The organism is Streptomyces sp. NPDC048291, assembly GCF_043201715.1.
Classification (GTDB): Bacteria; Actinomycetota; Actinomycetes; order Streptomycetales; family Streptomycetaceae; genus Streptomyces.
Genome location: NZ_JBICZC010000027.1, coordinates 1 through 57,671 on the forward strand (window position 1 = coordinate 1; position 57,671 = coordinate 57,671).

Consider the following 57,671-nt stretch of genomic DNA (forward strand, 5'->3'; position numbering starts at 1 on the left):
AGATCGCCGCCGTCACCGCCTTCCTCGTCTCCGACGACGCCTCCTACATCACCGGCCGCACCATCGAAGCCGACGGCGGCTACTTCTAACCCCCCGATCCCCTGGGACGCCGAAAGACGGCCTCTCCGACGGCGCCCCAGGCACTGCCCTCGTCCACCCCGCGGGATGGGGCATGCCCGCGAGGCGGACGAGGGCGAACAGGCCCGTCTCCCCGCACACGTGCCACTTTTCAAGGAGTTGAGAGCCATGGCGCCCAAGGCACACGTGGGTGTCACCGGCCTGGCAGTGATGGGCCGCAACCTGGCCCGCAATTTCGCCCGCCACGGATACACCGTCGCCGTCCACAACCGGTCCAGCGCGAAGACCAAGGCCCTCGTCGAGGAGTTCGGACACGAAGGTGACTTCGTCCCGGCAGAGTCCGCGGAAGAGTTCGTGGCCGCGCTGCACAGGCCCCGGCGCCTGATCATCATGGTGCAGGCCGGCGACCCCACCGATGCGGTGATCGAGCAACTCGCCCCTCTGCTGGAGCCCGGCGACGTGATCATCGACGGCGGCAACGCACACTTCACCGACACCCGGCGGCGCGAGGCGGCACTGCGCGGGCACGGTATTCACTTCGTGGGCGCAGGTGTGTCCGGCGGCGAGGAAGGGGCGCTCAACGGGCCCTCCATCATGCCTGGTGGTTCCCAGCAGGCGTACCGGGAGATCGGCCCGCTGCTGGAGACCATCAGCGCCAAGGTGGACGGCACACCCTGCTGCACGCACGTCGGCCCCGACGGTGCCGGGCACTTCGTCAAGATGGTGCACAACGGCATCGAGTACGCGGACATGCAGCTGATCGCCGAGGCCTACGACCTGCTGCGGCGCCTGGCGGACATGAGTCCAGCCGAGATTGCCGAAACCTTCCGGAGCTGGAACACCGGACGCCTCGACTCCTACCTGATCGAAATCACCGCCGACATCCTCGCCCACGTCGACGCCAGTACCGGGCGCCCCTTCGTCGACATCGTCGCCGACCAGGCAGGCCAGAAGGGAACCGGCCGCTGGACCGTGCAGACCTCCTTCGACCTGGGTGCACCCGTCTCCGGAATCGCCGAAGCGGTATTCGCCCGCTCCCTGTCCGGCTACGTCGGGCTGCGTGAGGCCGTCGAGGCCGTACACGCCGGGGAGAACTGGCTCCTGCCTCCTGCAGAGCGGGTGCGCTTCGTCGCCCAGGTCGAGCAAGCCCTGTACGCCTCGAAGGTCGTCGCGTACGCGCAGGGCTGGAGCATGATCGCCGCTGCCAGCGAAGAATACAACTGGGACATCGACCTCGGTGCGATGGCGACGATCTGGCGAGGCGGCTGCATCATCCGTGCTGCCTTCCTCGACCGCATCCGCACCGCCTACGCCGACAACCGTGCGCTGCCCACCCTGCTGGTCGACCAGCAGTTCGCCCAGGAAGTGAACGCTGCCGAGGACGCCTGGCGCGGGGTGGTGGCGGCCGCCGCGCGCAACGGCATTCCCGCACCGGGCTTTTCCTCCGCGCTGGTGTACTACGACACGCTGCGCACGCCGGCTCTGCCCACCGCCCTCACCCAGGCCCAGCGGGACTTCTTCGGCGCCCACACCTACCGTCGCACCGACCGCGACGGAGTCTTCCACGTCCGGTGGAGCGGTGACCGTGCCGAAGAAAGAGTGCACTGACATGAAGATCCACATCGGCTCCGACCACGCCGGTCACCGGCTGAAGGCCCGCCTCGTCGACCGGCTCACGGCACTCGGGTACGATCTGATCGACTGCGGACCGAACACGTACCGGGAAGACGGCAACCACCCCTCGTATGTGATCGAGGCCGCTCACCGCACGGTTGCCGATCCCAGAAACCGGGGCATTGTCATAGGCGGCTCGGGCAACGGTGAGGTGATCGCCGCGAACAAGGTCGTCGACGTGTACGCCGCGCTGGCTTGGAGCGAGGGGACAGCCCGGCCGGCCCGGGAGCACAACGACGCCGACGTCATCGCCCCGGGCGCTTGTACGCACTGCGCAGAGACGATCGAGAAGCCGGTCCGGACGTTCCTCACCGCGCAGTCCAGCCACGACCTACGGCACACGCGCCGTATCGACATGCTCCACGCCTACGAGCGGACCGGTGAGATACCCACCGCAGTTGACGGGGCCGCGCCGCAGGGAGCAGGCAGCCGTGGGTGACCTCCTGCTGATCCGGCACGGTGAGACGGCGTGGATCCTGTCACGCCAGCACACCAGTTACACGGACCTGCCGCTCACCACACATGGTGAGCGGCAGGCACGGGTTGTGGCGCCCCTGCTCGCCGAGCGTGACATCGTTCTCGCGCTGACCAGCCCGCTCGGGCGTGCCATGCGTACCGCCGAACTCGCCGGGCTGACCCGTGCCACCATCGACCCGGACCGGACCTGCACGAGTGGGAGTACGGCGCCTACGAGGGCATCACCACGGCCGAGATCCGGCGCACCCGGCCGGACTGGGACCTGTGGACCGACGGCGTCGCCCTCGGGCCGGCCGGGCACCCCGGAGAGAACCCGCGAGAGGTCGGTGACCGCGCCGACCGCGTGCTCGCGAGCATCACCCCCCTCCCGGACGATCCGGCGAGAGGCGATGTCGCCGTAGTGGCCCACGGCCACTTCCTGCGCGTGCTCACCGCCCGCCGACTGGGGCTCCCGCCGTCCGAGGGCCGCCTGTTCAGCCTCGACACTGGGACCGTCAGCCGTCTGGGAACCGAGCACGGACGCCCGGTGATCGCCGGTTGGAACGTCGCCCCGCCGACCGGCACCCGGACCACGCCCCGGCTGTCCGCGAAGGGAGAGGTTGCCTGACCGCAGGCGGCCACTCCCGTCATCCCCCTTTTTTTGTCGGATTCCGGAACGGAGCACCCATCCATGAGCGCCAGAACCCGCCTCACCCGGACACCCCGGCACACGGAGATGCCGGACGGCGGAGATCTACGCCGCGTCACCTTCGTCACCATCGCCGCGGCACTCGGAGGTTTCCTCTTCGGCTACGACAGCGCGGTCATCAACGGTGCGGTCACCGGCATCCAGCACCACTTCCACGTCACCTCCGCCGAGACGGGCACCGTCGTCGCCGCTGCGCTGATCGGCTCCGCCGTCGGTGCCGGGGTCGCCGGGCGTCTCGGCGACCGCATCGGCCGTCTGCGTGTGATGCGACTCGCCGCTTCCCTGTTCGCGATCAGTGCGCTCGGCTCCTCCATGCCGTTCTCCCTGTGGGATCTGGGCGCCTGGCGCGTGTTGGGCGGTGTTGCGATCGGACTTGCCTCGCTGGTCGGTCCAACCTACATCGCCGAAGTCGCCCCGGCCCGCTACCGCGGACGGCTGGCTTCGTCCCAGCAGGCGGCGATCGTGCTCGGCATCACGACCTCACAACTCGTCAACTGGGCGATCGCGCAAGGGGCGGGAGGCAAGAGCCAGAATCCGCTGGGCGCCCTGGAAGCGTGGCAGTGGATGCTGATGGCCGCCGTTGTCCCGGCCGCAGCGTACTTCGTCTTCAGCAGCCGCATTCCCGAGTCGCCGTACTTCCTGATTGCCACGGGCCGCAGGGACCAGGCGCGACTGGCGCTGCTCGACATCGAAGGGGCGAGCGTCGACACCGACACCCGCCTCGCCGAGATCGAATCAGCCCTCAGCGTGGGCGAGAAGCCGCGTATACGGGACCTGTTCGGCTCCCGTTTCGGCCTGCTCCCGATCGTCTGGGCCGGTATCGGCCTCGCCGTCTTCCAGCAACTCGTCGGCATCAACGTGATCTTCTATTACTCGTCGATCCTGTGGCAGTCCGTGGGTATCGACCAGTCCAGTTCACTGCTGATCAGCCTGTCCACCTCCGTCGTCAACATCATCGGCACCGTGGTGGCGATGATGTTGATCGACCGGATCGGCCGCAAGCCCCTGGCCCTGATGGGCTCGGCGGGAATGACTGTCTCCCTCGGCCTGGCGGCCTGGGCGTTCTCGTACAAGACCGGCAGCGGCGGCAGCCTGTCGATCCCGGACACCCAAGGGGCGGTGGCCCTCGTCGCCGCGCACGCGTTCGTGTTCTTCTTCGCCGTCTCCTGGGGCGTGATCCTCTGGGTCATGGTGGGCGAGATGTTCCCGCTGAAGATCCGTGCAGGTGCCATGTCGGTGGCGACCGCCTGTAACTGGATCGCCAACTGGGCCGTCACCGAGACCTTCCCGCGTATGGCGGACTGGAACCTGTCCGCCACTTACGCCATCTACGCCGCGTTCGCGTTGCTGTCCCTCGGCTTCGTCGCCGGAGTCGTGCGTGAGACCAAGGGACAGGAGCTGGAAGCGATGGGGACGTCGACGTGAGACCTCTCCCTCGTGAAGGAGAGGGATTCCTGGCTCAGCCTGACGGAACAGCGTCCCGGCAGGTCATGTGCGATCAGCGCCAGCCGGGTTGAGACCAGCCCGGACCAGCATCAGGCGGGCGGAGTCCTTGTCCCTGGGAGACACGGCTCCGCCCGCCGCGCCGTCCATCGTGGTGTGCGCGGGTGGACCAGGCGCACGATCCGGCCGTGCTTGCGGGCCATCTTCAGCAAGACCTGCTTGGTGGCACCGATCGCGGCGCCCGCTGCCTTCTTCGCCATGGTCGACCTGGTGAGGAAGACAGCGGGCGGAAGTCCTCGACGGCGATGGCGTCATGGTCGCTCACCACACGCCCCGCCCTCTTGTGGCCGATGTCCTGCCGCTGCCTGGCGACCTTCGCGTAGGTCTTCGCCCGCTAGGCGGTGGCCCGGGATGCCGCGGCCGCGGTGGGCGAAGGCGCCGTGGCCCGTCAGACGGCCGATGCCGGTGGAGTCGATGCCGGCCTCCGCGCCCGTCTCAGGGGCGGGCCACTCCTCAAGTGCCGGGCCGGGGGGACTGAGTGGTCCGGAAACGAGACAACTGATCGGAGTGCCGTGATCGTCGGCGCTGCCGCCGCCGAGGTACCGCGTGGAGCGCTCCCGGCCATGGCCGACCCGCAGCATCACCCGCGAGGCGCTGGCTTTTTCCGCGGTCTGCCGCTTCGCTGGCGGCCTCGTCAGACGCCGGTGATTCTTTTGATCCAGGTGCGGTGCGAAGCGACGCTGCTGTATTCGTTCGGGCCGAAGAGAACGCCGACCTCCTTGCCCTTGTAGAAGGCCGGGCCGCCGGAATCGCCGCCTTGGGTGGCGCCGCTGAGCTTCTTGGTCCAGATGGCTCGCCCGATGATGCCGTCGTGCTTGACGGCTGTCACGCGGTTGGTGGCGGTGCGCAAGTTCTTCGGGTGTCGCCCGTAGCTGCCGTATCCGTAGATGTTGACGACCGCCTGCCTGGGCGGGTCGGCGTCCGCGAGCTTGACGTGCGGTGCTTTGATCGGCTTGGCGAGGCGGAACAACGCGACATCGTCCAGGCCGTCGGTGTCGAGGTGCCGGATCTCCGTCACGTCGGCCTTGGTTCCGTGCCCGATTCGCACGGAACCGACCCGTACGCTCATCTTGGCAGGCTCGTCGTTGTAACAGTGGTAGGCGGTGAGCACCCACCGGTCTGTGAGCATGGTGCCTGTGCACGCGAAGTGCCCGTCTGCGTAGACCTGCACGGCCCAGGGCGCGGAGCGGACCGCTGCGCCATCGCTGATCGCGTGCGCGGCGCTGAGCGGAATGACGAGAGTGGCTGCGAGTGCGATTCCGGAGACGGCAGCGAGCCGTTGGCGGTGGTCCATGGTGTGCTTTCCTTGACGGTCGACTGATTGTGGTTCGGCACGTGCGGCCTGGACGGCCGGGAAGAGCACGGCGTATCCCTGCAGGCTGTACCACCCCGTTCCTGGCCAGCCCTACTCTCGCGGCACGGCAGAGGGGGCCGCCTCGGCCTTTCGGTCAGAAAGGAAGGGGGCCGGGCGGCGCACGCCATCGTTGCGGTAGTCCTTTCGGGCAGTGATCAGGGCACCTGTCCGGCATGTTGGAGAAGAGGGAAGGCGGTTGCGAAGAGGTCACGCAGACGGCTCCCATGAACGTGACGCGGGCATCGGAGCGCATCGCGGCCCGGCGGGGTGTGCACAGACCCACGTTGAGCAAGGCGAGAGCGGAGAAGCGGATGTCTGTGACTGCTCAGCCGACCGGGGTGAGCACGGTCACGACGGCGAACGGGAGCAGGAGGCCCTTCGGCGAGCCGGATGCCGAAGCCCAGCGGCACGGCAAGACCGTGATGGGGCTCGTTGAAAACGGTCACCCCCTGCTCGGGGGTGCTCCCACGCCTCTGAGTGGATCTCCCCACCCATTCGGCACCTGACCCGCGGACGGGCGCCACATGGGAGAGAACGCCCGATCGCCAGCCGGCTCCAGGGGCGGGTCGGGCTGTGAGGTGGCCGATGGCCATCGTAGAGCGACAACGAATTAGGCGCCCTTGACCGACGGGCACGGCCCGCACACTTCACGACTGCTTTCAGGTGTGCTGACGGTTCTGTGCCCGGCATCGGGCGTCCCTGTCGGCCGGTGACCGGGGACCAGGTCCAACGGGAGGGCGGCTGAGCCTGGTCGTGCAGCCCGCTCGCAGCTCGCGAGCGTCCTTGCCGCGCAGGTGGTCTGACTGGTGCTGATCGTTTCTGTGGTGAATTCGGTCGCCCACCTGGGGAGAGTCGCGTGGGGCAGAGGGCGTACCAGTATCTGCTGCAACGCGGAACTGTCCCGCCTGTCCCACATGGTCGGCCGGCTTGAGAAACGCGGGTTCGTGCGCCGCGAGCCCGACCCGCGCAACGGGCGCTACACGCAAGCGATCCTGACCAAAGCCGGCTACGCCTACCTGGCGGGCGCGGCACCCGGACACGTAGCCGGGGTGTTGGACGTGTTCATCGACGTGCTGACCCCGGACGAACTGCGAACGCTGCACCGGATCTCCGACAAGGTGCTCGCCCGCATCGAGCACGCACAGGGTGAGACGACGAGCGACCACCCGGGCGATCGGGCCGCGACAGGCGTGGCCCGGTAAGAACTCCTCCGGGCGGTATTCACCGGCTCCGGCCCCTTCCTGCACAACGACCCGGTGGACAGGCCCGACGAGGTCTACGCCGGCACCGTCACCCTGCACAGCGGACCGGGGGTACTCCTCCCACCTGATCCTCCCGGTCATCCCTGAATGATCAACGCAGATCGGCGTACTTGACTCAAGGAGCCAGCCACGTCGAATCTCGCGGAGTTCCTCGTCGACACGGCAGAGCGGCAGCCCCGGCGTCCCGCGCTGCGCCTGGGCTCGAAAGCGATCACTTACGCCGACGCACCGCTGCGATGCTCCTCGCCCCCCTGCCCAAGGATCGGGAGACACACTTCCAACTCCGTGACTCGGCAACGGCGGCACTCCACGGCGTGGTACCGGGCTCCCGGCGGGGGCGCACAGGGCGCGGCCGCCGCCGGAGTCCGGCACCACGCCCTGCAACCGACCGCGTTCACCGTCTTGTCGGCCGGACACGAGCCGCTGCCCCACGTTGCCGCTGCCGCGCCGGACGACAGCTCGTGCCGATTTCACTCGGCGAGGGCGGCTTCCCCGGGCGCCGGGCTACGTCCGTACGATGGCGGGCCGGGCGGTCGAGACGGGGCATGATCAGCACCACGCCGATCTCCACCGGCACCAGCACGGCGCTCCGGTGCAGCGTGGCGCGGTAGCCTCGGCCGGCGCTGAGCGTCGACCTTGTCGCTCTTGGCCCCCTGAGGTGCCGTACCACTGCGTGAACCGCGGCGCCTGGCGGTGGCTGACTGCGTAGATGCGGTAGCCGACCGGGATCAGTGCATGCACCCACGGGCCGCGGTCGGTCTGGATCCCGACCACCACCTGCCCGGGCTCCAGGTCCTCGCCGCCGTGCCGCGCGATGAGAGCGTGCAGCTTGGCGATACCCTCCACGCCCTCCGGCAGCCGCGCGGTGCCCAGCTGCGGCCCGCCTCGTCCTGCACCTCGACATCCCGCGTGCGCTCCTGAGCCCGCGCGTCGGTGTCAGGAACGAAGGGCGCGCAGGCCGGTGCGGATTTCGGTGACCAGGATCTCGGGCTGTTCCATGGCCGCGAAGTGCCCGCCCTTGTCGGCCTCGCCGTAGTGGACCAGATTGCTGTAGGTGTCTTCGATCCAGCTTCGCGGCAGGCGTGGGATGTCCCTCGGGAAGACGGTCACCGCGACCGGAAGCGTCAGCTTCGGGCCGGCGAAAGTGCCTGATTTGTTCTCCCAATAGATGCGGCCGGACGACGCTGCGCTGTTGGTGAACCAGTAGAGGGATATCGCGTCGAGCATGTCATCGATACTGAGGGCATCCTCGGCAAGCCCGTGGTTGTCGGTCTTGGACTGGAACTTCTCGTAGATCCAGGCTGCCTGACCAGCGGGAGAGTCCGCCAGAGCGAATCCGACAGTCTCCGGCTTCGTGCCCTGAAGGTGGTTCGACCCACCGAGATCGCCGGTGTAGACGGCGAGGGTCTCCACGGCGTAGCGCTGCTCGGGCGACAAGGTGTCGGGTATCTGTGGGGGAAAGGCGAACTGGGTGTTCAGATGAATTCCGAGAAGCCCCTCAGGTCGTATGACCCCGAGGGCGGTGGTGACGACGGCACCCCAATCGCCGCCTTGCGCCGCCCATTTCGTGTAGCCGAGACGCTTCATCAGCTCCACCCACGCGCTTGCGATGCGCGATACGGTCCACCCGGTTTCCGTTGGCTTCTGGGAGAACCCGAACCCGGGGAGCGACGGGACGACGACGTCGAACGAATCGGCGACGTCTCCTCCGAACGCAACCGGATCGGTCAGCGGGCCGATCAGCTTCAGGAACTCGACGATCGAGCCCGGCCATCCGTGCGTGAGTATCAGCGGCATCGCGTTGGGATTCTTGGACCTGACGTGGACGAAGTGGATGTCCAGCCCATCAATCTCCGTCAGGAACTGGGGGAAGCGATTGAGCTCGGACTCGAGGCGCCGCCAGTCGTAGCTGCGCTCCCAGTAGTCGACCAGAGACCTGGCGTTCTCCACGCGAACCCCTTGCGACCAGTCGCCCACCGTTTCCGGATCCGGCCACCGAGTTCTGGCCAGTCGCTGCTTCACGTCGTCGATCTCCGCATCCGAGAACGAAACGGTGAACGGACGGACGAGGGCCGAGGCCGGCGGCTTCGGTGCGGTCATTGCCTTCTTCCCTTCCCCTGAGCTTCGAAGCACAGCGCAACTCTCCATTGCACATTGATATGCAATCTTTTTCGCTGTACACCGGTGTGCAATCTACTTCACTGTACAGTGGTGTGCAATGATGCTGTCGTGCCCACCGAGTCCTCCCGTGTGCGCTCGATGAACGAGACACGCAATCGCATCCTCGATGTCGCCCTCGATGTGCTGGGAGAGAACCCAGACGCCGCAATGGGCGACATCGCCTCCGCTGCCGGCGTCGTCCGTCGCACGGTCTATGACCATTTCCCCTCGCGCCTCGACCTGGTTCGGACACTCACGGGACGGGCTGTCACCGAGATGACAGCCGTGCTCACCGAAGTCGACGCCTCTGAAGCGGAAGCGGCCGTGGCATGGGTTGAATTCATCGCCCGTGTCTGGCCGGTGGCACACCGGTATCGAGTGCTGTTGGCGCTGCGCCGTGGCGAGTACAGCGAGGCCATCCACGGCCTGCTCGGGCCGGTCGATGCGCTCCTCGCTGACCTCGTGAAACGGGGCCAGGACAGCGGTGTGTTCGCACAGCATCTGCCGGCAGGCATTCTGAGCCAGATTGCCTACGGCGTCGTGTTCTCCATCGCGGACAGCGACCTGACGGACGAGGCCCCCGGTGCCCGAGCAGCGACGATCACGAGCCTCCTGATGCTGGGAGTTCCCGAGACGCGCGCAATCGCTCTCGTAGGCGACCAGCCCTGACCTGCAGCACTCGAGCGGAGCTCGCAGATCGTCCTGCTCCGGACACGACATCGTCACCGCGCCCCGCCAAGAATCCGGAGAGAACAGAATGATCGCGACGATGCCGACTGGTCTCTGGTCGAGGGCGTCTGCCGCTCAGCCCGGATCACGCTCGCCGAGGTCAGAAAACCGCGCGGTCTTGCATGCGCCGTTCGCGGTATGTGCGCAGGCTGAGCGCATTGGCGCGGGCGGCGGTTCCAGCTTGCCGGACTGGTGCACCTCGATGCATGCGGCATCGCTCGGTCAAGCCGCCGTTACGCCGCTGTGCCCCCGTGCCCGGAGCGGACGTCATGTGTGAGCGGGCGGAACACGGCGGCTGAAGGCCCGCCGGTACGCGGTCGGTGTGGTGTTGAGCATGCGCCGGAAATACAGCCACAGGTTGGCGGCCGAGCCCAGGCCGGAGTCGCGGGCGACCACGTCGATGGAGTGGTCCGTCACCTCCAGCAGTTGATGGTCAGCCCGATCGTGGAGGCGATGGCGACCCAGGCGGCCAGGCACCCCGCGAACGGGCCGCGCTACTCCGTCGGCGGAGAACTGCTCCGCGAGCGGGGCAACCTGCCTCGACGGACCCGCATGGAGGAGGCCGCGCTCTCCTCCCGGTGGCGCAGCTGATACGGACCGGCACCAATCGCCGCGGGCAGAACCCCGCGCCGCACCATGAAAGGACCACGCACAGTGAGCACGTACGCCGTCACCATCCCGGAGGAATCCGAGGTCTTCGGAGCGACGACCGCAGGGTTCGCGCGTTTTGAGTACTCGGCCGCGGTCCGCGCCCACGGCCTGCTCTTCATCGCCGGCCAGGTCGGGTACCGCCCCGACGGGAGCCTGCCGGAGACCATCGAGGAGCAGACCGAGTGGGTGCTGCGCCGTACTGAGGAGGTCCTGCGTATCGAGGGGTTGGCCCTGTCCGACCTCATCGAGGTCGTCAGCTACCACCCGGACATGCAGGAGCACTTGGCGGGCTTCCTGGAGATGAAGAAGCGCTTGGTCAAGGAGCCGTTTCCCGCCTGGTCGATGATCGGGGTCAGCGGCCTGGCCCGGCCCGAGTTCCTCCTGGAAGTGCGGGCCGTCGCCGCCTACCCGGACAGCGACGCCCGGTAGCCGCCAGTATCGGGCGGCCCGCACGATTCACCCTTCCGAAGAATGCCTGCTGCCTCTGTTGGCAGCCGGTTCGGGGACCGGCTGCCGGCGGGCCATCAGGTACGCCGACGGCCTCGCGGGAAGACTGCCACCGTGAGCCGCCGGTGCGCCCGCGCCCACCCATCGAGGCAATGGTTACCGCTGCGCACTTCTCCACGGAAAGGCCGTCGCGACCTGGCTCAGTCGACGCCGTTGCGGCTCAGGGTCTTTCCGTGCCCGGGCCGGTCTGGGTAAGGCCGGCGAGCAGCAGGTCGATCATGAGGCGGGCTTGGTAGTCGGGGAAGGTTTCGACTCCGATGCACAGGTTGCCGATGCCGAGCATGAAGTCGTAGGCCCGTACGTCGGCGCGCGTGCAGCCGGCGGAAGCGGATGCTTTCAACAGCTGGTCGAGCACAGGCAGCAGGCGCTCGACAAACTCGTTGTGGAGGCTTTCGAATCCCGCTTGGTCCGAGTGCATCGCCTCGGCGAGGCCGTGCTTGGTAACCAGGAAGTCGGCGAACCGATGAACCCACTGCCTCAGAACCTCGTACGGCGCATCGGCGGTCGGAGCCGAGTGACCGGCAGCGGCGAGCGCGTCGACCTGGTGCCGGAAGACCGCGACCACCAGGTCCGCCCGGGTGGGGAAGTGACGGTAGATCGTGCCCATGCCGAGGCCCGATTCGGCGGCGATCTCCCGCACGGGAGCGTCGATCCCCATACGGACGAACACGGCTGCGGCCGCGTCTAGGAGCTTCTGCTCGTTTCGGCGGACGTCGGCTCGCTTGCGGCCTCCCGATGCTGGCGGAGTGTCGGCCGTGGACATCGTGATCATCTCCTGTTGCAAAGCGGAGCGGTGTTCCGTATTGTGATTCGGAGCGGCGCTCCGTATTTCGATGATGTCAGACGCCGCGCAGCACGGCCCATCGGGCTTGCTCGAGAAAGGCATTCACCTCATGAGTGACACCATGTCCGCCGACGGTGGCAACGACTTCACCACGCCGGTCATCTCTGTCAGCCCGGTCACGCTGGCCGCCCCGGACCGGGGCCAGGACCTGCACGTACGGGTCACCGCGCCGACGAGCGGGCACAACTTGCCTGTCGTCGTCTTCTCGCACGGCATGACCCTGGGCATGGACGACTACGCACCGCTGGTCGACTTCTGGGCCGCCCGCGGATTCGTCGTCATCCAGCCCACCCATCTCGACTCGCTGGGACTGTCTCCTGACGACCCCCGTACCCCGCTCATCTGGCGCATCCGCACCGACGATCTGACCCGGATCCTGGACCGGCTCGACGTTGTCGCAGCCGTACCCGGGCTGGCCGGTCGCATCGACCGCGACCGCATCGCGGTCGCCGGACATTCCTGGGGCGCGCAGACCGCCAGCACCCTCGCGGGCGCACGGGTCGTCGACGCCGACGGCGTTCCCAGTGAGAGCATGGGCGACTCGCGGGTGAAGGCGGCGGTACTGCTGTGCCTGCCCGGTACCGGCGGCGCCGACTTGAGCCCGCTCGCCGCCCAGTACTTCCCGTTCATGAACCCTGATTTCGCCGAGCTGAAGACGCCGAGCCTCGTGGTCGCCGGTGACCACGACCAGTCCCCGCTGACGGTGCGCGGTCCGGACTGGTTCACCGACGGCTACCGCCTCAGCCCGGGCGCCACCGATCTGCTGACCCTGTTCGGCGCGGAACACGGACTCGGTGGCATCCAGGGCTCCAACGACACGCGGACCACCGACGAAAGCCCCGAGCGCGTCGCGATCGTCCAGCAGGCGACCCTTGCGTACCTGTGGACCGCGCTGGACCTCGACAGCGATGCCTGGCCCACCGCCCGCCGGTCGCTGGCCGAGGCCGGCGAACCGTTGGGAAGGATCGACTCGAAGTGACCGCTCGCCTCGGAGGGGCCCACAGGCCGAACTTCGGTCTCATGACCCCTCCGGCGCAGGTCGCCTATGACGACGTCCTGCGAGTCTGGGACGAGGCGGACGGCATCCCGCAGATCGAGCACGCCTGGCTGTTCGACCACCTCATGCCGATCGGCGGCGACCCGCACGGCCCCGCCTTGGAGGGCTGGACACTGCTGTCCGCTCTCGCGGCCCGGACCGAGCGGCTGCGTGTCGGGGTGATGGTCACCAGCAACAGGTTCCGCCCACCGGCCATACTGGCCAAGATCGCCGCCACCGCCGACGTCATCTCCGGCGGCCGGCTGGAGTTCGGCATCGGCGCCGGCTCCCGGCCCGACGTGCCCATGGCACGACGTGAATATGCGGCTCACGGCCTTCCCTTCCACGATGCCGGCCACGCGGTCGGAAGCCTCGCCGAAGCGTGCACGATCATCCGGAGACTGTGGACCGACACCGCCCCCTTCGATTTCCACGGCCACTACCACCAGTTGACGGGCGCGTTCGGCAATCCCCAACCCCTCCAGCGCCCCCACCCGCCGATCCTGATCGGCGGCCAGGCCACCCCGACTCTGCGCGTGGTCGCCGAGCACGCGGACCGCTGGAACATGCCCGGCGGCAGCATCGGCAAGGCCATCGAGCGCAGCGCCACGCTGGACCGGCTGTGCGCCGAGATCGGTCGAGACCCTGCTGAGATCACCCGATCCATCGTCCTGCCCGTCTCCTACGACCGGCCCGACGACACCCGCCGCACCATCCGCGCGGCGCTCGACGGCGGGTTCAGCCACATCGTCCTCACTCTTCCCGCGCCCTACCCGACCGGGGTCGCACGGTGGGTCGCCGACACCATCATCAAGCCGGTCTCCGACGAGATCACCGTCCCCTGAACCGAGGAATCGCCGATGCCAAGGGCACACCCACCGCTCGACCCGGAACTCGCCGCAGTGCTGACGGTCGTCCACACACAGCTGTCACCGAGCGTCACCGCCGGGGACATCGAAAACTTGCGCCGCCACCCCGCCTTCGCGGTGGCGGACGAGGACCTGACGCGCAACGGGACCGTCCACCTGCAGAACCTGTCCGTGCCCGGTCCGTCGGGCGCTCCAAAGATCTCGCTGCTCGTCCTCATACCGGTGGGATTAACGGCAGGAGCACCCGTCTTCTACTACATGCACGGCGGCGGCATGATCATCGGCAACCACCGTACCGGAGTGGGCGGCGTACTCAACTGGGCTGTCGACAACGGGGCCGTGGTGGTGTCGGTGGACTACCGCCTGGCACCGGAACACCCCGACCCCGCCCCGATCGAGGACTGCTACGCGGGACTCCTGTGGACTCACGAGCACGCTGCCGAGATCGGTGGTGACCCGGAGCGCATCGTCGTCGCCGGGGTGAGTGCCGGCGGCGGGCTCGCCGCCGGCGTGGCACTTCTCGCACGCGACCGCGGCGGCCCCCGGCTGCTGGGGCAGGTGCTCATGTGCCCGATGCTCGACGACCGCTTCATCACCCCCAGCAGCCGGGAACTCGAGGGTGAGGGCATCTGGGACGCCACCAGCAACACGACCGGATGGAACGCACTGCTCGGTGAACGCAGGGGCGGCGACCACGTGAGCATCTACGCCGCGCCCGCCCGGGCGACCGACCTGACCGGCCTGCCCACCACCTTCATCGATGTCGGCTCCGTCGAGACCTTCCGCGATGAGGACATCGACTACGCCGCCCGGCTGCTCCAGGCCGGCGTCCAGTGCGAACTGCATGTCTGGCCGGGCGGTTTCCACGGATTCGACGGCATGGCGCCACAAGCCGCGCTGTCGCGGACCGCGTCGGCGACCCGGAATGCCTGGGTCCGGCGGCTCCTGATCGCGCGCTGAAACCTGGCAGCAGGGCGGACGTGCTTCGCACGAGGCGTGAGCCGGCAGGCCGAACCCGCGACCGGACTTCGCGCGATGAGCCCCGGACCGCCCGCCCAAAGCAGGTGTCCCCGGCGGCCGAGCTGATGCCCTCGACGGGCACGACGCCGGCCGAGCCGACTCTTGCCACAACAACCACGAACGAATCTGCGAAGAAAAATGGACACGGACGAAGCTTCCTGGCCGCAAGGAGAAGGGCCGCTGACCAACTGGGGCCGCTGGGGTGTTGACGACGACCGGGGCACCCTGAATTTCATCACGGCCGCAGCGCGCGCCCGCGGTGTGGCCGAAGCCATGACGGGCCGTTTCGTCTCCTTGGCTCACCCGATCACACCGGTACCCATGGCCGCGCCGGTCGCTTTCGCCGAGCACAGCATGCCTTCCGCAGTACTGCAAGCGATGACGTTCACCGGTTCACCCACCCCGGCGTTGACCGATGTTCTGCTGATCAACGTCCACCACGCGCGTTCGACGCACATCGACGCCCTGGCGCACATACCGGTCGACGACACCGTCTACCCCGGTGTCTCACTCGCCGAAGCGACCGCCGGGGCGACGGTCAGCCGGAGTTCGTCGTCGGCGTTCGCCGACGGGATCGTGACCCGGGGTGTGTTTCTCGACCTGGCGCCGGGCGAACGGCTCGCCGAGAACCAGGTCGTGACCGCGGACGACCTGGCAGCGGCCGAGGAGCGACAGGGAGTGCGGGTCGAGTCCGGTGATGCGCTGGTCGTGCGCGGGGGATGGGTCGCCGCCGACGATCCTTTCGGCCCCCTGCCGACCACCTCGCTGAGCGCCGTCGAGTGGATGGCGAAGCGTGAAGTGTGCCTGTACGCCGGCGACATCGGCGACAAGCTCCCTGGACCGGGAGCCGGAGCGCCTGTGCTGCACAGCGTTGCCCTCGCCCAGCTGGGGATGCCGTTGATCGACTGCGTCAACGTGGCCGAGTTGGCGCGGGTGTGTGCCGAGATCGAGCGAAACAGCTTCCTGTTCGCGCTGGGAACGATTCCCGTGCGTGGTGCCACCGGACTCCCGGTCAATCCACTGGCGGTTTTCTAGTGAGCCGAGGCGCTGGGCGAGGACCTTGGGAGTGATCGCGACGACTGCTTGCTGCAGTGCGCTGTAGCGAGCAGTCCCCTCGGACAGCGCGCCGAGGATTGAGGAGGTGGCTGAGGATGGCGGCGGCCAGGAGCTTGCCGGCGGACAGCTGTCCCCATTCTCCGAAGCCCTTGTCCGAGGTGAGGACGATGGAGCCCTTCTCGCCTGCCTGTCTGCCGCCTGCTTGCCTGGCGTGAACTCGGGTGGTTCAGACGGGGCAGCTCACACGGGTGAGCCGCTCGGAGACATCCCAGAGACGGGCCGCGAGGTCCAGGTCCTGCGCGGTGGCCGAGCGTGGGATGAGTTCGGGGGCGCCACGCATATGGGCGAGGTGCCTGGGGCCGGCGAAGCTGTTGCCGGGGATGTCGGCGACAGCTGCGTACAGCACGGGAAGGGCGCCCTGGGCGGGGCCTTGCGCCAGTAGTTTGAGAGTTATTGCCCACGGGATGGGCGGACGGCGCCCGTCACGCTGGTAGATGTCGGTCGCCACCAGGCCGGGATGTGCCGCCTGCGCCAGCGCGCTGGACCCGGCAGCGGTCAGCCGACGCTGGAGTTCCGCGGTGAACAGCAGGTTCGCCAGCTTGGAGTCGTTGTAGGCCCGGGAGCCGCGGAAGGGGCGCCGCTGCCAGTTGAGGTCATCGAAGTCGAGCTGGGCCATGCGCTCGGCCTGTGAGGCCACCGTCACGACCCGGCCGGCGAGGTGCTCGAACAGCAGGTTGGTCAGGGCGAAGTGGCCGAGGTGGTTGACGCCGAACGACGACTCGAACCCGTCGACGGTTCGGCCGAGCGAGGGTGCCGAGATCCCGGCGTTGTTGACCAGCAGGTCGATCGGGCTGTTCCAGCCCGCAGCGAATGCCCGCACCGATTCGAGGTCGGCGAGGTCGAGCTCGCGGACCTCGGTCGTCCCGGGCATGCCGGCAGCTGCCTTCCTGCCCTTTTCGGGGTTGCGCACGGCGAGGACCACCCGGGCCCCGGCGCCCGACAACGCCTGGGCGGTAGATCGCCCGACCCCGGCGTTCGCACCGGTGACGATCACCGTGGTACCGGTCAGATCAGGAATGTCACGCACGGTCCATGTAGTCATGGACAAGAATCTAGGCAGCGACAAGAAACCTGTCAATGGCAACATTGCGGCTAGGCTGCGTCCCATGACGACGCGTCCCTACCACCACGGCCACCTGCGGACCACGCTGCTTGCCGAAGCCGAAGGCATCCTGCGGGAGGACGGCGCCGAGAAGCTGTCGTTGCGTGAGCTCGCGCGGAGGGCCGGAGTGAGCCATGCCGCACCCCGTCACCACTTCCCCGACCGCCAATCGCTGCTGGACGCCCTCGCGGAGACAGGATTCCTCCGCCTCGGCGACGAGGTATGCGGGGCCATCGGCGATGCCGCACCGGACTTCGAGGCGCAGCTGCGGGCGGCGGCAACCGCGTACGTACGGTTCGCCGTGCGCGAGAGCGCCCTGCTCGACCTCATGTTCGCCAGAAAGAGCGGGGGGAAGCAGACCGGCCTCACTGAAAGCTTCATACGGCTGTCCACCACTGTGGGCGACCTGATTCGCAAGGGACAGCAGGCCGGCCGGCTCCCACCGGCCGACCCCGAGCGGCTGCGCCTACTCCTCGTTGCCACTCTTCAAGGCATCGCCGCGCTCATCATCTCCGGCAGAGCGCCCGCCAACCAGACGGACGCCCTCATCACCGACGCGATCACTCTCTTCACGGGGGACCACTGCCAGCAATAGATCTCCCGGGGCGGCCCAAGGAATTCCGCCGGCTCGTAGCGCCGTCCCCGCAAGACTGGACTGAAGCGGATACTGGAACCTCGGCAGCGCGACCACAGCCCCAAGTAATTGCTCAGCGCTAGACGCCACTTGGCCGTAGCTGTACGAGAACAGGGCCGGCACGGGTGCGCGCGCCACGATGGTTGGCTGCAAGCTTGCGGGCCGGGGTCTCCTCCCTGTTGACCGCGGCCCGACCATCATCACCGGGCACGCGGCGCAGATGCGCGTGACTTTCATCGAATGGAACACTCGGGGGAGTACGCCCACCCCGCGAGGTGGACACGTTCGAGCTCAATTCGGGGTCGGGTAGTTTCCGGCCGCGAGGTCCTCGAGCAGGCTCGGGTGAGTGGGCTGCCAGCCGAACTTCTTGCGGGTCAGCTCGCTGGAGGTCGGCTGGTCGAGGGCGAAGACGGCACCGGCCGGGCCGAAGTACCCGGCCGGCACGGACTCACCGCGCAGCACGCCGGCCCCGGCCGCGCTCACGATCCGCGCGGAGGCATCGGAGCGGGCCAGCTCCAGCACTTCGTGACTTGCGGCCACCAATTCGGGCACAAGCAGGGAGCCGATCCCGCCGCTGGCTCCGGTGACGAACACCTTCGACCAGACCACCGGGGCACAGATCGCGGCCCGGGCCGGTATGTACGAGCGGTCCTTCTTCCGGCTGTTTCCGGACAAGCGCGAGGCCTTTTTCCACTCCATGGAGACGATGCAGCGCGAGGCCGTCGCCGTCATCGCGGGCACCCTCGAGGGGACATCTCCCGTCGACGCCGTCGTCGCCGCCTTCGAACAGCGCTGCGAGGCCATCCAACGCAATCGGCACACCGCGATCGTCCGGCAGAATCTCCTCGCGGCCAATCCCGAACTGCGCGAGCGCGACCTGACCAAGCACGCCGAACTCGCCGCCTCGATGGCCGAGGCCCTGCGCGAACGCGGCGCCGGCGAGCAGGCGGCGACCCTGGCCGCCGAGACGGCGATGTGCGTGTTCCGCGGCGCACTCGCGCGCTGGTACGGCGATCCGGAGCACCAGGATCTGCCGACGCTCTTCCGCGACGGCCTCACCGAGCTGTCGTCCATGCTCGCCAACCGCACAAGCAGCCAGGCCCCGCCGACCCGCTCACAGCAGTAGCACGCCGCACCCCCGAGCCCGATGACCCGAGGCCAGCACAGAGTGTGCGCGTGCACATCAGATTCCAACGATGAAAGAGACGCCTACGGCGGCGCTCAGGCCCATCAGCCCATTGTTTCGGGAGGCGAATGCACCACCTGCTCGACGCATTTGATTACTTTTCAGCACAAATACGTCAATACGTCGAGCCTTTTCAACCTTCGGCCTGGCTGTTGCGGTGCAGGACCGGGCAGCGCGGGCGAGGCCCACGGCAGACGGCCGAGTCGACCGGCCCCACGATGGCCTCAGTGACTGCGGCGTTGGGTCGCGGCCATCATGGCGAGCAGGGCCAGGGACCGCTTGTCCGGTGAGCCGGGCCGGGCGTGGAGGACGGTGAGCACCTGGCCGTCCTCCAACGGCATCGCGTGTGGAAGCGGAGGCGGATCACACCCAGCTCCGGGTGCCGAAAGCTCTTCGCGCCCGCCGTGGTGGTGCGGATGCGTGGCGGGCCCACAGCCCCCGGAAATCCTGGCTGTACAGCGAGAGTTCGCCGATGAGCTCGGTCACCTCGGGGCCGTCCCGCCCGCTTCCGATCCGCGCCCGGAAGTTGGCGACGGATCCGCCGCCGCGTTCCACTCCACACGTGACGCGTGAGGTCAGTGGGGCGGGTGGATTGGTTCCGTAGGTGAGGTCTGCGGTGCTGCCCAACTGGCGAGGAGTTTGAGGCGGTCCTCCGAGGGGGTGCCCGGCTCGGCCGTGTAGATGATCAGGTCGTGGACGGCCCGTTGAGGCAGGGGCAGGTCCAGGGAGTGGAAGGTCATCTCCAGACGGCCGACTTCGGGATGGTCCAGTCGCTTGGTGCCTTCGTGACGGATTCGGACGTCGTGACTGGCCCACATGGTGCCGAAGTCACGGCTGAGGGTGGACAGTTCGCCGACAAGTTCACGCAGGGCCCGGTCGTGAGGTTCACGTCCGGCTTCGGCGCGGAGCACTGCGACCGTGGCCCTTGCGCCCTCCTCCCAGTCGACGAAGAAGTCGGGAGAGCCGGGGTCGAGGAAGAAGTAACGGGGGAAGTTGGCGCAGCCCCGGTTGCTGGTGGTGTCGCTGTCGAACATCGGTGAGTACAGGGCCCTGCACAGCGCGTTGCTCGCGACGATGTCCAAACGGCCGTTGCGTACGAAGGCGGGGGCCATGGTCATGGAGTCCACCATCCATTGGACGGAAGACGGGATGTTGACGTCCTTGCGGCGGTGCGACCTGCGGCGGGCGGGGCGAGCCACTCTGGCCAGTTCGAGCAGGTAGGTGCGCTCGTCCTCATTGAGGAGCAATGCCTGTGCGACCGCTTTCAGCACGTCCTCGGAGACGCCGCTGATGTGGCCCTTCTCCAGCCGTGTGTACCACTCGGTGCTCACGCCAGCGAGGGCTGCGACCTCCTCGCGCCGTAGGCCAGGAACCCGTCGGCGTCGGCTGGTGGGCAGTCCGACCCGCTCCGGGGCGAGCTTGGCGCGTCGGCTGATGAGGAAATCGCGGATGTCCGAGCGGTTGTCGGCGGGAGTACCGGTGTCTTCTTCGGACGGAGGTGCCATTCGTCCACGGTACCCACGGTCCCGCCGATAGGGAGGTTGTGTTTATACCCCCCATAAACGCGACCTTGCCTGCCTTCGACGGCGCCGGTTTCGTGGGGTCGGCGAACTTGAACGGCACTCCCTCATCGCGGGCCGCCGTCCGCCGTCACCCATCCACACCTCAGGAGCATGACCATGACCAGCAAGACCGTACTGATCACCGGCGCGACCAGCGGTATCGGTGCCCACACCGCGCGGTTGCTCCTCGACCGCGGCCACCGCGTGGCGGTCACCGGCCGCGACGAGAGCAAACTGAAGACTTTCCTCGACGAGGCCGGCCACCCCGACCGGCTGCTGGGTCTGGTCGCGGACGCGTCGGACTGGCAGGCCACCGAGTCGGTCGTGACCCGCACCGTGGAGCACTTCGGTGCCCTTGACGCGGCGGTGGCCAACGCCGGATTCATGTCCGGTGACTCCATCGGGGCCGGTAACCCGACGTCGTGGACGCCGATGGTCCTCACCAACGTCCTCGGCCCCGCCCTGCTGGCCCATGCCGCCCTGCCCCACCTTGAGGCAACCGGCGGACGGCTGGTGCTCATCGGCAGCGTCGCCGGGCTGAAGAACTCTCCCGCCAATCTCTACTCGGCCACCAAGTGGGCTACCACCGGACTCGCCGAGAACCTGCGCCTGCACGCCACGACCCGCGGCATCGGTGTCACTCTTGTCAACCCCGGCATGATCGACACCCCGTTCTGGCAAGGCGCCAGCGTTCCCGCCTTCGCCCTGCCTCCCCAGCCCATTGCCGAGGCCATCTGCTTCGCCCTCGGCCAACCGGCAGGCGTCGACCTCAACACCCTGACCGTCCGGCCCATCGGCCAGCCCGTCTGACCACACTCGGCTGTCACACTACGCCGCCCACTTTCTCGGAGCCCTCCTTGCGCACGATGTCCTCCCAGTGCGGCACGGGCGCCATGTTCTAAGGCAACCACGGCGGGCGCCCCAAGGTCATCGACGACGACATGCTCATGCGGGAACTCTGCGTCGACGACGTGGTGGTCTCAACCGGCTCCGAGGCCATGGCCGGGCAGCGCGGGCGGTTCGACTTCATTTTTGACACTGAGCCGTCCGAGTTTCGTAGGATCCGGCGATCCTCCAAGCCGTCGGCCAGCCGGTACGTGCCGGTCGCGTCCGGCTCCTTCTCCACCGGGAGCATGCCGTACAGGCCGCCCGGTGCCTGGACCCGCAGGATGCCGCGCGGGCCCTGGAACTGCAGTTCCAGATCGAAGCTGCAGTATCGGAACCGTCGGGTCTCGACCCGGTTGTCCATCTCGATGCCGTCGCGGCGTCCTTCGAACTCGGTTGCGCCGATGACGCTCCGTCACTGATGTTGCGACACTCGGCGAGTCAGACTGCTCAAGCGGCAGCCGTGTGCCGGGACGCTCTGACCAGCCTCCCGGCACACGGCTGCATGTGGAGAACAGGTCTAGGTGGTCTGGCTCAGGCGGTGGCTGGTGATGCCTTCGTAGGGTGGCGCCGTGGGGAGTGACCGCGCAGTGCCTGGGGCCAACCCGTCGATGAAGATGCGTGCGTGCCGGGTGACGAGCGCTGTGGCGTCCTCGGCGGACAGGTAAGGCATGGGCCGGCAGATCAGGGCCGAGGTGATGGTGAGGTCCACCGCTGTGACGTCGGTGCGGATTGTGTCCTTCGCACGGGCGGTGGCGATCAGCTCGTCGAGCGTTGCGGCGATCTGCCCCTGAAGGGTGTTGGCTTCGGGGTCGTCGGTGACGGGGCCGCCCGCCAGAGGCAGGACAATCAGGTCACGCTGGTCGACTACCCGCAGCAGGTAGTCTTCGATGGCGCCCAGCGGATCCTGCTCGGCCGACTGCAAGGCCGTCTGCGCAGCTTGAAGGACCAGTGTGAAGCCGTCGACGACCACTTGACGGATCAGGGCGTCCCGGTCGGGAAAGCGCCGGTAGAGCGTGGCGATGTTCACTCCGGCGCGGCGTGCGATCTCATCGAGGGGGGCCGCCGTCCCCAGCTCGCGGAAGGCGGTGCGCGCGGCGGCCAGGACCTGGACCCGGTTGCGGGCGGCATCCGCTCGTAGCTTGACTGTTCCGTTGCTTCCCCGAGCGGTGCTGGAGGCCACTGTGCGTTCCTTTCCCCTGTCTGCGCCGCACGGCGATGACGCGCGGCGGCCGGTGCCTGCCGTCGACGTCTCAACAGGTGCGCTCATGCGCCCGCGGTCTGGACGGACAGCATGCGCATGCGAGCGCCTACGGTCCCGCCTTCAGTCTAACCGAAGGGTTTCCAGCGGTAGCGTTTCCGTCCTCCGCCGTCGGCGCCTGCGGCTACAGCTCCATGCGGGGCAGCGGCAGTGCTTCCGGCCTCCGTTTCTCGATCGGGCCGGTCATGCCAGGCCCTGGGGCAATTGCCACCTCGTGACCCGTGGACCGGGCTGGCTCGGCTGCTGGCGGTGCGAGCGGCACGAGGTGGCAATTGCTGGCCCGGGTGGTGGTCGGGAGGTGTACACCTGCAGCCTGCCAGGGGCGATGCGGCCGGGGCCTGGCAATCGCCCGCGTGAGGGGCGTCCCGTGCAGGTGTCCGCGTCGGTCGAAGGGAATTGACGATTGTTCATATTCTCGCTCGGACCGAGAGGCGATGACCCGAACCGGAGGTGCGCAGAGCGGCCGGTGAGGTGGCGAAGGCGGCTTAGCTGTGACATGAAAGTGAAGGAATTTTTGCGATTCCCTGGAGTGTCCCTTACTGTCTGCCGTAATCTCTCCATTGCCGGCGCAATGACGGGCTGAGAAGGACACACGGTGACGAGAAGAACGTCAGGGGAGGGCGCCGCGGCTCCACATCTGCGCGCCGATGCTGCACGGAACCGCGCCCAGGTCCTGGCCGCCGCACGCCAGGCCTTCCGTGAACTCGGGACCGCGGCTCCCCTGGATGAGATCGCTCGCCGCGCCGGCGTGAACATAGCCACCTTGTACCGACGCTTTCCCGATCGCCAGGCGTTGATCCGGCAGGTCGTCATCGACGGTTACACGCTTGTCCTGGAGGCCGCCCAGACTTCGGCCGACGCTTCGACCACGGACTCCGTCGAGAACTTCCTGATGGCCATGGTCCGTCAACGGAACATGCTGGTACTGCCCTTCATCGGTGGTCCTGTTGTCGATGACGAAGAGGTGTCGGCCCTTCAGCGGGAGATCAACGCCACGTTGGAGAAGCTGCTGGACGCGGCGTGCGGCGACGGGACGATCCGCTGCGACGTCACGGGCCTGGACCTGATCACTTCCGCAGCCCTGGCCTGTCGGCCCCTGCCTCACATCCCCGAGGCGGGGGCAGCGGCGCTGGCCACCCGTCATGTCCGCGTCTTCCTCGACGGTCTTCAGTCATCCGTAACCCGTGAGTTGCCTCCCCCTCCCGCGCGTGAGGAGATTGCCGTTCATCTGCGTCAGGAGGCGGCCTGACCGCGCAGGCACCACGACACGCACTCCACACTCGCCCTTTTGCAAGTCATACGTACGGGCCACGTCCAGCTCATCGACGAGCTCGTGAACTACTCGCGGGCCGTCGCCTTCGTCTTCCGGTAGCCGGGGGCCGGTGTTGACACCGTTACCAGCGGGAGCCGGCCGAACAGACTATCTCTCCCGGAGACAGGAACTGCGTCCGTGTGATGCTCGTCCGGGCAGGTCTGAACCCGGCTGGGGTCGAGAGCGTGAGGCCTCCGGGCGTGCTGCTCGCGCACGCAGCCTGCGCCAGGAGTCCCCGCTCCCCTCTTTGAGGGAGGGCGTCCCCTCCCTCAAAGAGGGGAGCGGTCAAGCCGCGTGCTGACGGCTGTGGTGATGGCGGCCGTCGTCGTCGATGAGGCGGCCGTGGTCCATCACGAGGACGGTGTCGGTGTCCTCGGCCAGGTGGAGGTCATGGGTGATCACGATGACGGCTCGTTCGGCGGCGAGCCGACGGATCGTTTTGAAGAAGCTGCGAGCCGATGCGACGTCCAAGCCAGCGGTGGGCTCGTCGAGGACAACGACAGGGGTCTCCCGGGCGAGGGCACGGGCCAGTGCCAGACGCCGGCTCTGCCCGCCGGAGAATTGTCGCCCGCCCGGGCCGACCACGGTGCGATAGCCGTCAGGCAGGATGTCCTCCACCACCGCATCCAGACCTGCAGCCCGAGCCGCACTGCGGATCTGTTTCCCGCTGGCTTTCGGGTTGCCGTAGGCGATGTTCTCCGCAACGGTGCCGTGGAACACCGCGGTTTGCTGGGGGAGCAGAGTGATGAGGTCCCGCACCTGCGTGACCGACAGCTCCATGATGTCCCGTCCGTTGAGCAGGATGCGCCCGCAGGCGGGGTCATAAAAGCGCAGTAGCAGCTTGGTCAGGGTGGTCTTGCCCGCGCCGCTCGGGCCGGTGACCAGCGTGAGACCACCCGAGGTCACAGTGAAGGAGACATCGTCGACACCAGCCTGCCGGGCATGGTGGGGATAACTGAAGCCGACCCGGTCGAACTGCACCACTGTGCGCTTGCCGGGCGATGCGCCGCCCGGCTCGATGCCCGTGCCGCTTGCCGCGGCAGGCCCGCGGTCGACGATCGAGGCCGGGGCGTCGAGGACGTACAGAACACGTTCACAGGCGGCGGCCGCCGACGACGCGGTGACGGCCAGACCGCCCAGACTCTGGATCTGCGGGTACAGGTAGCCGACGAAGGCTGCGAAGCCCATGAGTCCGCCCACCGACATGCGGCCGCTGCTGATCTCCCAGGCGCCCGCGCCGATCACGGCCAGGACGCAGACGGTCTCCAGCATGGCGGCCAAGGGCGCGTAGGCCCCGGTCAGCCGCGCCTGTGCGACTGCGGTGCCCATCCAGCGGGCGCCTTCCCGGTGCACCCTTGTGCTCTGCGCATCCTGCTGGTTGTACGCCTGCACCAGCTCGACGTTTGCCAGACTCTCCTCCAGCACGGTCGTCAGCGCGCCATGGGCGGCCCTCTCCTTGCCGGAAACAGCCCGGATCCGGGTCGAGAACCGGCGCGACGCCCCCCAGAACAGCGGTCCCGCGGCAAACGTCACCAACGCCAGGGAGGGGCTCAGCCACACTGCTGCGCCGGCGAAGAACAGCGCCGAGAACAGAGCGGACACCACCTGGACCGGCCCCGAGGCGACCAGGGCCTCGACCGCCTCAATGTCTCCCGTGAAACGGGCCATCAAGTCACCCAGCCTGCCTTGGCCGAAGAAGTCGGGCGGCAGACGGAGTACATGCGCGAGCATTCGGTCCCGCAATTGCAGAAGGAACTTCTCGCCTGTCCAGACGGTGATGAGTCCCGCGCCGAATGACGTGGCCGCACTCACTGCGGCTACAGCGACCCATAGCGACGCGGTCCGCGTGAAGTCGTGAAAGCTTCCCGACACCAGGACATGGTCGGTCATGTGCGCAAACAGACCTATGAGAACAGTCTCACCGGCAGCCGAAACCAGGGCCAGGACGATGGCGGCAAGGAGTCGGAGCCGTTCCTTTTGCAGGTACGGCCAGAACCTTTTGAAAACCGCTACCCCGGACAGATTCCGGTATTCCGGTTCCCGACCCGCTGGAATCCTCCCCCTGCTTTCCGTCGATGTCACCGAACTTCACTCTCCAGTCAGTGAATCCGCGGCGGGCGGTGGTGCGCCGTCCTGACGGCGCACCACAAACCCGCTGCTGTGGGCTTACGCCCAGGTCACCGGCAGTAGCTGCCGTAGCCGCGGCGGCCGTAGCCGTAGTCTCCACGGCCATAGCCGCGACGGCCGTAGCCGTAGTCTCCGCGGCCGTAGCCACGGCCGTATCCGTGACCGCCGTGGTTGCCGCCGAAGGAGCCGCGACGGCTGCCAAACAGATGGATGCTGCCCCTGTGAGAAGCGAGAGCGGATCGTTCCGAGCGGAAAGCTCAACAGCGCATCGAGCGGCCGGAATCGCGCACTGATGGCGCGACTTCGGGAGCGGGGATTTGCCGGTTGCTGATTTTCGTCCGAGTCGAACCCGTAAGCAGCTCCCCGTGGGTGACCTTCAGTCAGGCCATCCGCTTCAAGGGCGATGCCAGATTAACTGCAAATTTCCTGAGGTGTTTCCCCGGGATGGCCTTCCGGCCGGCCGCCGAGCCACGTTCCACTCTTCGGGCACCCGTGATGAGCTGCGACAACAAGGCCTGCGCCGAGGAGAATGCGACGCCGATCACACCATTGGCCGCATGAGCGATTCTTCTACTGTGCGCACTGTGCTGGTTACGAATCGTGCTTGATGTTCGCTGGCTTCCTGTCTATCCGTGCCGTGCGGCCCTGCCGTAGGGGACGGCTGTCGGGCCGTCAAACTTCGGTTCTTCAGGTGGAGATCCGGTGCGTGCCGCCAAGTGTCCGGCCCGGGGGCCTTCTCTGGAGCGCAAGGAAAGTGGGCCGGGGCTCGCTGTGGCGTTGTGCGATGCGCCTCTGATGCTGGTCGAGTGGCTGTCCAACGCAGTCCTGGGGTGCTTTCGGGATGAGAAAACCATCTCTGAGCTGCGCTTTCACATAGTGAAGGATTCTCTGCGTTTATGGTAGTGTGGGTGTCGTAGAATGGCGGGGCGCGAATTCCAGCAGCCCCCTGACGGCGAAGAGTTTGCGTATCCGCATCGTCTCGGTCTCACTGGCGCGAAGCGGTCGCCCGGCAGTCTGCGGGTCCACCGTGGGATTGGCGTGAAGTCCATGGGAAAGCTCAGTGACAAGGTTGCTCAGGTGACTGGTGCGGACCGGCGAACCGGCAAGGCTGTCACCGTGCGGCTGGTCGAGAACAGCGCTGCGGCGGCGGCCAACTACCGCAGGAGCGCTTCTGACTCCGAGGAATTCGTCGGCGAGCTGAAGGAGCGTGGTGCCCGGGCCGTCGTTCTCCAGGCCGACTTCGCCGACCCGGTGTGGACCGGACGCCTGGTCGACCAGACCGTAGAGACGTTTGGGAAACCCGACGTTCTGGTGAGCCACGCGGGCACCGAGCGCTTCAGGTCGCTGAAGGAAAACACGCCGGACGGCTCTGACGGGTGTTCTCCGCCAACGCATGTGGGCAGTTGTTCACAGCGCAGCAGGCGGCGCGCCGCCCCGGGTGCCGGCGGGCGGATCGCATTGACCTCGTCGGCCAGTGCCGCTTGGGTGGTGTTCCAGCACACGTTCTGAGCGGTGGGCAAGGGTGCGATCACTGGCATGGTGTTCAACCCGGCCGCCGAATCGGGCAGTCGGGGATTGCCATCAACGCCGTCGCCCCGGCGACACAGCCACTGACATGACCGCCACCCGCGCTCCAAGCCGTGAGTACCCGCTGCTGAAGGTTTCGCTGCAAGAGCGGGAGAAGACGCACGGCGTGCCGGGCCGATCGGGCCCGCCCGGAGGAGATCGCCGTGGCGGCCGCCTTCGCGGTCGTCGGCAATGCCTCACGTATCACCAACCGCACCATCGAGCCGAGGGCGGCTGCCTTTGATCCCCGCTCCTGGTGTGTCGGACATCCCCTTCCGGCGGTGTCCCGTCCATCCCTCACCGGTCGGCAGTGGCCCGTGAAACAGGAACCCAAGGTGGTACCGCGTAGCGGTACGGACCGGAATCTCCTGCCCTCGGGCAGGAGAGGGCGCCAACTCAGAGCTCTGCCCTTCAGAGCTGGGTCAGGCTGATGAGAGCCGGTCGGCTCTCATGCTCTGCTGATGGCCAATCGGTTTCTGCAAGGCCAGAGGATCGCCTTCGATGAGACCGCCGAGGAGGGTGTTCCGACCGAGCGCGACACAAGGAACCGCCAGGCGGCTCGAACCGGGTGCAGTGCCCGGTGGGCGGTGGACGGGATCTCTGGCCTTGATGCCTCTTTCTCCCTGGGGTTCGTCGCCGGGAGGATCCAGAGACCAAAGGCGGGGAACCGGACATGATCGTCTGGCGCCCACCGCGATCCGGCTTGGCTCAGACGGCGCCGGCCGGCCAGCCCCGTACGGCTGAGTGTCAGGCCATGGACGGATTCCCTGTTTTGTAGGCGTGCTCCAGATCGATGATGAGTCCTTCCAGGTAGGTCATCAGCGAGCCGTAGATATGCCATGAACGGGGCTCGACCAGCGCCCCCTCGTCCACGAGGCGGGTCATCGTCTCGTGCCACTCCCGGGCGCGCTTGCTGGCCTCGCGCAACTGCTCATGAGGCCCGGCGCCCACCGAGTCGATCATCCGCTGGGGGGCGGCGAAGGCGTCGACCGCCCGACCTGCGCATTCGAGTGTTCCGGCGTAATGTTCCAGGAACTGCTGGCCCAACTGCCCATGTGTATAAGGTTCGTTGTGAACCAATGTCCAAGCGATGCCGCGTACCTGCAGCGCGACTGCGTGCAGGGCCTGGAACGCCTCGTCGCCCGCGCCGATGGGTCGTCCTTCATGCAGGAGGACTCGTGTGTTCCAGCGAAGGCTCTCCTGGGCCTGCAGGAGACGCGTGTTCACATCCGCAAGGCGGTCCTCCAGATCACGGCCTCTCTCTCGCCAGTCCTGGGCATGCATGGCATGCTCGTGTTCGCGCAGGCCGCGTCCCATCTGCCGCAGAAATGCCCCCATGGCGAGCGCCAGCTCTCGGACTGCGGCATCGGATTCGTCTGCGTGCACCGGAGGCAGAACCAGGGCGTTGACGGCAATGCCCACTGCTGCGCCGGTCAGTATCTGAGCGGTCGATGCAACGGTGTTCCCGAGTGGGGCAGCTGTCACGGCAGTAAGGGTCAACAGTGCCGTCGTGGCCACGTGGAGCCAGTCGTTCGATGCTCGACGTCCACCGGCGATCACGGCAACTATCAGCACGCCTGCCGCCCCGCTGAGGGCGGACCCCATCAGTGGCGCGGCGCTGACGGCCACAGCCACACCTGCCACTCGTGTGAGTGATCGACGCGCCGCCTGCGTCACCGATCCGTACACGGTTGCGGAGTTGACCATGAGCAAAGTCATGGCAATGGCCGTATAGCGCTGCGTTCCGTCATGCCATGTCCCGGTGATCTCCCAGGAGGCCAGTGTCGCGATCAGGCTCTTGATGACGTCGACCAGGGTCTGGAAGGCGGTCGGTCTGCTGATTTGCGGGCGCAGAGCCCCCACTATCTGCCGCAGTGTCGTCTGGCGGTCACACGGATTCATGACGGCGAGACGTCGTATGCAGGTACTGGGTGACATCTGTACGCATTACTCCTGATGGTCGGCCCGGGGCGTCGGAGCCCTGTCCTTCGGGAGGCGGTCGGGTCCGTCGCCGGCGGACACCGCCGCTGCTCGCTTGTCAGTGCTTTGGCGGTTGTCGCCGGACGGTCGCGCCGTCGCCCTGGCTCGGGCGCAACCCCTGCACCCAGAACTTTCAGCACCATACTACATAAGTGAAGTAAATCCTTCAAATACGTCATTCCGGGCAGTGGAGCACTCGTCGGGCATATCCTGGCCGACAGGGTCCCGCTCTTGCCCTGGCGGCGCGCGGCACAGTCAAGGAGGTCGGAGACGTCCCGTCGGCGGTCATCGGGAACCGCCCGCCCCGGCTGGTCGAGTGGCCGGTGTCCGGCGCGGGCAGCTTCATTGCCGCACCCTGCCCGCGATTGCGGAAGGTGTGCCAGGCCCCAACTTCGGGATGGTGGATCTTCACGGGACGGGTTGCCCGTTCCGCGGGGCTGTCTCGGGACAGCCCCGCGCGAGCAGATCAGGCTGTGTGCTTCAGACAGTGCTCAGCACGTCGACCAGATCGGTGGCGACCCGGCGGTCGATGGGGGCGGGCACGGCCTGCACGCCGGTTGCGAGAGGCTGGTCGTGGCCGGTGGTGATGGCGGCGAGACTGCAGGCCTGGAGGGTCAAGCCGAGGTCCATGGCCTGAATGGGATTGCCCTTGGCCGCGGTCAGGTTGATCATCTTGGTGCCCGCGAGAACGATGATCTCGCGGCCGTCGTGCAGCTTGTGCACGGCACGCTCCTGCCCGCTGGGGCCGGAGCGGTGCACGGAGGCAGTGTGCTCGGCCAGCGCGTGTGCGTCCAGTTCCCAGGGCATGTGCCCGACGCCGGCGATGACGGTTCCGTCCCGCAGGGCGGCGAGTTCCGCCGCGCCGATCACACCGGGGTGCCCGGTGGCCAGGAAGAGCAGCTGGGTCCGGGGCAGCAGGTCCACGAGGCTGCCGACCTGGTGCCCGGCCATCACGGCTTCCAGGGCGCGGTAGGGGTCGGTCTCGGCCACCGAGACGCGGGCGCCGAGGTGAGCGAGGGTGTCCGCGACGCCCCGTCCGCAGGGGCCGTAGCCGACGACGGTGGCACGGGCGGCGGGGATCATGAGGTTGGTGGCGTTCATGAAACCCTGCACAACACTCTGGCCGACGCCGAACTCGTTCTCGACCAGCAGCTTGAGGCGGCTGTCGTTGATGACGATCACGGGGAAGTCCGGATGCTTCTCCCAGGAGCGGATGCGCAGGCCGCCCGTGGTCGTCTCCTCCGTGGCGCCGGTGAGGCCCGGCAGGCCGCCGCCTGCCAGAACCCCCTCGATCAGGTCGGCGCCGTTGTCGAGAATGAGGTCGGGCTGCGCGTCCAGGACGCGTGCGATGTTCTCGCGATGCTGGGCGAGACCGTCGCGGCGGTGGCCCACGACGGTGATGCCGTAGTCGCGCAGCGCCTGTGCGGTGTCCTCCTGGGTGGTGCCGGGGGAGCCGGTGAGGATGATCTCGGCGCCTGCCTGTGCGAGGTAGCCGACGAGGACGGCGGTCTTGGGCTCGATGTGCAGGCAGATGCCGATACGGCGGCCGGCGAACGCCGACGCGTGGCTCTGCATGGTGGCCGCCAGCATCGGCATGTGGCGGGCGGCCCACTGCGTGCCGTCGTGAAGGATCGGGCAGCAGGCAGGGGAGATCTGGGACATGGCGAAGTTCCTTGGCTGAAAGGGAGGGTGACGGGCACACGGGTGCCATGGCGCCGGCATGTGTCGAGGGCACACGTGTGCCCTCGACACATGCCGGCGCGTCAGCCGTAGAACTCGCTGCGGTAGGAGTGGTCACCGAATATCCACAGGCGGAGCGTCCCCTGCCTCGCATTCATCGGGAACCTCCTTTCCTTGCGGTGACACCTTTGCTCATTACTACCTGCTGGCCGACGTTATACGCATAACGTCGGCCTGGCAAGATCCGATCGTGCTCAGACCCGGTCCTCCGCCGTGACGAACACCCTGACGTCCCACGCCCCGAGTTCCACCCTCGTGCCAACCGGCAGCGAGCCGCCCTCCAGGACGTCGGTCAGTGCGACCGGGGTGACGACCTGCGCTGGCTCCCAGCCCCAGTTGTGAACCACGTGCACACGACGTCCGTCCGCGGCGGTTGCCGTGGTCGCGGTGACCGGTACCGGAAGCTCCTGCCAGCCGCTGCACGCGACGGGAGCCAGCCATGCGGACAGTGTCCGGGCCAGTGCGAGGCCGGGCACGGTGCCGACGCAGGTGACACGGCCTTGGCCGTGATGGCGGGTCGTCACTGCCGGCCAGCGTCCGAAGTGAGGGTGGTCGTATCCGGCGAGGACCTCGGCGTCGGTGACCGTGAGACCGTCCACCCAGCGGGTGGCCGTCGCACTCTCGGGTATGCCGAGCGGACTGCCTGGCACCGCGCGGAGCGGGAGATCCTGCGCGAGGTTGCTGAACTCGTCGTAGCTCACGCCCGCTGCTGCGGCGAGCCGTCCGGGCGCGGGCTCCTGCCGTGCACGGGCCTCGTGGTCCGCGTACCCGGTGCGGGGGCCGAGGACGAGATGGCCGCCCGCGTGGGCGTAGGCCGCGAGCCAGTCGAGGGTCGTGTCATCGCCGAGGTACAGGGCGGGGACGACCAGAACGGGGTGGAGCCGGGCAGCCTCATCGGGTGCAAGGCCGGCCCGTCGGCCTTGCGGGTCGTGCAACTGACGGGCGTGGATGATGCGCACCTGGCGCCCGGCGTCGAGGGCGCCGCGGTAGAAGGGATCGACGATCCCGTGATACGCCTCGGGGTCGGGACCGCCGTCCGGAGCCGACAGGGGCGGGTACTTCTGCATGTGCCACATGCTCGGCGTCGAGCGGACGACGGTGATGTCGGCATCCGGCCGCAGGCCGGCGACCAGCGGGCCGGCCGCCTCGAACTCCGCGCCCAAGCGGGCCAGTTCCGCATGAACGCGGCCGGGCCGGCCGGTGTGCGGCAGTACGCCGCCCCAGTACGTCTCCGTGCCGAAGTGCAGAGTGTGCCAGTGCCAGTACTCCACCATCCGCGCGCCCCGGGCCACCAGAGCCCATGCGGCCTGGCGCCACTGACCGTCGTAGGCGGGCCGGTTGTCCCACGGCGGCCCGATCGCGCCGGCGTTGGTCTCGGTGACCAGGAACGGCTCCTGGCGGGAGGAGTACATCCGGTCGGCGGCCAGATACAGCTTCCACACATCGCTCTGCCGCGTCCGTGCTTCCTGCTCCCCGGATGTGGTGTCCGGGAGCGCGAGGAGGTCCTGCATGCCGTAGTAGGCGTTGCCAGCAGTGACATCGAGCCGGTCGGTCAGCTCGTCGTCCTCCACCGCGGGGCGTACGTAGGAGATGCAGGTGGTGACGAACTGGTCGGGCCGGGCGCACTCGCGGACGATGTCCGCCTGCCAGTTGATGAACTCGGTGACCTGGCGGGCCTGGAACTCCCGCCAGGCGATGTCGTACTGGGGCTGCGCGTTGCCGTCCGGCCGCCACAGGTCGGACCAGGTCGACAGCCGGTGCGACCAGTAGACCAGCCCCCACTCGCGGTTGAGGGTCTCGACGTCGCCGTACTTCTGGCGCAGGTGGTCGACGAAACGCTCGAAGATCCCGTGGTTGTAAAGGAGTTCGTTGCCGGGTTCGTTGTCGACCTGGAACCCGATGACGGCCGGGTGACCGGCGTACCGGGCGACGATTTCCCTCACCACGCGTTCGGCGTGGAAGAGGAAAGCAGGGTGGGTGAAGTCGACCTCCTGGCGGGAGCCCCAGCCGATGCGCCGGCCGGTCTCCCGCTCGCCCGCGATCTCGGGGTAGAGGCGGGCGAGCCACGGCGGCACCGCGTACGTCGGGGTCCCGAGGATCACGCGGATCCCGCGCTCGTGGGCGCCGTCGAGGACGGGCTGCAGCCAGTCCAGGTCGAAGCGGCCGTTCTCCGGTTCCCACGTCGACCAGACCGACTCGCCGACCCGGATGACGGTGAAGCGCGCGTCCGCCATCAGGTCGAGGTCGGTCTTGAGCCGGTCGTCGGACCGGTTGTCGGGGCCGTAGGCGGGCTGGTACTCGTGGTAGTAGGCGGCGCCGAACAGGACGCGCGGCGGCAGGCCGGTCACGTCAGGGCCTCTCCGTGGTAGCGGAAGTCGGCGAAGTGGACGGTGCCCTCCTCGGCGAACATGCCGGTGACGCGCCCGGTGAAGGAAGCGGCGGTCTCGAACGACCAGACCCGGCCGTCGAACTCGGCCAGCTGCGTCTCGACGCCGTCGCCGTCGACGAGGCTCAGCCGGACGAGGTCGCCCGTGGGCGCCCACGGCAGCCGTCCCGCGGTGGGCGCGTGTGTGGCGATCCGGAGCACGACCTCGTCGCCCGCCGCCTCGGCGCTCCAGGAGTGGGACAGAGTGGGCATGGACGCCCGGCCCGTGACCCGGATCCCGCTGCCGGACGGCGCCCGCTCGGCGAGAACGGAGATGGTGAAGTCCTCGTCGAGGCGGATCCCCAGGCCGCCCCTGCCGTCGGCCGGGGCGACACGGGTCTCCACGACGCTGGTCAGATGACGCTGACGGCGGCCGACGAAGTCCGGACGGAAGGTGTCGATGCCCCCGGAGTCCGCGCGAAGGGTCAGGTAACCGGGACGGCCGCCGGCGGACACCACCGTCTGGGGGGTGCGGCCCACGGCGAGCCAGCCCGGGTCCGCGAGGGCGGCCGGGTCGGTGAACTCGAAGTACTCGTCGACCGGTTCGGACCGCGGGCTGTACGGCACCGGGGCCGCGTGCGGCCAGCCGTCGGCCCACTCCACCGCGGTGACGTAGGTCTCCCGGCACAGGGCGGCGGTGCGTCCGACCATGCGCGTGCCGAGGAGGATCAGCAGGTCCTTGCCGTGCGGCCCGCGCACCAGGTCGGCGTGGCCGGTGCACTGCACGCGGCGGTCCGTCCCGGACGCGCTGAGGACGGGATTGTGCGGCGCCCCCTCGAAGGGCCCCTCGATACTCGGGCCGCGGGCGATGCTCACCGAGTGCCCGTAACCGGTGCCGCCCTCCGCGATCATCAGATACCACTGCCCGTCGCGGTGGTAGAGGTGCGGCGCCTCGGGGGAGACCAGCCCGGTGCCCGACCACAGCTCCCGGGGCTCCTCGAGGATCTTGCCGGCCACGAGGTCGACCCTCGCCTGGAGGATGCCCCGGTTGGCGACCACCTGGGTACCGACCAGGTGCAGACCGCTGAACGTGACGTAGGCCGTTCCGTGCTCGTCCCAGGCCAGGTCGGGGTCGATGCCGTTGATGCCCTCGATGGTGACCCCGTCGCTCCAGGGACCGGCGGGGTCGCTCGCGGTGAACAGGACGCAGCCGCGCGGGCTGTCGGTCACCGTGACGATGAGGTGGTAGAGACCCTCGTGGTAGCGGAGGGTGGGCGCGAACACGCCGGCGGTGGACGCCGTTCGGGCAAGGCCGACCTGCTCCTCACGGGGCGCGACGTTGCCGATGTGCTCCCAGTGGGCGAAGTCGGTGCTGCGGTAGACCGGCAGGGCCGGCAGGTACTCGAACGACGAGGTGACCGTGTAGTACGTCCCGTCGACGAGGATGCAGGTGGGGTCCGGGTTGAAACCGGGGATCAGAGGGTTGGGCAGGTCCACGGGCTCGACCTGCATCCGGGTGGGCTGCGGTGTCATGGCATCGCCTTCGGTTGTCTCGGTGGCCGGGTCAGACGGGGGCGACGACTGTCTCGGAGAGGAAGGAACGCTCCTGGCTGGTGAGGATCCTGGGCTCGCCGATCAGGTCGAAGGAGCCGGTCAGGCGCCGGTCGTCGGAGTCGAAGCCGAGGAAGTACTCGACGTGCGCCGGTTCGACGGCGAAGTCGCGCGCCACGTTGGTGTGACCGAGCTGGGCGGCCTCCAGGTAGAAGGTGACCCGGCGGGATTCGCCGGCCGCCAGCTCGACCCGGTTGAAGCCGGCCAGCTGCTGGGCAGGCAGGGTGACACCGGAGGCGTTGACCCGCACGTAGAGCTGAAGGGTGACGGCGCCCGTGACGGAGCCCGTGTTGGTGAGGATCGCGCTGATGCGGGCGGCGTCGCCGGTGCCGACCTCCGTGTCGCCGGACAGGTCGGCGAGCGCGAAGTCGGCGTAGCTCAGGCCGTGGCCGAACGGGTACAGCGGGGTCGCCTCCATGTCCAGGTAGAGCCGGCCCGTGCCCGGCGGCAGCGGGTTGCGGTAGCCGGTACCGGCGGGCTGGTGGTGGTAGACCGGGATCTGCCCGGTGTGTCGCGGAATGCTGTAGGGCAGCTTCCCGCTGGGATTGACCGCGCCGAAGAGAACCTCGGCGACCGCGCTCGGCCCGAACGGCCCGCCGTAGGGCGCCACCACGATCGCCGCCGCGTCGCGCACCGCCTCGGGCAGCGTGTAGGCACGCCCCTGGGTGAGCACGACGACGAGGGGCTTGCCGGTGGCTGCCACCGCTTCGGCGAGGGCCGCCTGGGCGGGCGGCAGCGAGATGTCCGCCGAGTCGCTCGCCTCGCCCTCGGTGCGCTCGCCGGTGAACCACAGACTCGCGCCGCCGAGCGCGAGCACCACGACATCGGAGCGGCGCGCGGCGTCGACCGCCCGCTCCAGAGCGTCGGCGCCGAGGGACTGGGTCAGAGTGCTGCCCTGCTCCACGAGCACCGTGCCGGCGAAGTCCCCGACCGCGTCGGCGAGCGTGCGCGCCCCGTAGCGTTCGCGCAGGAACGTCTCCTGGTCGACCGGCGGGAACAGGTCGTCGTTCCACGAGTCCATGCCCGGTTCGGTGCCGATCTGGTTGCCGAGCGCGCCCTGCGCCATCCGCAGGGTCATCTCCCGCCACGCGGGATAGGTGTACGTGGGGAACTGCAGGGAGACCACGTCGGCGTGCGGGCCGATGACGGCCACGCTGCCCGCGCCCGGGGACAGCGGCAGCAGCCCGTCGTTCTTGGCCAGCACCACCGCGCGCCTTGCCAGCTCCTGCGAGAGCTGCCCGCCCTCCGCGGCGGTGGCGTCCAGGTCGATGCGCTCGGCCGGGTACGGGTTCTCGAAGAGGCCGAGGTCGAACTTGGCCTGCAGGACCCGCAGCACGCAGGCGTCCACGTCCCGCTCGTCCAGCCGGCCCTGCGCCACCTCGTCGATGAGCCCGTCGCCGTAGCCGAACGCCTTGGGTAGCTCCACGTCCAGGCCGGCCAGGATGCCCAGGCGCCCCGCCTCCCCGGGGGTGGCGGCGGCCCGCTGCCGGTTCACCGCATGCTCCAGCGTGGTGTAGTCCGAGGCCACGAACCCCTCGAAGCCGAGGGTCCCGCGCAGCAGATCGGTCAGGATCTCCCGCGAGATGCCCGCGGGAACGCCATCCACGTCCGCGTACGAGTTCATCACGGACCTCAGGCCGGCGAGCTGGATCGCGGCCTCGAAGGGGTAGGCGAACAGGTCCCGGGTACGGCGCGCGCCGCCCTCGTAGGCCGACAGGTTGATGCCGCCCGAGGCGAGGCCATAGCCCAGGAAGTGCTTGGCGGTGGCGATCACGCCGTCCGCCAGGTCGTCCCCCTGCAGGCCGTGGGTGTAGGCCACGCTGAGCGCGGCGGCCAGATACGGGTCCTCCCCGTAGGTCTCGTGCACCCGCCCCCAGCGCGGATCGAGCGCGACGTCCATCACCGGGGACAGCGCCTGCCGGAAGCCCACCCTGCGCATCTGGTGACGGATCAGGTCCGCCATCTCCTCGACGAGATCGGGGCTCCATGCCGCGGCCAGTCCGGTGCCGGTCGGGAAGACCATGTGGCCCCCGGCGACGAAACCGTTGAGGGCCTCGGCGTGTACCAGTGCCGGAATACCGAGCCGGGTGCGGGTCACGTACTGCCGCTGGATCCCGCCCACCAGACGCGCGAGCCGGGCCGGATCGTCGGCCGTCAACCCCGCGATGTGCCCAGGCGCCCGCTTGATCACCTCCTCCGCGCCGTCCGCTTCCGAACCGTCGGCACGCACCAGGCACCACGGCCAGACGGCGGTGAGCTGGTCGCACTTCTCTTCCAGTGTCATTTCACTCAGGAGCAGCTCGGCTCGGGCCGCATTGGGCAGCAGGATGTCGCGGTAGTCCTCAGTGGACATGGTCGAGGTTCTCCTTGTGTTGCGTGATTGCGGGCACCGGGGACATCAGGCGGAGTCCGATTCGATGATCGTGCTCACGGCCCGGTGGAAGGCGTCGGCGCCCAGGTGCAGGTCCTGCGGTACCAGGGCGGGAGCGAGATCGCCGGCGGGCGCGTCGAGGTGGCCGAAGAGCCCGACCGCGACCTGGGTCTCGCCGCGGGGGGCCAGGCCTGTCTCGACGGCCGCGTCGACCACCGCGGCCCAGGCGGCCGGGTCGTCCATGACGTCCCGGACCGTGACCGGGGCGGACGGTCTGTGCGGCGGGGCGACGGGATCGGTCACCACCCAATGGTGCTTGCCGTGATGGACCAGGACGGGGTCGACGGCACCGGGCAGGTGCACCTGAGCGGTCGTTCCCACCGGTACCCGCACATCGAGCCGGAAGCGCCCGTCGACGCGTTCCCACGCGACCGAGGCCTCTCCGTACGGGGTCAGATGCCTGGCGGATGCCGAGGTCAGCGCCGCACACGGCAACGGCTCCACCCGGATCCTGCGGTAACCCGGGGCAGCGGGGGCGAGACCGGCCACCCGACGGTGCATCCAGTCCGCGACGGCGCCGAGCGCGTAGTGGTTGAACGAGGTCATCTCGCCGGGGTTGATGCTCCCGTCGGGCAGCATGCTGTCCCAGCGTTCCCAGACGGTGGTCGCTCCCATGGTCACCGGGTACAGCCACGACGGGCAGCCGGTCTGCAGCAGCAGCCGGTAGGCGACGTCCGCGTGGCCGGTGGAGGCCAGGGCGTCGGTGACGAGCGGGGTGCCCACGAAGCCGGTGCTGATCCGGAATCCGCTGGCGCGCACCAGGTCGGCCAGCCGCCGGCCGGCCTGCTCCCGCTGCTCCTCACCGGGCAGCAGCCCCCAGCAGAGGGCGACGGCGTACACGGTCGGAGCATCCGAGACGATCCGGCCGGCGGAGGTGACGTAGGCACGGTTGAAGGCCTCGCGCACCTCGGTGGCCAGCGCGGCGTAGTGCTCCGCCTCGGCGGTACGGCCCAGCACGCGCGCGGCCTCGGCCACGAGTGCCGCCGAGCGGGCCAGGTGGGCCGTGGCGACGACGTCGGGGTCGGCCTTCGCGCGCATGGGTGCGTCCGGGGGCGCGTCCGGGTCAAGCCAGTCGCCGAACTGGAAGCCGCCGGTCCACAGGCGGTCCGGCCCGGCCAGGGACTCCACCTTGTCGACCCAGGCGCGCATGCTCGGCAGCTGGCGTTCCAGCACCGCCTGGTCACCCGTGCGCTGATAGAGCACCCACGGGACCACGACGGCGGCGTCCCCCCACGCCGCCGAGGCGGGCGATGCGTCGTGCAGCACGTCCGGGATCACGTACGGGACGGACCCGTCCGGCAACTGCTCGGCGGCGAGGTCCGCAAGCCACGAGCCGAGGAACCCGGCGGTGTCGAACAGGAAGGCCGCGGTGGGGGCGAACACCTGGATGTCGCCGGTCCAGCCGAGCCGCTCATCGCGCTGCGGGCAGTCGGTGGGCACGTCCACGAAGTTGCCGCGCATGCCCCAGACAACGTTCTCGTGGAACCGGTTCAGCAGGTCGTGCGAGGAGTCGAACCACCCGGTACGCCGCAGGTCCGACGTGATGACCACGGCCTCGACGTCCTCGGCGCGCAGACCGGCGATCCCGGACACCTCCGCGTAGCGGAAGCCGTGGAAGGTGAGGGCGGGTTCGAGGACCTCCTGCGCGCGGCCGGCGACGAGATACGTGTCGGTCGCTTCCGCGGTGCGCAGCGGGCGGGTGCCGAGCTCCCCGCCTTCCAGGACCTCGGCGTGCCGGACGACGACCTCGCTGCCGGGCGCCAGGTGGCGCACCCGCAGGCGGACCCAGCCCACCGTGTTCTGGCCGAAGTCCACCAGGGTGCGGCCCGAGGGAGAGGTCCACACCTTCTGCGCCGACAGCAGGCGGTCGACCCGGACCGGCGGCCCCTGCGGTGCGACGAGACGCGCGAGGTCGCCCGCGACGACCTCGACCGCGCTCGTCGCGGGGGTCCAGCCGCGACCGCGGCGCCGCAGGTCCGTGTGCTGTCCGTCGTAGAGGTCGTCGGCGAGGACCTCGCTCTCGCGCGCGGTCCAGGAGCCGTCGGTACCGAGGACGTGGACCCGGCCGTCCGCGGTCGTGACCTCCAGCTGCGCCAGCAGTGCGAGCCGGTCGCCGTACTGGGCACGCTCGCCCCGGAAACCGAGACGGCCCCGGAACCAGCCGTTGCCCAGCAGGAACTCCAGCGTGTTGTCCCCGCTGCGCACGAGGTCGCTCACGTCGTAGGTCTGGTAGCGCAGCCGGTGCGGGTAGGCCGTCCAGCCCGGGGCGAGCACGGCGTCCCCGACCCGGCGCCCGTTGAGGGTGGCGTTGTACACGCCGTGTGCCGTGGCGTAGAGGCGGGCCTTGTGCACCTCTCCGGGAACGTGGAGCGAGCCGGACAGTACCGGCGTGGGCATGCGCAGTGCCCCCACCCCGGCCGGGCTGACGAAGGACGCGGTCCAGTCGCCGGCACCGAGCAGACCGGCCTCCACGACGGAGCGCTCGCTCCAGCCGCTCCACTCCTCCTTGTGGGCCACGCGCACGCGCACTGCCGCGAACTCCCGGGATCCCAGCGGCTTCGCGGGCCAGGGCACCAGCACCTGCTCGGCGCTCTCGACCCGGTACCTCTCGGTCGTCGTACCCTGTACCACTTCGACCTCGTAGGCAGTCTGCTCGTAACCGGGGCCGGCCTGGGAGACCGACCACGACAGACGTGGTGAGCCCGTGCCGATACCGCGTACAGGGGAGCCGTCGGTGAAGTGTTCGAAACGAGGTGGGGAAGGTGCAGCAGCAGCCACGACCATGCGAGTCTCCAGACATCTCGAGCATTCGGTGACCGGGCCTTACGGCGGGCGCCAGTGCGCGTTCCGTTCGGGAACGCCCGTCTCCGCCATCGGATGAGTCGCGTAACAGGCCGGTAATGTGCAACGTTGGACGTCGGGAGCGTAAGGAGTGCTCCGAAGCAGTGTCAAGAGGTCAGGAGGGCGTCGACCGGTGAGGCGGCGATCGATGCGGGCGCTTGTAGCATGGCGCGAATGGACAACAGCTCTGACGGCGCTGAACTGCGGGGTGACATGAGCGCTTCGGGCGAGCGGCACGTCCGGTCGGGGCGGAACCGTACCGACGGCACATCACGGCCTTCCGGGCCGCGCCGCGTGACGATCCACGACGTTGCCCAGGAGGCCGGCGTCTCGTTCTCGGCCGTCTCCAAGGTGCTCCGGGACGCCTACGGCGTCAGTCCGCAGATGCGGGAGAAGGTCACCGCCGCGATCGAGAAACTGGGCTACCGGCCCCAAGCGAGCGCGCGCGCCATGCGCGGCCGCTCCTACACCGTCGGTGTCATGCTCGTGGCGCTTTCGCATCCCTTCCAGCCGGAGATCGTCGAAGGTGTCACGGACGAGCTCGAACCGGGCCCCTACCAGGAGATCCTCATCACCGGGGGGCTCGCCGCCCCGCGTCAGCAACGCAGCATCGAGGCACTGATCGACCGCCAGGTCGACGGGCTCGTCGTCATCGCGCCCGAGGCGAGTACGGCGTGGCTGGAACGGCTAGGGCAGGAGATTCCCGCCGTGGTGGTCGCGCGGCACGGCGGCGCCGCCCACTACGACACGGTCGTGGACGACGACCGCGGCGGCGCGCGGCTCATGGTGGACCACCTGGTGCGGCTCGGCCACCGGCGCATCGTGCACACCACCCACCCGACGGGGGACCTGGAGCGGCCCTTCGTCCTCTCGCACACCGCACGCTGCGACGGCTACGTCGACGCCATGAGACGGCACGGCCTGGAGCCGGACGTCATCGAGACGTCGTACACGGAGGAAGGCGGCTACCTGGCCGCCGTCGAAGCCCTGGACAGGTCCCTCCCGCCGACCGCCGTCTTCGCCGGGGCCGACATCGCGGCACTCGGTGTCCTGAGGGCCGCGGAGGAGCGGGACCTGCGGGTCCCCGAAGACCTCACCGTCACGGGGTACGACAACATCACCGCCTCCGCCATCGGCCGGGTCTCCCTCACGACGGTGGACCAGTCCGCCCACCTGACCGGCCAGATGAGCGCACGCCTGCTTCTCGAACGGCTGGAGGGCCGCACGCAGCCGACCCACTACGTCGTGGCGCCTCGCCTGCTGGTACGTGGCTCGAGTGCGGCTCCGGCGCGCGGTGGACGGGCATGACGGTCCTCGTAGCCAGGACCTCGGCGTGTGCAACGGTGCACTCGCTGCCCCGTCTGTGAAGAGGAATGGCCGGTGGGCGATGGGTCGCCGGCCATTCGCACGCCTGCCGGTCCGTCTTCCGCCGCGGCGATGAAAGCCCAGGTGGGCGCCGTTTGGTAAGGAGACTTAAAGGCCAGGCTACGGGCACGTTGCGGAACTGTTACCCGAGTCGTGCGGTTCACGCTCTTGACTCATTCTGGCTCGCCTCCGTACGTTGCCGCGTACAACGTTGCTCACACCCCATCGGTCCGGTTTGCGCCCCTGTTTCGGGCGCCCGTGACACTTCTGCACCGGCCGGCACGTAGCCGGGGCCGCGCATCACTCGCCTCTGAAGGAGTCAACGATGCGGCGCATCACAAGATCTGCTTTCGCAGTGACAACGACCATGTCTCTCGCCGCGCTGGGAGCCCTCAGCGGCTGCACCGGTGGGAGTACCGCGTCGGGCAAGGCGGGAAGCAGGGACACGCTCACGCTCGCCATGTCGCAGGACATCCAGGGGTGGGATCCGACGAGCCAGCCCGCCTACCAGGGCTGGGGGGCGTCGGCGGTCTACGATTCCCTCTTCCGCTGCGACGCCCTGGGCAAGCCCCAGCCGGCCGCCGCGAAGTCCTGGACGTTCAAGTCCGACAACACCGGGGTGACGGTCCACCTGCATCCCGGGATGAAGTTCTCCGACGGCACCCCGGTGAACGCGGCGGCGGTGAAGGCGTCCATCGAGTACGCCAAGAAGCACGGCGGCAGCGCAGCCCGCTTCGCCCCCATGACGGTCACCACGCCGGACGACCTGACGGTGGTGATCAGCGAGACGACGCCGAACCCGCTGCTCGCCCTGCGGCTGTGCGAGGTGAAGATGGCCAGCCCGAAGTACCTGGCCTCGGGCAAGACGAACAAGGCACCGGTCGGCTCGGGCCCCTACACGCTCGACCAGGCGGCCACGACCAGCGGTTCCGTCTACACCTTCACCAAGAACAACGCCTACTGGGACACCAAGTCCTACCCGTACAAGAAGCTCGTCATCAAGGTGATCACCAACGAGACCGCCGCGATCAACGCCCTGAAGACGGGGCAGATCGACGGCACCCTCGTCACCCAGGCGACCTACAGCCAGGCCAAGGCCTCCGGGATGAAGATCCAGTCGGTCAAGAGCCAGGTCACCCGCATGCTGATCACCGACCACCTGGGCAAGAAGATCCCGGCCCTGGGCAGCCTGGACGTGCGCCGTGCGATGAACATGGTCTTCGACAAGGAGGCCCTCTCGAAGAACCTCTACCGCGGGCTCGCCAACCCGACCGCCCAGATCTTCCGCGGCGGCACGGACGCCTACATCAAGGGTCTGAAGGACCCGTACCCCTACAACGTCGACGCCGCGAAGAAGCTCATGGCGAAGGCCGGCTACGCGAAGGGCTTCGACCTTGAGGTGCCGTTCCTGGCGGGCCAGAACCTCGACTCGCTGATGCCGGTGATCAAGCAGCAGCTGGGGCTGATCAACATCAAGGTCAAGCAGGTCACGCTGTCCGGGCCGAACGCCATCACCGAGCTGCTCAGCGGCAAGTACCCGGTGCCGTTCTGGCAGCTCGGCAACTACGGTGACTCCCGGCAGGACATCACCGACTACCTCCTGCCGGACGGCATCTGGAACGTGGAGCACCAGAAGGACGCCACGGTGGCCAAGCTCTGGAAGAAGATCCTGTCCGACACCCCGGAGCAGTCGGTCAAGGACCAGCAGGCCCTCAACCGCTACGTCGTCGACCAGGCGTGGTTCGTACCGCTGGCGGAGACGGGCATGTTCTACGCCTACAACCCCAAGATCAACATTCGTCCCTCCACCGACCCGGGCGGCCTGCACCCGGTCCTGCGGGACTTCCAGTAGCCCTTCGGGCATGAGCGAATAGGAGCCCTCGGGTGTTGGGTTCTGCAGCGAAGAAGCTGGTCCGCGCGGTGGCCGTGCTGCTGCTGGTCAGCTTCGCGACCTTCACGCTGATGTACGGCAACGGCCCGGGCATCGCCCGGGCGGTGCTGGGTACGAACGCGACCGAGGCCGACGTCAAGGCCGAGGTCGTCACGCTCGGCCTGGACCGGCCGCTCCTCGTGCAGTACGGGGACTGGCTCAAGGGAGTCGTCACCGGCAACCTCGGGGACTCCTTCTTCACCGGGCAGTCCGTGACGTCCTCCCTGGCGTCACGGGTGCCGGTGACCCTGACCATGATCGTTCTGGCGCTGGTGCTGACCGCGGTGCTGAGCGTCCTGATCGGTGTTGCCGCAGCGGTCCGCGGCGGCTGGATCGACCGGGTGGTCCAGTTCCTCGCGGTCCTCGGGGCAGCCGTCCCACCGTTCATCGTCGCCATCGGGCTGGTCTTCGCCTTCGCGGTCTCCGTCCGGCTGCTGCCGGCGACGGGATACGTCTCACCGGACGTCAGCGTCAGCGGATGGCTGGAGTCGGTCACCCTGCCGGTCATCGCCCTGCTCGTGGGGTCGATCGCCAACGCCGCCTCACAGTTTCGCGGAGCCGTCCTCGACACCCTCTCCAAGGACTTCGTCCGGACACTGAGAGCCCGGGGCATACCGGAATCCCGGATCATCTTCCGGCACGTGCTCCGCAACGCTGCAGGTCCCGGCCTCACCGCGCTGAGCCTGCAGACGATCGCCCTGATCGGCGGGGTGGTCATCATCGAGCAGGTGTTCGCCATGCCGGGCATGGGCGACCTGAGCAACACCTCCGCCCAGCAGGGGGACGTGCCCGTGGTGATGGGCTGCGTACTGGTGACCATCGTCATCGTGCTCGTCGTCAACCTGCTGGGAGACCTCGCCACGGCCGCCGTCAACCCGAAAGCGAGGACGCGATGACCACCACTCCTGTGCTGGACGCGGACGACCTGGACGCCCGGGCAGCGGTGAAGGGACGGTCCGTGCTGCGGCGGCTGCTGGCCAACCCGCAGGGCGCGGCCTGCCTGGTCTTCCTGCTCTTCGTGATGGTCCTGGGCCTGTCCAGCCCCTGGCTCGCGCCCACCGGACCCAACAAGACGGACCTCAACGCGGTCAACGCCGCTCCCTTCAGCCCCGGCCACATCCTCGGCGCGGACGCCACGGGGCGGGACATCCTGTCGCGTCTGATGTGGGGCACCCGCGAGACACTGCTCGCCTGCGTGGTGGTCCTCGTCGTCTCGGTCGCTCTCGGGGTGACGAGCGGCCTGGTGGCCGGCTTCTACCGGGGCAGGTTCGAGGCAGTGTCGAGCTGGGTCTCCGACGTCGTCATGTCGATGCCCGGCATCGTCCTGCTCATCGCGCTCTACGCACGCACAGGCCCCAACGTCGTCGCCGCCATGACCGTCTTCGGGCTCCTGATCGCCCCGGCGTACTTCCGCCTGGTCAAGTCCGTCGTAGTCGGCGTCCGCACCGAGCTGTACGTGGACGCGGCCAAGGTGGTGGGACTGTCCGACCTGAGGATCGTCGGCCGCCACATACTGTGGGCCGTGCGCGCGCCGGTGGTCATCCAGAGCTCCTTCGTCCTCGCCGCGGGCATCGGCATCGAGGCCGGCGTCGACTTCCTCGGCCTCGGCGACCCCGCCAAGGCGTCCTGGGGCAGCGTCCTGCAGGAGTCCTTCGGCAACATCTACAACAACAAAGCCGGCGTCCTGTGGCCGGCCCTGCTCATCAGCCTGACCATCCTCGCCCTCGTCCTGCTCGGCAACGCCCTGCGCGACGTCCTGCAGTCTTCCGCGCACAGCAGGAAGCTGTCCGCACACCGCCGGCGCGAGGTGATCCGGCAGGCCCGGGAACAGGCCGCGGCGGACGGTCCGGCCCGGCCCGCCGAGGAGCCCGACGCGGTGCTGTCCATCCGCGGCCTGCGCGTCGGCTACCCCGACGGCGCGGACGGCGTGCGCGAGGTCGTCCACGGCGTCGATCTCGACGTACGCCGGGGCGAGGTCCACGGCCTGGTGGGCGAGTCGGGATCCGGCAAGTCACAGATCGCCTTCGCGACCCTGGGAATCCTGCCCCGCGAGGCGGTCGTCCTTGGCGGAAGCGCCGTCCTGGACGGAAAGGACCTGCTGGCCGACGAGGAACACATGCGCGCGGCACGCGGCCGGCGGATCGCCTACGTCCCCCAGGAACCCATGTCGAACCTCGACCCCTGCTTCACGGTCGGCGCGCAACTCACCCACGCTCTGCGCGCGGTGAAGAACGTGACCAAGAAGGAGGCTGAGCAGGAACTGCTGGCCCTGCTGGCACGCGTGGGCATCAAGGATCCCGAACGCGTGTTCCGCCAGTACCCCCACGAGATCTCCGGCGGCATGGCGCAGCGTGTCCTGATCTGCGGAGCGGTGGCCTCAGGACCGGACCTGATCGTCGCGGACGAGCCGACCACCGCGCTGGATGTGACCGTACAGGCCGAGGTGCTGGAACTGCTGCGGGAACTGCGTGAAGAACGCGGACTGGCCGTCGTCCTGGTGACCCACAACCTCGGTGTCGTGGCCGACATCTGCGACACGGTCAGCGTGATGCGCGACGGACGCATCGTGGAGCGCAGCGACGTGGACGCGCTCTTCGAGGCACCGGCCGAGGCGTACACGCAGGAACTGCTCTCATCGGCACGCCGTGTCGAGATCGCGGAGGTGTGAGGTGCCAGAGCCGGTACTCAAGGTCGACGGCCTCGTCGTGCGCTACGGCGGACGACGAAGCACCGGGACCACGGTGATCGACGACGTCTCCTTCGAGCTCAACGCCTCGGAGACCCTGAGCCTCGTCGGCGAGTCCGGGTCGGGCAAGACGACGATCGGCCGCGCGATCCTCGGGCTCGCTCCCGTGACCAGTGGGTCGATCACCTTCCGGGGCGAGACCATCAGCAACATCCAGCGCTCCCGCCGCCGCAAGGTCGCCCGTGACATCCAGGTCGTCTTCCAGGACCCCTACTCCTCGCTGAACCCGTCGATGACGGTCGAGAGCATCCTGGTGGAACCGCTGCTCGCCGCCGGCGTCGACGGGGGACGGACGCGGGTGCGCGAGCTGCTGGACGCCGTCGGACTGCCGGCCGACTCCGGCGGCCGTTACCCGCGTGAGTTCTCCGGCGGGCAACGCCAGCGCATCGCCATCGCACGCGCCCTCGCCCTGGACCCCGCGGTCATCATCTGCGACGAACCCACCAGCGCCCTCGACGTGACGACTCAGGCCCGCGTGCTCACCCTCCTCCAGGACATCCAGCGCGAGACCGGCGTCGCCTACCTCTTCATCAGTCACGACCTGGGCGTCGTCTACGAGGTCAGCGACCGGATCGCCGTCCTCCACCAGGGCCGCATCGCCGAGATCGGCAAAGCGCACGACATCGCGACGAACCCCCAGCACCCCTACACCCGCAAGCTTCAGATGGCGGCCCCCATCGCAGACCCCAAGAAACAACGGCTGCGGCGCGCCCGGAGGCTGGAATCCAACGCTGCGGAGCTCTCCGACCTCACGAGGAACTCATGACCAGAAACGAGCAGGCCCACGAGACGCCGGAGAGCTCGCCTTCCGGGACGCTGTCCAGACGGCGGTTCGTACGCAACGCCGCGGTCGGCACCGCAGTGGTCCTCGGACCGTCGTTGACGACGGTTGCGAACGCCTCCGCCGCGTCCCGGCCGCAGTGCACCGCGCCTGTCGCCGGCGGGCCGGTATGGGTCACCCCCGACTGCGACGACCCGGTGTACAACCAAGCGGTGATCGACAGCGAGACGGACCTGACCTCTCCGGTACCGCACCGCAGGGTCTCGGGGCACTTCGAAGGCACCGGCAAGAAATTCACGCTCTACCTGCCCCCGAAGAAGCAGTGGCAAGGGCGGTTCTTCCAGAAGGTGTACCCGCTGCAGGACGAGAACGCCACCGACGGCGCCATCGCCTTCGGCGCGTCCGCCGGCGCCTACACCGTGCAGACGAACGGGGGTGTCGGCTACCGGGTTGAGGCGGCCGCCGCCAAGTTCTCCCGGACCTACGCGGCGCGGTACTACAGCTCCTCACGACGGATCCACGGCTACATCTACGGCGGCAGCGGCGGTTCCTACCAGACGATCGGCGCGATCGAGAACACCGAGGGCGTGTGGGACGGCGCGGTGCCCTTCGTCCCCGGGGTGCCCTCGTCCATCCCGAACAACTTCACCGTCCGCGCGCTGGCCCGGCTCGTCCTGCGCGACAAGGCACCCCGGATCGCCGACGCGGTCCGGCCCGGCGGCAGCGGTGATCCTTACACCGGCCTCGACCAGGTCGAGCAGGACATGCTCCGCGAGGCGACGCTGCTCGGCGTCCCGCTGCGTGCCTGGGAGGACTACGCGTACGTGCTCGGCCTGAGCGCTCCCGACGGCCTCCTGGGCTTCGTGAGCCTGCTGCGCACCGTCGATCCCACCTACGCGGACGACTTCTGGAGCAAGCCGGGCTACCTCGGCACCGAGCAGTCCGGCCTCGGGGACCTGATCCGCGCCGCCAGGATCGACCACACCGCCACCATCGGGCAGGTCATCCGGGACGCCCAGAACAGGCCGACGGGCCTCGTCCTGGACTCCGTGCCGTCCCAGCCTGACACGACCGGTCTCGACCTCACCGCCTACCAGGCCGACGGCACGAAGATCGGGACCCTGTCGGGGGCCCTGGACGCGGCCACACACACCGTCACCCTCGACAGCGGCAACGCCGCCGACACGCTGGACGCGCTCGCCGCCGGCGGCAAGCTGGCCATGGACAACCGCTGGTCCATCGCCTTCCGCGCCTACCACCGCCACCAGGTTCCCACCCGGCCCGGCTTTTACGCCTGGGACCAGTACCGGGGCCCGGACGGCCGGCCCCTGTACCCGCAGCGCGCCCTCCAGGTCGGTCCGATGCTCTCCGCCTCCACGAGCGGGGGCGGCACCCACACCGGGAAGATCAACGGCAAGGTCATCGTGGTCGCGAACCTTCTCGACACCGATGCCTTCCCCTGGCAGGCCGACTGGTACCGCACGCAGGTGAAGCAGGCACTTGGTGCGGGCTACCAGGACACCTTCCGGCTCTGGCTGAACGACAACGCCGACCACCTCGAAGAACCCCCCACAGGCACCCGCGCACCCCGCCTCGTCGACTACAACGGCATGCTGCAACAGGCGCTGCGCGACGTGAGCGCGTGGGTCGAGAAGGGTGTGGCACCCGCGCAGTCGACTCCGTACACCGTGCACGACAGCCAGATGGCGGTACCGGCGAGCGCCTCCAGACGGCACGGCATCCAGCCGGTCGTCGATCTGACGGCCGAGGGCCGGGACCGGATCGAGGTCCCGGCCGGCACGCCCGTCACCTTCACGGCCCGGATCCAGCTTCCCCCGGGGACGGGCCGAATCGTTTCCACCGAGTGGGACTTCGACGGCACCGGCGACTTCACCGCACGGCCTTTCGGCCCCTGCAGGCAGACCGTGGAGGTGCGCGCGACGTTCACCTACGGCACGCCGGGCACCTATCTGCCGTCCCTGCGGGCCACCGCCCAGCGCGACGGCGACCCGGACACCCCCTTCACCAGGGTGCCCAACCTCGGACGCGTGCGCGTCGTGGTCCGTCAGAAGTGATCGCATGTGTCTGCCTGGTGCCGAAACCACCGGGCAGACGCGGCCGGAGAGGACAGCGGTGGCGTTGCAAAGGGCACTCGTGGTCCGCGGCGGCTGGGAAGGCCACCAGCCGGTCCAGGCCACGGAGTTGTTCATCCCCTTCCTCGAGCACGGCGGATACGACGTACGGGTCGAGGAGACGACCGAGGTCTACGCCGACACCGCGGTGATGTCCGCCACGGACCTGGTCGTGCAGTGCATCACCATGTCGGAGATCTCTCCCGAACAGGTGACGGGTCTCTCCCGGGCCGTCGCCTCCGGCACCGGCTTCACCGGCTGGCACGGCGGCATCGCCGACTCCTTCCGCGCGTCATCCGACTACCTCCACCTGGTGGGAGGGCAGTTCGCCGCCCACCCCGGCGAGGACCCGTGCCCGAGCCGGGGCGAGGGAGGCGGCGGCCACCCGTTTCACACCATCGACATCACGGACCTCGGACGCACCCACCCGGTCACCCGCGGCATCGACGACTTCGCCCTGCGCACGGAGCAGTACTGGGTGCTGCACGACGACCTCATCGACGTCCTGGCCACCACGACCCACCCGCAGCGCCTGTCGCAGCCGTGGCACCGTCCGGTCACCTCGCCCGCGATCTGGACCCGGAGCTGGGGCGAGGGACGCATCGTGGTCACCACACCGGGACACAGCCTGGACGTGCTGGAGCATCCCAGCGTCCGCACTGTCATCGAAAGGGGCATGTCGTGGGCGACCCGCACCGCGTCGGCATCGTAGGGCTCGGCGTGATATCACGCGCCTACCTGGACACGCTCGCAGACCATCCCGCGGTGCGGATCACCGCGGTCGCCGACCTCGACGCCACCCGGGCCGCCAAGGCCGCCGAGACGATCCCCGGCGCCCAGCCCATGACCGTCGAGCAACTGCTGGGCGACTCCGACGTTCAGACCGTGCTCAACCTCACCACCCCGGCGGCCCACGCCGGGATCGCCCTGAGCGCGATCGCCGGCGGCAAGCACGTGTACACCGAAAAGCCCCTGGCCACGACCTTCCACGACGGCAAGGAGGTCATCAAGGCCGCCGCCGCGGCCGACGTCTCGGTCGCCTGCGCGCCGGACACGGTCCTGGGCACCGGCACCCAGACGGCGCGCGCTGCGATCGACGCGGGACTCGTCGGACGCCCCCTCGCCGCGCTGGCCGTCATGGTCACTCCCGGACATGAGCGCTGGCATCCCCACCCCGACTTCTACTACACCGAGGGCGGCGGCCCGCTGCTGGACATGGGCCCGTACTACGTCTCGGCCCTGGTCCACCTGCTCGGCCCGGTACGCGCCGTGACCGGAGCCTCCAGCCGGCTGCGCGACGAGCGCGTCATCGGATCGGGCCCACGCGCGGGGGAGAGGATCCCGGTACAGGTGGACAGCCACACCTCCGCGGTCCTCGAACACACCGGAGGCGCCCTGTCCACACTCGTAACCAGCTTCGACGGGGTGGCCACGACAGCCAGCCCGATCGAGGTGCACGGCGAGAGCGGAACGCTCGCCGTCCCCGACCCGAACCTCTTCGACGGCACCGTGCGCCACTTCGAACTCGGCGGCACCGACTGGCGGGCCCTCCAGCCGTCAGCGGGCTACGTCGACGGCGCCCGGGGAATCGGTCTGCTCGACTGCATCGCCGCGAGCGGCCGGGGCGGGCCCCGTGCAAGCGGCGTCCACGCCCTTCACGTGCTGGAGACGCTGCGAGCCGTCCGACGTTCCTCGGCCGAGGGCAGGCGCATTGAGCTGACGACTCTCGTGGACCGACCCGACCCCGTTCCGCTCGTCCCGGCCAAGGAGTGGAGGCGCGAAGGCGGGCTCCGCGCCGGGCCAGGCTGAGGCCGCCGGGTTCTCAGGGACCGTCGACGGGCACGGGTTCACCCTGCTCGATCGAAAGTGCGGCCGTCCTGCACGCCGTTCGGCGGACCGGCAGGCAGGAGCGGCCGGAGCAGGCTCGCTTCCCCTATCCGTTTCGAGCGTCGTTCTCCCCACTACTCCACGTTTTCAAGGAGCCAGTCATGCCCTACGGACCCGGAACTGTCCTCGGCGAGATCCTGCGCGACGAGGCAGCCGAAGCCGTGGTACGCAAGTACCTGCCCCGTCTCGACGACGAGTTGATGCTCGTGCAGCTCAAGCACGGAAGGCTGGAGCAGGCGATCGGCTTCATGGAGGGGCTGCGGACCGATCCCGAGGCGCAGGCCGCTCTCTACGCAGAACTGGCGACCGTGCCCGAGACGGCATCCGGGCCCGTGCCGCAGGTCCGCGCGGCCGACATCGTCCCGGCCCCCGACTACGAGCCGGCGGACGTACCGATCGGCAGTGCCCGCTGTGTGCAGGACGAGAGCGCCACCCGGTGGCGGACGTTCGAACTGGAGCTGCACGGGCCCGAGCACGGCAACCCGTTCACGGACGTCATGCTCCGGGCCGAGTTCCGCTGCGGCGACCGGGCGCTGACCGCGCACGGATTCTACGACGGCGGGGGGATCCACCGCATCCGCTTCATGCCCGACGAGGAGGGCACCTGGACGTTCCGGACCACGAGCAACGCACGGTCCCTGGACGCGCTCACCGGTACTTTCCAGTGCGGCCCGGCAGGCTCGCACGACCACGGGCCGGTACGCGTCCACGCACAGTTCCACTTCCGGCACGCCGACGGCACCCGCCACCTCCCCGTGGGCACCACCGCCTACGCGTGGACCCACCAGGGCGATGAACGGGAGGAGCAGACCCTGCGGTCCTTGGAACGGAGCCCCTTCAACAAGGTCCGGATGTGCGTCTTCCCGAAGTCGTTCGTCTACAACACCGACGAGCCGCCCCGTTACCCTTTCGAGGGCTCGCCCGAGTCCGGCTGGGACTTCAGCCGGCCCGACCCCGCCTACTTCCGGCACTTCGAGGAACGGATCGTCCAACTGGGAGAACTCGGCATCGAGGCCGATGTCATCCTCTTCCACCCGTACGACCGCTGGGGCTTTTCCGACATGGGCCCGGCCGCCGACGACCGCTACCTGCGCTACGTGGTGTCCAGGTTCGCCGCTCTGCCCAACGTCTGGTGGTCGCTGGCCAACGAGTACGACCTGCTGTGGGCCAAGGACACCGAGCACTGGCACCGCTCGGCCGCCGTGATCCGCGCCCACGATCCCCACGACCATCTGATCAGCGTGCACAACTGGGTGGAGCTCTGGGACAACGATGCCGACTGGGTCACCCACTGCAGTATCCAGCAGACCACCGAGGCGACCGCGACCTGGCGTTCCCGGTGGGGCAAGCCGGTCGTGGTCGACGAACTGGGCTACGAGGGCGACATCGAATGGGCATGGGGGAACCTGGCACCCCAGGAGATGATCCGCCGCTGCTGGGAGGGCGTGGTCCGGGGCGGATACGTCACCCACGGCGAGTGCCGGCTGTCCGGCGACGACGTCCTGTGGTGGTCGCACGGCGGTGTCCTCAAGGGCGAGAGCTCGGCCCGTATGGAGTTCATGCGCAGGATCCTGGAGGAGCTTCCCGGCGACGCACCCGGTATCGCACCACTGTCCTCGTCCTCCGACTTCCCGGTCGGCGGCGTCGAAGGACGGTACGCGCTTGCCTACTTCGGATCGAACCAGCCTCGCCGCCGGCCCTTCTCGCTCCGGCCGGGCGTCCGCTACCGGGCCGACGTCATCGACACCTGGAACATGACGGTCACCGAACTGCCCGGCACGTACGAGGGAGACTTCACGCTCCCGTTGCCCGGCAGCTCGTATATCGCCGTCCGGCTGCGGGCCTGTGAGGACTGACCGGCATGTCCTGGTGTCAACACCGCTCAGGGCTCTGTATTTTCCGTCTCCGGTCCACCGGCGGACGTCCTGCCGGTGCAGGCAGCGGAAACGGGCGCAGGCGGCCCCGCCCCGGAGACTGTCCGGGGCGCACTGCTCGCGGCGCGGCGGGTGCAGTGGTCACCGGTGAGAGAAAATCCCGGCTCGGGTGGCGCGAACCGTTCAGATCAGCGGAACGCCCGGGGATTCCCGTGCGCCGAGGCTGTCGTAGGCGACCGAACTCGTGGTGAGGAGCTTCTCCAGGACGGTCCCCATCTCCTCCGGGGTGCCGGGACAGCCGTGATGCAGCCAGTCCGCGATGACACCGAGGGTGGCCCCGGCCAGGAAGGCGGCTGCCGGGTCGTGGGGAACACGGTCCGCCTCGTCATCGGCGCAAGCCGTCATCCCGGCGGCGACACGGCTGACGCGATTGGCGACGATCATGCGTCGCAGCAGGTGGTTGATGACGCGAGCACTGCCGTCGTCACCCAGCAGCGCCCGGTACAACGCACAGTTCTCCGCCACATGGGTGAACACCTTGCCCAGAGGGCTCTGCTCGGCCGCGCCGTCGGAAAGCGTGGACGGGCCTGCGGACTGGACCGCGGTCACGAGCTGGTCGAAGACGGCGGTGCAGGCGGCGGCCGCCAAGTCGTGCACGTCCGTGTAGTGCTCGTAGAACGTCGACCGGTTGACACCCGCGTGTTTGGTGAGGTCCGAGACCGAGATCTGGCTCAGTTCGTGATCAACGACGAGCTCGCGCAGCGCTGCCTCCAAGGCAGTACGTGATCTGCGGATGCGGGGGTCGGAAGGTTGCACGGGCATAACGTGAGTGTATCTTATCCGTCATCTGTTGGATCTCCGACAGATGACGGATAGTGGGAGTGCTGGCATGTGGAGGCGGTCATGGGCGCCGGGAAACGGGCCGAGGCGTCGCCGGGCGATCCGCTGCTCTCGCCGGCGGGCCAGACCATCCGGCTGTGGTCCGCCCCGCACCGTCGTACAGAAGCGCGAACCGAAGGAATGCAGAGATGACGAATCGTCCCGCTGTCCCGCCTCCGCCGCCCCGGAGCATCAGCGAGGAGGCCCGCACCTCCCTTGCGATGCACTTTCCGCCGCCGGTCTACCCCCCGCTCGGCGACACACAGGGCTGGCTGGACCACGTCCGGGACTCCAACGGCACGCTCATCCAAGCGATGTCGGCCATGGCACTCCCCGTGCACACCCAGCACACCAAGATCGCAGACGTACCCGCCTACGTGCTGCGGGCCGAGGGCGTCGCCGACGACGAGCAGACCCCCGTCTACCTGGACATCCACGGAGGCGCGCTCATCGTCGGCACCGGAGAGGCCTGCCGGCTCATGACCACCCCTGACGCGGTCACCACCGGCATGATCACGTGGGCCGTCGACTACCGGGTGCCGCCCCTGCATCCCTACCCGGCCGCCCTGGACGACTGCCTCGCCGTGTACCGGGCCCTGCTCGAAGTCCGCGCTCCGCAGGACATCTTCGTCGGCGGCGGGTCGGCGGGCGGCAACCTCGCCGCCGCCCTTCTCCTCCGGGCCGGGGACGAGGGGCTCCCGATGCCGGCCGCGCTGGCACTGCTGACCCCCGAAGCCGATCTCACCGAATCCGGGGACTCCTTCGAGACCCTCAAGGGCATCGACCCGAGGCTCAGCAGCCTGCGCGAGGTCAACCTCCTCTACGCGGGCGGCCACGACCTGACGCACCCCTACCTGTCCCCGCTGTTCGGCGACCTCTCCGGCTTCCCTCCCACCTTCCTCCAGACGGGCACCCGCGACCTGTTCCTGTCCAACACCGTCCGCATGCACCGCAAACTGCGGGCCGCCGGTGTCGAGGCCGAACTCCACGTCTTCGAGGCGATGCCCCACGGAGGGTTCGGAGGAGCCCCCGAAGACGCAGAGATCGGCCGCGAACTGCGCCGGTTCCTCGACCGCCACCGGCGCGACCGCCAGGAGAACGGAACCCGTCCGTGACCGGGACCGTGAAGTCTTCGCGCGAGCGCGCCGAAGCCCTGATGGAACGCATGACCACGTTGGAGAAGGCCCAGCAGCTGTCCTCCGCGCTGGCCGGGACCGCCCTCGACGAGGCGGGCCGCACCCGTGAACTCACCGAAGGCATCGGCCACATCTCCCTGTTGCAGGTCGCGGCCGACAGCCCGGCGGGCCTGGCACGGTTCGCCAACACCGTTCAGCGGTTCCTGAGAGAGCGAACCCGCCTGGGCATTCCCGCCATCCTCCACAACGAGGCACTCAACGGGGTCGCGGCCGCGGGCTTCACCTCGTTCCCCACAGCCATCGCTCTCGCCGCCACCTGGGACCCGCCCGGAGTGCAGCAGATGGCCGCCACCATCCGACGGCAGATGCGCGCCGTGGGCCAGACGCAGGCCCTCTCACCCGTCGTCGACATCGCCCGGGACGCCCGCTGGGGACGCACGCACGAGACCTACGGCGAGGACGTCCTGCTCACCTCCGCCATGGGCGTGCACTTCGTCCGGGGCATCCAGGGCACCGATCTGAGCGAAGGGGTGCTGGCAACCGCCAAGCACTTCCTCGGCTACGCGGCCTCAGAGGCCGGGCTGAACATCTCCGCATCGGTGATCAACCCGCGTGAACTCTACGACGTGTACGCCACCCCCTTCGAAGCCATGGTCAAGGAGGCGGGGCTGGCCTGTGTCATGAACTCCTACGCCGAGGTGGACGGCGTTCCCGCCGCCGCGAACCCGGCACTGCTACGCGGCCTGCTGCGCGACCGGATCGGCTTCGAGGGCGTTGTCGTCGCCGACTATGCGAGCCTCGACCAACTCGTCCGCGCGAAGAAGGTCGCCCGGGACCATCGCGAAGCGGGGACACTCGCCCTGCGGGCAGGGCTCGACGTGGAACTGCCCAGCACCCTCGGTTACGGCCGTGTGCTGGCCGACGCCGTCGAGGCCGGCCTCGTGGAGCGCGCGCTGCTGGACGAGGCCGTCCTGCGTGTGCTGATCCAGAAGTACGACCTCGGGCTGTTCGACGATCCGTACGTCGGTGAGGATCCCGTCGTCCTGCAGGGCGTCGCCCGTGAGGGTGGCGACCTCTCGCTGCGGCTCGCCCGGGAATCGGTGACCCTGCTCAAGAACGACGGTGTCCTCCCCCTTGCCGACGGCCTTCGCCGGATCGCGGTCATAGGCCCGCACGCGAGGTCCGCTCTGGGGAGTTTCGCGAACTACACGTATCCGGCGACCGTCGCCACCCTGCAGGGCATGGCCACCGGTGAGAACCGCATGGTCGGCGTCGAGGGCGGCGACGTGGTCGTCGACCTCGACTCACCCATGATCCGCATCATGCAGCGGCTCGCCACGACCGACCTGGAGGACATGGTGCGGCGCGAGTACGGGGCCGTGTCCCTCAGTGAGGCACTCGGCCAGGCACTGCCCGGCAGCGCCATCACCTCGGCGGACGGCTGCGGGATCCTCGCCGGAACGCCCGAGGGGCTCGCCGAGGCCGTACGCCTGGCACAGGACGCCGATCTCGTCGTCCTGGCCATCGGCGGACGCTGCGGCGGCGCCGGATGGGATCTCACCGAGGGCGAGGGAACGGACTCCTCCCGCGTCGAACTCCCCGCGTGCCAGGCCGACCTCGTCCGCGCGGTCGCCGCCACCGGAAAGCCGTTGGCCGCGGTTGTCTGGATGGGACGGCCCTATGCTCTCGCCGACCTCGATCCCCTCTTCGGCGCAGTCCTGACGGCCTACTACCCCGGCCCGCACGGTGCGCGTGCCCTCGCGGACGTACTCGCCGGACACGAATCCCCCCAGGGCCGTCTTCCGTTCACGATCCCGCGCTCGACGGGGCAGGTCCCCATCCACTACAGCCAGAAGAACGGTTCGGGCTACGCCCGCGCCGACGCGGAGGGCTACGCGGGCTACATCGACCTGCCCGCGACCCCCCTGTACCCCTTCGGCCACGGGCTGACCTACACCGCGTTCGACTACGAGGCGCTGCGCACGGAGCCCGAGCGCGTGGACATCGCGGAAGCGTTCACCGTGCGAGTGAAGGTCACCAACAACGGCTCCCGGGCGGGCACCGAGGTGGTGCAGGTCTACCTCGGCGATGTGGCCACCGGTGTCACCCGCCCCGGCCGCCAGCTGGCCGGGTTCGCTCGCGCCGACCTGGATCCGGGAAAGAGCGCGGACGTCTCCGTCACCATCAGCACGCGACAGCTCGGTTACACCGGGCTCTCGGGGCAGTTCCTCCTGGAACCCGGTCCTGTCTCGGTGATGGTGGGGGCCAGTTCGGCCGACATTCGGGCCGAGGGCCGCGTTGATGTCACAGGCGTGCCCGAGAACCTGTCGGGCCGTCGCGCCTACCTGCCGGAGGTGGAGGTCACCCCCG

Annotated in this window: 45 protein-coding genes and 5 pseudogenes (1 of these 50 running past the window's edge); 29 read left to right on the forward strand and 21 right to left on the reverse strand. The window is 68.8% G+C overall.

Annotated features, from left to right (window positions below; all coding sequences use genetic code 11):
- Positions 1-2 precede the first annotated feature (2 nt).
- The 5 genes and pseudogenes from ACGF5O_RS47200 to ACGF5O_RS47220 all read left to right on the forward strand — a co-directional run bounded on the left by ACGF5O_RS47200 (position 3) and on the right by ACGF5O_RS47220 (position 4,342).
- Positions 3-89, forward strand: a complete 87-nt coding sequence (locus ACGF5O_RS47200) for an SDR family oxidoreductase (RefSeq protein ID WP_362602878.1) — start codon at positions 3-5, stop codon at positions 87-89.
- 157 nt (positions 90-246) lie between these two features.
- Entirely contained in the window at positions 247-1,686 is a 1,440-nt protein-coding gene (gene gndA / locus ACGF5O_RS47205; protein ID WP_393816138.1) for an NADP-dependent phosphogluconate dehydrogenase, read from the forward strand.
- A gap of 1 nt (position 1,687) precedes the next feature.
- The gene (locus ACGF5O_RS47210; RefSeq protein WP_393816197.1) at positions 1,688-2,191 is read left to right on the forward strand and encodes an RpiB/LacA/LacB family sugar-phosphate isomerase; all 504 of its coding nucleotides are present in this window, start codon (positions 1,688-1,690) and stop codon (positions 2,189-2,191) included.
- Positions 2,184-2,836: pseudogene (locus ACGF5O_RS47215) on the forward strand (histidine phosphatase family protein). Before ACGF5O_RS47210 ends, ACGF5O_RS47215 begins: the two are co-directional and overlap by 8 nt.
- Positions 2,837-2,899: 63 nt before the next feature.
- Entirely contained in the window at positions 2,900-4,342 is a 1,443-nt protein-coding gene (locus tag ACGF5O_RS47220; protein WP_393816139.1) for a sugar porter family MFS transporter, read from the forward strand.
- 63 nt (positions 4,343-4,405) lie between these two features.
- On the opposite strand, the pseudogene ACGF5O_RS47225 reads toward ACGF5O_RS47220, so the two are convergent.
- Positions 4,406-4,751 (reverse strand): annotated as a pseudogene (locus tag ACGF5O_RS47225) (RNA-guided endonuclease TnpB family protein); the annotation flags it as partial.
- Positions 4,752-5,054: 303 nt separating this feature from the next.
- Positions 5,055-5,714, reverse strand: coding sequence for a S1 family peptidase (locus ACGF5O_RS47230; protein WP_393816140.1), 660 nt, complete (start codon positions 5,712-5,714; stop codon positions 5,055-5,057).
- Between the two features lie 866 nt (positions 5,715-6,580).
- On the opposite strand from ACGF5O_RS47230, the gene ACGF5O_RS47235 reads away from it, so the two are divergent.
- On the forward strand, positions 6,581-6,976 hold the full coding sequence (locus ACGF5O_RS47235; protein WP_393816141.1) for a MarR family winged helix-turn-helix transcriptional regulator: 396 nt from the start codon (positions 6,581-6,583) through the stop codon (positions 6,974-6,976).
- A gap of 996 nt (positions 6,977-7,972) precedes the next feature.
- Here ACGF5O_RS47235 and ACGF5O_RS47240 read toward each other — a convergent pair.
- On the reverse strand, positions 7,973-9,136 hold the full coding sequence (locus ACGF5O_RS47240) for an epoxide hydrolase family protein (RefSeq protein ID WP_393816142.1): 1,164 nt from the start codon (positions 9,134-9,136) through the stop codon (positions 7,973-7,975).
- Between the two features lie 129 nt (positions 9,137-9,265).
- On the opposite strand from ACGF5O_RS47240, the gene ACGF5O_RS47245 reads away from it, so the two are divergent.
- Positions 9,266-9,865, forward strand: coding sequence for a TetR/AcrR family transcriptional regulator (locus ACGF5O_RS47245; protein WP_393816143.1), 600 nt, complete (start codon positions 9,266-9,268; stop codon positions 9,863-9,865).
- A 327-nt stretch (positions 9,866-10,192) separates the two neighbouring features.
- Here the strand turns inward: ACGF5O_RS47245 and ACGF5O_RS47250 are convergent, their stop codons facing one another.
- On the reverse strand, positions 10,193-10,342 hold the full coding sequence (locus tag ACGF5O_RS47250) for a hypothetical protein (protein ID WP_393816144.1): 150 nt from the start codon (positions 10,340-10,342) through the stop codon (positions 10,193-10,195).
- Between the two features lie 12 nt (positions 10,343-10,354).
- Here ACGF5O_RS47250 and ACGF5O_RS47255 point away from each other — a divergent pair, with 12 nt between their 5' ends.
- Positions 10,355-10,516 carry a hypothetical protein gene (locus ACGF5O_RS47255; protein ID WP_393816145.1) on the forward strand — a complete coding sequence of 54 codons (162 nt, stop codon included), beginning with the start codon at positions 10,355-10,357 and terminating at the stop codon, positions 10,514-10,516.
- Between the two features lie 63 nt (positions 10,517-10,579).
- Entirely contained in the window at positions 10,580-11,005 is a 426-nt protein-coding gene (locus ACGF5O_RS47260; protein ID WP_393816146.1) for a Rid family hydrolase, read from the forward strand.
- A 238-nt stretch (positions 11,006-11,243) separates the two neighbouring features.
- On the opposite strand, the gene ACGF5O_RS47265 is transcribed toward ACGF5O_RS47260, so the two are convergent.
- Entirely contained in the window at positions 11,244-11,846 is a 603-nt protein-coding gene (locus ACGF5O_RS47265) for a TetR/AcrR family transcriptional regulator (RefSeq protein WP_362602844.1), read from the reverse strand.
- Between the two features lie 130 nt (positions 11,847-11,976).
- Between ACGF5O_RS47265 and ACGF5O_RS47270 the strand changes: the two genes are divergently transcribed.
- The 4 genes from ACGF5O_RS47270 to ACGF5O_RS47285 all read left to right on the forward strand — a co-directional run bounded on the left by ACGF5O_RS47270 (position 11,977) and on the right by ACGF5O_RS47285 (position 15,887).
- Complete coding sequence (locus ACGF5O_RS47270; RefSeq protein ID WP_393816147.1) at positions 11,977-12,906, forward strand: alpha/beta hydrolase family protein; 930 nt, start codon at positions 11,977-11,979, stop codon at positions 12,904-12,906.
- A 41-nt stretch (positions 12,907-12,947) separates the two neighbouring features.
- The gene (locus ACGF5O_RS47275; protein WP_393816148.1) at positions 12,948-13,808 is read left to right on the forward strand and encodes an LLM class flavin-dependent oxidoreductase; all 861 of its coding nucleotides are present in this window, start codon (positions 12,948-12,950) and stop codon (positions 13,806-13,808) included.
- Between the two features lie 15 nt (positions 13,809-13,823).
- Entirely contained in the window at positions 13,824-14,792 is a 969-nt protein-coding gene (locus tag ACGF5O_RS47280) for an alpha/beta hydrolase (RefSeq protein ID WP_393816149.1), read from the forward strand.
- Between the two features lie 198 nt (positions 14,793-14,990).
- Entirely contained in the window at positions 14,991-15,887 is an 897-nt protein-coding gene (locus ACGF5O_RS47285; protein ID WP_393816150.1) for a cyclase family protein, read from the forward strand.
- 27 nt (positions 15,888-15,914) lie between these two features.
- Here the strand turns inward: ACGF5O_RS47285 and ACGF5O_RS47290 are convergent.
- From ACGF5O_RS47290 to ACGF5O_RS47300, 3 genes and pseudogenes are all read right to left on the reverse strand, one after another.
- Positions 15,915-15,986 (reverse strand): annotated as a pseudogene (locus ACGF5O_RS47290) (hypothetical protein); the annotation flags it as partial.
- A gap of 10 nt (positions 15,987-15,996) precedes the next feature.
- Positions 15,997-16,077 (reverse strand): annotated as a pseudogene (locus ACGF5O_RS47295) (AAA family ATPase); the annotation flags it as partial.
- A gap of 57 nt (positions 16,078-16,134) precedes the next feature.
- Positions 16,135-17,010 (reverse strand): oxidoreductase, encoded by an 876-nt coding sequence (locus ACGF5O_RS47300; RefSeq protein ID WP_393816151.1) that lies wholly within the window; start codon positions 17,008-17,010, stop codon positions 16,135-16,137.
- 64 nt (positions 17,011-17,074) lie between these two features.
- Here ACGF5O_RS47300 and ACGF5O_RS47305 point away from each other — a divergent pair, with 64 nt between their 5' ends.
- Positions 17,075-17,665 carry a TetR/AcrR family transcriptional regulator gene (locus ACGF5O_RS47305; RefSeq protein WP_393816152.1) on the forward strand — a complete coding sequence of 197 codons (591 nt, stop codon included), beginning with the start codon at positions 17,075-17,077 and terminating at the stop codon, positions 17,663-17,665.
- A 489-nt stretch (positions 17,666-18,154) separates the two neighbouring features.
- Here ACGF5O_RS47305 and ACGF5O_RS47310 read toward each other — a convergent pair.
- Positions 18,155-18,403: pseudogene (locus ACGF5O_RS47310) on the reverse strand (hypothetical protein); the annotation flags it as partial.
- On the opposite strand from ACGF5O_RS47310, the gene ACGF5O_RS47315 reads away from it, so the two are divergent.
- On the forward strand, positions 18,288-18,830 hold the full coding sequence (locus tag ACGF5O_RS47315) for a TetR family transcriptional regulator (protein ID WP_362602823.1): 543 nt from the start codon (positions 18,288-18,290) through the stop codon (positions 18,828-18,830). The pseudogene ACGF5O_RS47310 and the gene ACGF5O_RS47315 overlap by 116 nt on opposite strands.
- 423 nt (positions 18,831-19,253) lie before the next feature.
- Here the strand turns inward: ACGF5O_RS47315 and ACGF5O_RS47320 are convergent, their stop codons facing one another.
- Complete coding sequence (locus ACGF5O_RS47320; RefSeq protein ID WP_362602820.1) at positions 19,254-19,445, reverse strand: hypothetical protein; 192 nt, start codon at positions 19,443-19,445, stop codon at positions 19,254-19,256.
- A 20-nt stretch (positions 19,446-19,465) separates the two neighbouring features.
- Complete coding sequence (locus tag ACGF5O_RS47325; protein WP_393816153.1) at positions 19,466-20,395, reverse strand: helix-turn-helix transcriptional regulator; 930 nt, start codon at positions 20,393-20,395, stop codon at positions 19,466-19,468.
- Positions 20,396-20,569: 174 nt separating this feature from the next.
- Between ACGF5O_RS47325 and ACGF5O_RS47330 the strand changes: the two genes are divergently transcribed.
- Positions 20,570-21,262 carry an SDR family oxidoreductase gene (locus ACGF5O_RS47330; RefSeq protein WP_393816154.1) on the forward strand — a complete coding sequence of 231 codons (693 nt, stop codon included), beginning with the start codon at positions 20,570-20,572 and terminating at the stop codon, positions 21,260-21,262.
- An 88-nt stretch (positions 21,263-21,350) separates the two neighbouring features.
- On the opposite strand, the gene ACGF5O_RS47335 is transcribed toward ACGF5O_RS47330, so the two are convergent.
- Both ACGF5O_RS47335 and ACGF5O_RS47340 read right to left on the reverse strand, forming a co-directional pair.
- A complete protein-coding gene (locus tag ACGF5O_RS47335) occupies positions 21,351-21,701 on the reverse strand; it encodes a hypothetical protein (protein WP_393816155.1) in 351 nt (116 codons plus the stop codon).
- 156 nt (positions 21,702-21,857) lie between these two features.
- On the reverse strand, positions 21,858-22,520 hold the full coding sequence (locus tag ACGF5O_RS47340; protein ID WP_393816156.1) for a TetR/AcrR family transcriptional regulator: 663 nt from the start codon (positions 22,518-22,520) through the stop codon (positions 21,858-21,860).
- Positions 22,521-23,193: 673 nt separating this feature from the next.
- On the opposite strand from ACGF5O_RS47340, the gene ACGF5O_RS47345 reads away from it, so the two are divergent.
- Positions 23,194-23,847: a TetR/AcrR family transcriptional regulator gene (locus tag ACGF5O_RS47345; RefSeq protein WP_393816157.1), complete on the forward strand. Its 654-nt coding sequence runs from the start codon at positions 23,194-23,196 to the stop codon at positions 23,845-23,847.
- A 348-nt stretch (positions 23,848-24,195) separates the two neighbouring features.
- Here the strand turns inward: ACGF5O_RS47345 and ACGF5O_RS47350 are convergent, their stop codons facing one another.
- Complete coding sequence (locus tag ACGF5O_RS47350) at positions 24,196-25,992, reverse strand: ABC transporter ATP-binding protein (RefSeq protein WP_393816158.1); 1,797 nt, start codon at positions 25,990-25,992, stop codon at positions 24,196-24,198.
- Between the two features lie 1,092 nt (positions 25,993-27,084).
- Between ACGF5O_RS47350 and ACGF5O_RS47355 the strand changes: the two genes are divergently transcribed.
- Positions 27,085-27,546 (forward strand): SDR family NAD(P)-dependent oxidoreductase, encoded by a 462-nt coding sequence (locus ACGF5O_RS47355; RefSeq protein ID WP_393816159.1) that lies wholly within the window; start codon positions 27,085-27,087, stop codon positions 27,544-27,546.
- 804 nt (positions 27,547-28,350) lie between these two features.
- Here ACGF5O_RS47355 and ACGF5O_RS47360 read toward each other — a convergent pair.
- The 6 genes from ACGF5O_RS47360 to ACGF5O_RS47385 all read right to left on the reverse strand — a co-directional run bounded on the left by ACGF5O_RS47360 (position 28,351) and on the right by ACGF5O_RS47385 (position 40,514).
- Positions 28,351-29,466 (reverse strand): hypothetical protein, encoded by a 1,116-nt coding sequence (locus ACGF5O_RS47360; protein ID WP_393816160.1) that lies wholly within the window; start codon positions 29,464-29,466, stop codon positions 28,351-28,353.
- Positions 29,467-30,063: 597 nt separating this feature from the next.
- Positions 30,064-31,245 (reverse strand): adenosylhomocysteinase, encoded by a 1,182-nt coding sequence (locus tag ACGF5O_RS47365; protein WP_393816161.1) that lies wholly within the window; start codon positions 31,243-31,245, stop codon positions 30,064-30,066.
- Positions 31,246-31,517: 272 nt separating this feature from the next.
- On the reverse strand, positions 31,518-33,671 hold the full coding sequence (locus ACGF5O_RS47370) for a beta-galactosidase (RefSeq protein ID WP_393816162.1): 2,154 nt from the start codon (positions 33,669-33,671) through the stop codon (positions 31,518-31,520).
- On the reverse strand, positions 33,668-35,221 hold the full coding sequence (locus ACGF5O_RS47375; protein WP_393816163.1) for a family 43 glycosylhydrolase: 1,554 nt from the start codon (positions 35,219-35,221) through the stop codon (positions 33,668-33,670). The genes ACGF5O_RS47370 and ACGF5O_RS47375 overlap by 4 nt, the downstream gene beginning before the upstream one ends.
- A 31-nt stretch (positions 35,222-35,252) precedes the next feature.
- Positions 35,253-37,652 (reverse strand): glycoside hydrolase family 3 N-terminal domain-containing protein, encoded by a 2,400-nt coding sequence (locus tag ACGF5O_RS47380; RefSeq protein ID WP_393816164.1) that lies wholly within the window; start codon positions 37,650-37,652, stop codon positions 35,253-35,255.
- Between the two features lie 45 nt (positions 37,653-37,697).
- Entirely contained in the window at positions 37,698-40,514 is a 2,817-nt protein-coding gene (locus ACGF5O_RS47385; protein WP_393816165.1) for a glycoside hydrolase family 78 protein, read from the reverse strand.
- Positions 40,515-40,745: 231 nt separating this feature from the next.
- On the opposite strand from ACGF5O_RS47385, the gene ACGF5O_RS47390 reads away from it, so the two are divergent.
- The 9 genes from ACGF5O_RS47390 to ACGF5O_RS47430 all read left to right on the forward strand — a co-directional run bounded on the left by ACGF5O_RS47390 (position 40,746) and on the right by ACGF5O_RS47430 (position 53,268).
- On the forward strand, positions 40,746-41,879 hold the full coding sequence (locus ACGF5O_RS47390) for a LacI family DNA-binding transcriptional regulator (protein ID WP_393816166.1): 1,134 nt from the start codon (positions 40,746-40,748) through the stop codon (positions 41,877-41,879).
- Between the two features lie 412 nt (positions 41,880-42,291).
- Positions 42,292-43,788, forward strand: coding sequence for an ABC transporter substrate-binding protein (locus tag ACGF5O_RS47395; protein ID WP_393816167.1), 1,497 nt, complete (start codon positions 42,292-42,294; stop codon positions 43,786-43,788).
- 32 nt (positions 43,789-43,820) lie between these two features.
- A complete protein-coding gene (locus tag ACGF5O_RS47400) occupies positions 43,821-44,762 on the forward strand; it encodes an ABC transporter permease (protein ID WP_393816168.1) in 942 nt (313 codons plus the stop codon).
- Entirely contained in the window at positions 44,759-46,534 is a 1,776-nt protein-coding gene (locus ACGF5O_RS47405; protein WP_393816169.1) for a dipeptide/oligopeptide/nickel ABC transporter permease/ATP-binding protein, read from the forward strand. The genes ACGF5O_RS47400 and ACGF5O_RS47405 overlap by 4 nt, the downstream gene beginning before the upstream one ends.
- Before the next feature lies 1 nt (position 46,535).
- Positions 46,536-47,378 (forward strand): ABC transporter ATP-binding protein, encoded by an 843-nt coding sequence (locus ACGF5O_RS47410; protein WP_393816170.1) that lies wholly within the window; start codon positions 46,536-46,538, stop codon positions 47,376-47,378.
- Positions 47,375-49,468: a PKD domain-containing protein gene (locus tag ACGF5O_RS47415; RefSeq protein ID WP_393816171.1), complete on the forward strand. Its 2,094-nt coding sequence runs from the start codon at positions 47,375-47,377 to the stop codon at positions 49,466-49,468. Before ACGF5O_RS47410 ends, ACGF5O_RS47415 begins: the two co-directional genes overlap by 4 nt.
- Positions 49,469-49,526: 58 nt before the next feature.
- Entirely contained in the window at positions 49,527-50,237 is a 711-nt protein-coding gene (locus tag ACGF5O_RS47420) for a ThuA domain-containing protein (RefSeq protein WP_393816172.1), read from the forward strand.
- Complete coding sequence (locus ACGF5O_RS47425) at positions 50,207-51,334, forward strand: Gfo/Idh/MocA family protein (protein WP_393816173.1); 1,128 nt, start codon at positions 50,207-50,209, stop codon at positions 51,332-51,334. Before ACGF5O_RS47420 ends, ACGF5O_RS47425 begins: the two co-directional genes overlap by 31 nt.
- A 179-nt stretch (positions 51,335-51,513) precedes the next feature.
- Positions 51,514-53,268, forward strand: a complete 1,755-nt coding sequence (locus tag ACGF5O_RS47430; RefSeq protein ID WP_393816174.1) for a DUF5605 domain-containing protein — start codon at positions 51,514-51,516, stop codon at positions 53,266-53,268.
- A 201-nt stretch (positions 53,269-53,469) separates the two neighbouring features.
- Here the strand turns inward: ACGF5O_RS47430 and ACGF5O_RS47435 are convergent, their stop codons facing one another.
- Entirely contained in the window at positions 53,470-54,108 is a 639-nt protein-coding gene (locus ACGF5O_RS47435; protein ID WP_393816175.1) for a TetR/AcrR family transcriptional regulator C-terminal domain-containing protein, read from the reverse strand.
- A 206-nt stretch (positions 54,109-54,314) separates the two neighbouring features.
- Here ACGF5O_RS47435 and ACGF5O_RS47440 point away from each other — a divergent pair, with 206 nt between their 5' ends.
- Positions 54,315-55,280, forward strand: a complete 966-nt coding sequence (locus tag ACGF5O_RS47440) for an alpha/beta hydrolase (RefSeq protein ID WP_393816176.1) — start codon at positions 54,315-54,317, stop codon at positions 55,278-55,280.
- Positions 55,277-57,671 carry the 5' portion of a glycoside hydrolase family 3 N-terminal domain-containing protein gene (locus ACGF5O_RS47445; RefSeq protein WP_393816177.1) on the forward strand. 5 nt of this gene lie beyond the right edge of the window, so the window shows 2,395 of its 2,400 coding nt (coding positions 1-2,395); its start codon is at positions 55,277-55,279; its stop codon lies off the right edge, out of view. The genes ACGF5O_RS47440 and ACGF5O_RS47445 overlap by 4 nt, the downstream gene beginning before the upstream one ends.

Bases quoted from the DNA above. Each gene is read 5' to 3' on its own strand.
- ACGF5O_RS47265 (WP_362602844.1), bottom strand. From the start codon at position 11,846: ATGTCCACGGCCGACACTCCGCCAGCATCGGGAGGCCGCAAGCGAGCC.
- ACGF5O_RS47220 (WP_393816139.1), top strand. From the start codon at position 2,900: ATGAGCGCCAGAACCCGCCTCACCCGGACACCCCGGCACACGGAGATG.
- ACGF5O_RS47365 (WP_393816161.1), bottom strand. From the start codon at position 31,245: ATGTCCCAGATCTCCCCTGCCTGCTGCCCGATCCTTCACGACGGCACG.
- ACGF5O_RS47285 (WP_393816150.1), top strand. From the start codon at position 14,991: ATGGACACGGACGAAGCTTCCTGGCCGCAAGGAGAAGGGCCGCTGACC.
- ACGF5O_RS47430 (WP_393816174.1), top strand. From the start codon at position 51,514: ATGCCCTACGGACCCGGAACTGTCCTCGGCGAGATCCTGCGCGACGAG.
- ACGF5O_RS47440 (WP_393816176.1), top strand. From the start codon at position 54,315: ATGACGAATCGTCCCGCTGTCCCGCCTCCGCCGCCCCGGAGCATCAGC.
- ACGF5O_RS47380 (WP_393816164.1), bottom strand. From the start codon at position 37,652: ATGTCCACTGAGGACTACCGCGACATCCTGCTGCCCAATGCGGCCCGA.
- ACGF5O_RS47230 (WP_393816140.1), bottom strand. From the start codon at position 5,714: ATGGACCACCGCCAACGGCTCGCTGCCGTCTCCGGAATCGCACTCGCA.
- ACGF5O_RS47210 (WP_393816197.1), top strand. From the start codon at position 1,688: ATGAAGATCCACATCGGCTCCGACCACGCCGGTCACCGGCTGAAGGCC.
- ACGF5O_RS47325 (WP_393816153.1), bottom strand. From the start codon at position 20,395: ATGGCACCTCCGTCCGAAGAAGACACCGGTACTCCCGCCGACAACCGC.
- ACGF5O_RS47255 (WP_393816145.1), top strand. From the start codon at position 10,355: ATGGTCAGCCCGATCGTGGAGGCGATGGCGACCCAGGCGGCCAGGCAC.
- ACGF5O_RS47405 (WP_393816169.1), top strand. From the start codon at position 44,759: ATGACCACCACTCCTGTGCTGGACGCGGACGACCTGGACGCCCGGGCA.
- ACGF5O_RS47280 (WP_393816149.1), top strand. From the start codon at position 13,824: ATGCCAAGGGCACACCCACCGCTCGACCCGGAACTCGCCGCAGTGCTG.
- ACGF5O_RS47385 (WP_393816165.1), bottom strand. From the start codon at position 40,514: ATGGTCGTGGCTGCTGCTGCACCTTCCCCACCTCGTTTCGAACACTTC.
- gndA (WP_393816138.1), top strand. From the start codon at position 247: ATGGCGCCCAAGGCACACGTGGGTGTCACCGGCCTGGCAGTGATGGGC.
- ACGF5O_RS47300 (WP_393816151.1), bottom strand. From the start codon at position 17,010: ATGACTACATGGACCGTGCGTGACATTCCTGATCTGACCGGTACCACG.
- ACGF5O_RS47415 (WP_393816171.1), top strand. From the start codon at position 47,375: ATGACCAGAAACGAGCAGGCCCACGAGACGCCGGAGAGCTCGCCTTCC.
- ACGF5O_RS47305 (WP_393816152.1), top strand. From the start codon at position 17,075: ATGACGACGCGTCCCTACCACCACGGCCACCTGCGGACCACGCTGCTT.
- ACGF5O_RS47390 (WP_393816166.1), top strand. From the start codon at position 40,746: ATGGACAACAGCTCTGACGGCGCTGAACTGCGGGGTGACATGAGCGCT.
- ACGF5O_RS47355 (WP_393816159.1), top strand. From the start codon at position 27,085: ATGGGAAAGCTCAGTGACAAGGTTGCTCAGGTGACTGGTGCGGACCGG.
- ACGF5O_RS47435 (WP_393816175.1), bottom strand. From the start codon at position 54,108: ATGCCCGTGCAACCTTCCGACCCCCGCATCCGCAGATCACGTACTGCC.
- ACGF5O_RS47375 (WP_393816163.1), bottom strand. From the start codon at position 35,221: ATGACACCGCAGCCCACCCGGATGCAGGTCGAGCCCGTGGACCTGCCC.
- ACGF5O_RS47330 (WP_393816154.1), top strand. From the start codon at position 20,570: ATGACCAGCAAGACCGTACTGATCACCGGCGCGACCAGCGGTATCGGT.
- ACGF5O_RS47240 (WP_393816142.1), bottom strand. From the start codon at position 9,136: ATGACCGCACCGAAGCCGCCGGCCTCGGCCCTCGTCCGTCCGTTCACC.
- ACGF5O_RS47275 (WP_393816148.1), top strand. From the start codon at position 12,948: ATGACCCCTCCGGCGCAGGTCGCCTATGACGACGTCCTGCGAGTCTGG.
- ACGF5O_RS47335 (WP_393816155.1), bottom strand. From the start codon at position 21,701: ATGGACAACCGGGTCGAGACCCGACGGTTCCGATACTGCAGCTTCGAT.
- ACGF5O_RS47270 (WP_393816147.1), top strand. From the start codon at position 11,977: ATGAGTGACACCATGTCCGCCGACGGTGGCAACGACTTCACCACGCCG.